Below are 56,299 nucleotides of genomic sequence, written 5' to 3' on the forward strand. Positions count from 1 at the left end.
TCGAAAAGGTCGTTCTGGATGCGGGCAAGCATGGCGTCGATCGCCTGATAATTCTGTGCGGTGTGCACGCGAGCCATGCCGATGCAGGCATTGGCTTCGTCGACCGTGCCATAGGCATCCACCCTGAGATCGGATTTCAGCCGCCGCTCACCAGTGCCGAGGCCGGTTGTGCCGTCGTCTCCGGTACGGGTGTAGATCTTGTTGAGCTTGACCACATCGCCTCCCGAAAGGCCTCACTTGCGGGTGAAATACACGGCCAGCAGGATCAGCGCCAGCGCCACCGCCTGCAGCAGAACACGGGTCTGCATCAACTTGTTGGAGGTCATACCGGAGCCGCCGCGCATCATGTTGATGAGGCCCCTGATCAGCACGACCACCACGGCGGCCATGACCAATATGGCAAGGATCTTGAAGACGGTGGTCATTTTTTGCGTTTCCAGTTCTTTTCTTGTTCAGGCGCGCTTGGCGAGCAGGCGGTGGAGCATCGTTGCCGGCAGGATGCGTTTGAGCATGGTACCGATCTTGGCCGACATTGTTACCACATAGTGCGGGCGTGGGCGCCGCGACAGAAGTGCGTGGCAAAGCACCTTGTGGACCACTTCCGGCCCGGGCTTCAGGGCCGATTGACTGCCGCCGGCGCGCATGCGCTCCAGCTGCGCGACATAGTCGGCGCGATGCACGGAATTCTCGTGGTCGATATTCCCGAGGAACCAGGGCAGGCCGTTGCTGGCGATCTTCGATTTCACCGGCCCCGGCTCGATCAGCGAGACATGGATGCCGCTGCCGGCCAGTTCCTGGCGCTGGCAGAGCATCAAGGCCTCCAAGGCATGCTTGGACGCCGAATAGGCGCCGCGGAAGCGCACCGGCACGAGACCCAGGATCGATGAGCAATGGACGAGGCGGCCGTGGCCCTGGCGGCGCATCACCGGGACCAGACGGCGGGTCAGGTCGTGCCAGCCGAAGAAATTGGCCTCGAACTGCTCCTTGAGCGCCGCAACGGGCAGATCCTCGACGGCGCCTGCCTGCGCGTAGGCGCCATTGTTGAACAGCGCGTCGAGCTTGCCGCCGGTGCGGTCGAGCACTGCCGTCACCAGGGCGGCGATCGATGCCGGTTCAGTGTAATCGAGATAGAATGCCTCGATTCCGTCCGCTTCGAGTGCGGCGATGTCTTGCGGCTTGCGCGCCGTCGCGAACACCCGCCAGCCCTCGGCCTTCAATGCACGGGCGCAATAGGCGCCTATGCCGGAAGACGCACCGGTGACGATGATGGTGCGCAACTCTGCCGCTGGAGAATTCGAGGTCTGACGAAGGGTTGCCATTTGCCGCATTCCCTTCCCATATTCGCGGCGTCGAGACAATCGAAGGGAGCGCGCGTTCTTGCTGCGGAATATTGTCGCCCTGCGCCGCGTGCTCTACGACGCGCTCGGCCATTTCAACACCGATGACGGCTGGGCGATGGCCAGCCATCTGGCGATCACCTCGCTGATGGCGCTGTTTCCGTTCCTGATCTTCGCCACGACGCTGGCCAGCTTCCTCGGCGCCCAGGCCTTTGCCGACACAGCCGTGCATCTGGTCTTCGACACATGGCCCGAGCAGATCGCCAAGCCTATCGCGCGCGAAGTGCTGAACGTGCTGACCGTCAGGCGCACCGACCTGTTGACCTACGGCGTGCTGCTTGCCGCCTACTTTGCCTCCAACGGCATCGAGGCGCTGCGCACGTCGCTCAACCGCGCCTATCGGGTCACGGAGACGCGCGGCATCATTTATCGCCGGGTGCAGAGCATCTTCTTCGTGCTGATCGCGACCGCCGGGTTCCTGGCTATCAGCGTGCTGCTGGTGTTCGCGCCCCTGCTGGCGCGGCTGGCGGAAGCCCATTTCGTGTGGATCAAACCCTATACGGGTACGATCACGCTGTGGCGCTACGTCATTGCCTCAACTGTCATCATCGGCGGACTTTTCGCCGTCCACTACTGGCTGCCGGCCGGCAAGCGCCGGTTCGTCTCGCTGATACCGGGCATCGTCTTCACGCTGGCCGCATGGCTTATCGGCTCGACGATGTTCGCCACCTATCTCGACCATTTCTCGTCCTATGTGACGACCTATGCCGGTCTCGCCTCGATCATGATCGCGGTGGTTTTCCTCTACATCGTCTCGGCGATCTTCATCCTCGGCGGCGAGCTCAACGCCGCGATCAGCCGTTATTTGGAGGCGCGTGCCCGAGTCGGTTGACCGGCCGAGCTGAAGAATTGAGGAATTGAAGAACTGGAGAATTAATGAGTTGAGAAGAAGTACACAGCGCCAGATAGGCCGATTTTCCTCAATTCCTCAATTCCTCAATTCCTCAATTCCTCAATTCTTCCCTTGGTCTGTCGAGCCGTTGCCAGGCCGACGCCGAACGTGGTGATCGCCATGCCGGCGATCTGAAGTGCGTTGAGCTGTTCGTCGAACAGGGCCCAGGCGATGATGGCCGTCACCGCCGGCACCAGGTAGAACAACGACGCCACTTTCGACATCTCGCCGTCGCGGATCATCACCATCAGAAGCAAGATGGCGCCGAGCGACAGCACCAGCAGCAGCCAGGCCATGGCGAAGATCAATTCGCCATTGATGACGACGGTTTGCGTTTCGAAGGCGAGTGAAGCCAGGATCATCAGCGAAGCGCCGCCGACATATTGCCACATGGTGGCCGATACAAGGTCGCCGCCGGAAGCAAAACGCTTCTGCCAGACGGTTCCGGCACTCATGCCGAGCACCGAGACCAGCGACGCGCTCAGCGTCGCCGCCGTCACGCCGCCGCCGAGCGCTCCGAGTTTTGGCCAGAGCACGATGACGATGCCGATCAGCCCGATAGCAAGGCCAAGCCAGTGGCGCGGCAGGATGGCTTCGCCCAGAAATTTGCCGGCAAGCACCGCGGTGATCAGCGGCTGCAGGCCGACGATCAGCGCCGAAAAACCGGCCGGCATGCCCCTATGAATGGCCCAGAAGACCGCGCCGAGATAGATGCCTTGCATCAGCACGCCGGCGCCGGCGGCGTGCAGCGCCTCGGTGCGGGTAGCTGGTTTCGAGCCTAGCACAAGCGTCAGGACGGCCAGCAAGATGGCGGCCAGCACGAAACGCGCGGCGAGGAAGGTGAACGGCTCCGCCCACGGCATGGCGTAACGCGCGCCGATGAAGCCGGTCGCCCAAAGGACGACGAAGGTGGCGGGGATGAACCGCTTGATGCTGGACATTTTCCGGAAACCGCCACGCTGGTGAGAATTGACCGTGACGATGCTCTAATCCTGTTCAACCCGGCGCGCAAAACGAAACGATTGATCCATGCGTCATGGGAATTGAACGTGTCGCGCGTCCGGGGAGCGTTTCTCCAGACATGGTACTGGTCAAAGCCCGACCATCCTTCTGACGTCGTGAGGCGAAGCGCCCGCGTCGCGCAAGGCGGCGAGGCCGGTATCCTTGAGGCTCTTCGACAGTTTTCGCCCGTCCGGCCCGAGGATAAGCCGGTGATGGAAATAAGCCGGCTGCGGCAACACAAGAATCTCCTGGAGCAGCCGCTGCACCCCGGTCGCGGAAAACAGGTCCTGTCCGCGTACGACATGGCTGACGCCTTGCAGCGCGTCGTCCACGACGACGGCGAGGTGATAGCTGGTCGGGATGTCGCGGCGCGCCACGATCACGTCGCCCCAGTCCTGCGGGCGAGCCTCGACGGAACGCGTCGCGGAGAGCGTCTCACCGCTGAATTCGGCCCATGCGAGGTCCTTGCCGGCACGCGCCATGGCGGCGCCGACGTCCAGACGCCAGGCGAACGGCGCATTTTCGGCGATGCGCCGGTTGCGTTCCCTGATCGGCAGCGCCTTGTCCGCCGGCGGATAGAGCGGCACACCATCGGGATCGCGCGGCCAGTCGCGTCCGCGCTTTTCGGTGTCGGCGATGAATGCCCTGATCTCGCCACGGCTCATGAAGGCGGGATAGACCAGTTCCTCGCGGATCAGCCGCTCCAGCACCGTCCCGTACTCGGCGAAATGCTCCGACTGGCGGCGCACCGGCGCTTCCCAGCCCAGGCCCAGCCATTTCAGGTCGGCAAGCATGCCCGCCTCGAACTCCGGCGTGCAGCGCGCCGTGTCGATATCCTCGATGCGCAGCAGCAGGCGGCCGCCCGCATGCATCGCCAGCTTCTGATTGAGCAGCGCCGAATAGGCGTGGCCGAGATGCAGTTCGCCGTTGGGGCTGGGCGCGAAGCGGAATGTCAGGAGCGTCATGTCTCGGGCGGCAATCGGGTTGTGCTGTGGTTTTGGCGGTTGCTACTTTGCTGCACATTCGCGGACAAGGATACCATGCAGCGCATCGCGACACTGGACGACGTTGAGCGGGGGCTCGATGCGCTCTGCGCGCTCGACCCACGGCTGGAAAAGGTGCGCGGCATGGCCGGCGAGGTGCCGCTCAGGCTTTCGGAGCCCGGTTTCAGGAGCCTGGCCTCGATCATCGTCTCGCAACAGGTGTCGCGGGCCAGCGCCGATGCCATCTTCGGCCGGCTGACAAAGCTAGTCGATCCGCTGACGCCGCAGGCGATCCTGGCCGCCGGCGAGGACATGTTTCGCGAGGCCGGCCTGTCGCGGCCCAAGCAGCGCGGCCTCATCGCGGTCGCGCAGGCCGTAGCCGACGGGCTCGACCTGCATCACCTTTGTTCGCTCGACGCCAGGGAGGCAATCACCAGGATGACCGCCGTGCCCGGCATCGGTCCCTGGACGGCGGAAGTGTATCTGTTGTTTGCCGCCGGGCATCCCGATATTTTCCCGGCGCGCGATGTCGCCCTGCAGAGCGCTGTCGGCCACGCGCTGGGCATCGACCCGCGTCCAGCGGAGAAAACGCTGATCGCGCTGGCCGAATCATGGAGCCCGTGGCGAGGTGTCGCATCGCGGCTTTTCTGGTCCTATTATCGCGAAACCAGGGGCCGGGACGCCGCACCGCCTACCTGAATCCGCAAAAAAGCATAAAAAACATGCTTTTTTGGCACGTCGCGCGAGCGACAATCCGCTTCACATCCCTGTCATGTCAGGCTTACAGTATCCGCGCCGAACGGTCGGGCTTTTGAAGCAGCGCGTGACCCTTTCCGAAAGTCGAATTCGATTTTCGGGGTCATGTGCGAACCAAGGAGGTCAACAAGGTGACGGTTGCCGTATCTCCGGATGGGCTTCCAGCGCTGGTGCTGAATGCGGACTACCGTCCGCTCAGCTATTATCCCTTGTCGCTCTGGTCCTGGCAGGATGCCATCAAGGCGGTGTTCCTCGACCGGGTGAACATCGTCGCCGAATACGAGCACGCGGTATCCTCGCCGACCTTCTCGATGAAGCTGCCGAGCGTGGTCAGCCTGAAGGCCTATGTGAAGCCGTCCAGGCATCCGGCCTTCACCCGCTTCAACGTCTTCCTGCGCGATCGTTTCCAGTGCCAGTATTGCAGCACGCCCGACGACCTGACCTTCGACCATGTCATTCCTCGCCATCGCGGAGGTGCCACGACATGGGAGAACGTCGTCGCCGCCTGTTCGCCCTGCAATTTGAGGAAGGGCGGCATGATGCCGTCGCAAGCCAAGATGTGGCCTCTGCAGAAGCCGTACCAGCCGACGGTGCACGATCTGCATAACAACGGCCGGCTGTTCCCGCCCAACCATCTGCATGAAAGCTGGATGGATTATCTATACTGGGATGTCGAACTGGAGCCATAGAGTTCGTCAGAATCCGCCATGCTGGCCGCCTGACTCAGCTTTCTGCGCTTCCGGTGTTCACGTACTTAAGTACGCTCCGCTCCGGTTCTCGGAAGCCGCGCCATTCGATTCAGCTTGCCGAATTTCTGGACGAACTCTGCTTCGCGCTGGTTTAATCGCGGGCCAGGGCGCCGCGAAAGGCGACGGCGGCGAGGATCAGGCTGGCGATGGCGTTCCAGCCGGCCAGCGACAGGCCGAGGATGCGCAGCGCCGCCTTGTCGCAGGAGGGCGGTACGAATTTGTCGAGCGCGTCGAGCACGCCCTTGCCGCCGGTGTCGACCGGGCCGGCGCCTGCCGTGCAATCGGCAGGACCTTGCCACCATGCCCATTCGACGCCGGAGTGGTAGACGCCGAGATAGAGGCCGTAGAGCATCAAGAGGCCACCGATGGCCAGCAAGCCGCGCGTCACCCATGCCGGTGCTTGCAGCATCGATGCGATCGCCGCCAGCACCATCAAGGGCACGCCGATGTAATACGGCGTGCGCTGTTCCAGGCAGAGATGGCAGGGGATGTAGCCGCCAATGTGCTGGAAGCCGAGCGCCGAACCAACGGTCGCGGCCATCGCGACCGCGAGAAACAAGGCAGCGCGTGTCCGCTGGCGTCCGGTATCGGCATTCATGGTCGCTGTCATCGGTTTCTCGTCCATCGTGTTCGCCGTCCGCCAAATCTGCTTGCCACGCTCTCGAAACCGTTGCGCGGTTTGAGCGACAAGCGTCAGAGAGCGTACTTGATCAGAATATAGAGCAAAATCAGGGCAACCGCGGCGGCGGCGGCGATGAGGCCCAGACGCTTTTCGATGAATTCGCGGATTGGCTCGCCATAGCGGCGCAAAAGCCACGCCAGGAGCAGGAAGCGGCCGCCGCGCGCGATGATGGCCAGCACGATGAACAGCGCCAGGTTGACGCCCAGGGCACCGGACAGGATCGTCACCACCTTGATGGGCGGCAGATGCGCCGCACCCGAGGTGACCAGCATCAGGGCAATGAACTCGATGCTTACGCCCGCGGAGGAGCGCAACTGCTCGAACTCGTCATACTTGCCATAGAATTCCAGGATAGGCCGCGCCACCGCGTCATAGGCGTAGTGGCCGATGAACCAGCCGGCAATGCCGCCCAACACCGAGGCGACGGTGGCGATCAGCGCATAGCGATAGGCGCGATCCGGCCGCGACAACGCCATCGGCAGATAGAGCACGTCGGCCGGCACCAGGAACACCGAGCTTTCGACGAAGGCGATGAAGGCCAGCCACCATTCGGCGGATTTGCGCGCCGCCAGCGACAGGGTCCAGTCGTACAGTCCGCGAAGCATAGGCTCTCCTAGTGCATGTGACCCAAAACCGCGCCGCACCCATGTCTCCAGACACGCCGTGCTTTGATGCGCAGCCTGTCTAGAAAGATTTTCCGCGCTGCACAATGGCAGCAGCGCCACGAAATCAAAAGGCGAAGATTGGTCGAATCCGGTGCGATACCGAGAATTGGCCAGTTGACGAACAGGCCTCCGACCGTATAGTCCGCGCCCATCCAGGCCGCCCGGCCTGAGCCCCTATGGCGGAATTGGTAGACGCGCTCGACTCAAAATACTCTACCGGGCATTTACACCATCGTAGACATTACCCTAGTGGCATGATTTCCTTCGCGATTTCGTGCCGCTTTGGCGTTTCCAGCGATGTCTCCACTCACGTAACTAGATTGTGTGGGAAAGGGCTTTGTGGGAAAATTCTGTGGTAACTGTGGTAATTTGCGTTTTCCGCGTGCCTAGCAGATATCGTGCGTGTTGTTGCGCTTGCGTATCGACCCGGCACTCTCTGGACGCCCCGCAGATGACTGGAACCGCGTTGACCGACAGACCTTCTGAAAACTCGCTAGAGCCGCTCATTCAGGCGCTGAAGCGGTTTAGCCATTTCGACCCCAAAATGCAGGTTTCGACTATTCTGACGCTGCTGGAGGTTGCCGAGGCTGAAAACAGGGGGGAGCCAATCTCGGTCCAAGACATCGAAATTCGGGTTGGACTTAAGTCGGGCACCGCTTCCAGAAATGTCTACTATTGGGAGGAAGGCCATAAGGATATGCGCGGCGGGCACAACATGGTCTCGATCGATTTCGACCCTAAAGACCGCCGCCGCCGTTCTCTGCGTCTGACGGCCAAAGGAAAGGCATTTGTTTCGTCTCTGTTGGATTAGCTTCGCCTGACGGCCTTCGAACCCGTCCGGTGGCTCAGCGCACCACGTGCCCGGTTTCGGCAATGATTTTGGGGTTCGGTCCAATAGCAATCGTGTAGCTGAAGCTGGCCACACCTTTTGCCTGCTTGCTCCTTGGCAGGCTGCGAACAACCCAGTCGTACTTGCCAGACACCATGCATCTCGCATTGCCACATGTGACCATGACACTCTCGTCCCGGACGTGGTATGCCCGTTCAGGCCATCGTTGGAAATAGCTCTTCTTGTCAGCAACAATTGTGCTGAGGTCCGTCGGTTTGCCATAATAGTCCACGATGCCGGCGTAGGACGTGAGAACCTGCGCGATTGCCATTTCTTGGTTGTCGCCGTGGCGCTCAATAAGGCCTTTGACGAAGGCTGCCGCAGCGCCCTCCAATTGTCGTTCTTGTTGTTCGTTTGCGCTAGCTTCAGCCGGTTGCGGAATAGGCGTTGATGGCACCTGCGACATATCTACGGTCGGGGGCGCTGAGGTGAGGTTGGTGACCCGCAGTTCCGTCATCTCACTGGCGGAAAGATATCGCATGTCTGATTTGTCATAGCTCAGCGCCACGGCCATGAGTTTTGGGTCCACGCCCATCTCGGCCATGTAGGACATGATTTCAGCAGTGACGGCTTGAACGTTTGTTACCGCCTCGTCGGAAGACATCCCGCTATCTGGAGCGAAGGACGAGCGATGAACGCCAATAGACCCCGGATCGGCGACGCGACGAACGCCGCCCATGAAAGCCAGCGAACATGCCGAGGCGCACTGCAACTGGCGAACTTGAAGTGTGTCCAATCCCGCTGCTCGGATCATACGTCCGAGATGCATTGCACTTCCAACACTTCCCCCCGGAGAGTCGAAGACGATTACTCTAGCACCGCTGCTAGTGATCGCGCTGCTAAACTCATTCAGCGGTTCATTGATCCCAAATTCGCCAGAAACAATGAGAAACGGCAGTGCTCCTGGGGACGAAATCGGCTTGTATTCCAGCGCATTGGCGAAAATTGTCGAGGCCGCGATTATTGACCAAACAGCCAAAATTTCCAGAACCGAACGCATAGTTGCCCACTCTGACTTACCCTTCACAAGTAAGAGCCGGTTAATCCGCTATTTCAAGGCCCCATTGTTGCGAGATCGATATATTGTCAAAGGACTGGTTCATGCAGTGATAAGGGCGGGGAATTGGAAACCGATGTCCAACCTCTACAACATTACCACCAGCCAAGACGCCATCCGCGAGTGGGACCGCACCACGAGAAGGCGATGCCGGTGATCCTCACAACCCGAGAGGAGACCGAGACGTGGCTTACCGCGCGTTGGTCCGAAGCCAAGCGGCTACAGCGGACGGCGCCGGACGATGTGCTTGCAATCGTCGAGAAGCCCGCCACGCAAATCTAGTTTCCTCAAGGTGCCCCTGACGCCAGTCGGCCATATGTCGTTGTCGTAGGAGCTAGAATGATGACACGCGCCGCGCGAGTGCAAATTCGCAAACCAATCCCAAACTCTGGACGTGGCTCGTCGAACGTGGCAGCCTTTTACTGATAGAAGACTGACGTCTTTAGTGCTTTCCTTGCTCAATCGCCTTCAAGAGTTCGGTAGCCATTTCTGCCTGCGCTGTCTGTTTCAAGTCGTCCAGCCGCTTAAGGGTCGCCTCCCAGTTTAGGAACACAGCTACGGACGATTTCTGAAGCGGGTAGTAAACTTTGTCGCTGACAGCCCAACTGCGTAATTTGTCGAGAAGGAACAGAAAACCTTCATCGGGTTTTGAATATGCAGTTATCCAGGCCTGCACTTGAGGCAAGCCCGACAAGTCTCTCCATCCAAAAAGGTAGCTAGCCACGTCAGGCATGTCAGGGATTTTGTCCTTCTGCGCTCGGGCGGAGGCTCTTTTTCTCAAAACATCCAAAAGCCCACCCAGTTCTTTCTCATTGAAAACCCAGGTCTCAGGGTTTTTCTTTTGATCGCCAACAATGCCATGGTGCCAAATCTCGCCTCGGAAGAAGGTGCCGACCAACCAATTCATAGATGTGCATTCTGAAGCGAGGCGATGGGAAATCGATTGGAAAATATCAGCATCCAGCCTTCTTAGGCGTCTGAGGCAGTCTTCGACAACTCCCTTCGCGAGCGATTCGACCGAGATCGAAAATGGGCGCGGCCTATTATCGGTTCTTAAAACAGTGTCCATACTCTCACATATCGACAGTATCAGCCCAGACAACGTTTTACCATCCAAGCTATTTATCTTGGCAGTGTCTAACCTGTTGAGCACATGCTCGAACCAACTCTTGCCAGAGGTGCGTTTTTCTTCGGATAGCGCCGCGAGGATTTCGGCAAGCGCGTCGGGGTTTGTTCTCGCAAGCTCCAGTAGTTCCTCAAACCGCTTGTCAGGCATGACAGTTTTGGGAGGTGTCAACGCGAAATAGTAGCGGTAATGAATTGGGCTCCCGAGCCGCCGGAAGGCGACTATTTCTTCCATTTCCCGCAAGCTCGTGGTGGAGAAAACACGCTGATCTGGTTGGTCGCTTTTGATGACCCCTGGTACAAATCTTCGAAAACTCCAAATTGACCGCAGGGAATCTGATTCATCGGATGGCAGGAGCGCAGCGAGTTTTTCGCCAAGTCGTTTCCTCTCATCTTTGCCAATAGAAGCGTCACCCGTGGCTAGTACAGAGCGAACCGAGAGATATTCCTCAAGCCAACGGTATAGGGGTGGATTCGTTGTTTTTATCAGATGGAGGCGACACATATCCGGGAAGTAGACGTCTGCGGCTACCGTCGGATACACAAACCGAACACCATTCAGTGCGAGTTTCACTTCGCGGGGAGTGCTTAGGGCTGAGCCCTCGCGATCTATCGCACGTTTGAGGTCGTCAAGCAGTTCCCCGCTTGGAGCAGCCCCCGTGACTTCTTTAAAAATTTCGAGCGCTTTAGTAAGGAAATTCGTCCTCAGATCGAAAGGCTCAGGCAGCGGAATTGAGAACGTCAGCTGAACAATCTTCTGAAGAAAGAGATCGCCATCCTCTATTTTCAAACCAATTTTTATCGCTTGGGATAATACCTCGCGATCGTAGCACATAAGGTATGCAATCTTAGGAAAATCAGCAACCGAGCGAATTAATCTGACAACCTCAAGCGCCTGTGGTGGCTCCAACCTATCAAGGTCATCCAGTATCACCACGAATCCAACATCAAGGCTGGAAAGCTTGGATGAAATTGCCGCTTTCGTTTCTGCTGTCGTCGGATGTCGTTGTGATTGCTCAAGATATTGAGAACCGAGCTCCAGAGCATCTGCGGCCACCTTGGCTCCAGGAGCAAAGTACTCTGCAAAACGAGCCGCTGGAGCAAGCGTCCGCCCAGTTTTTGCGCCATAACCCCTAAGCTGATCGCCTAAACCGGTGCTCTTCTTTCGGATCTTGGCCACCTGACGTTTCCAGCCAACGACTTGTCCCAATTCCGCATTGTCCAAAATGTCAGCCATCGGTTCGATCAGAGAGCCAACTAGGTTCGACATGTCTCCACTGAGCCACGGAGCGATACTTATCACATGAACATTTTCCGGCTTGGTTCGCTTCAACTCAGTGCGCAGAAAGTTTAGAAGAGTGGTCTTTCCAGACCCCCAAGGCCCTTCCAGGCCAATGACCATCCCGTCACCTTCCAAGGCCTTTAGGACGGCTGGCGCCAGTCGCCGAGCTATTCCCACGAACCCGAAGAGATCAGCCTCCTCGGAATCCAATGGGCGGTCAGAATCAGGCTGTGTGGATTGCTTCATTCAAATCACGAGCCATTTTCGAGCCAGACCGGCCTTGGGGCAGGTCTTTATGAGTGAGTGACGCTATTCTGGTCCTACCGAACTAATCACTCGGCGCTCTAGGTTGATCAGGTCGTTTACCTTGCGGATGATCTCATCGTGGTATTCGAGTGTTTCTCGAAGGATTGCGAATTGACTCACACGCACGCCGCCGTCCTCAGCGATAGCTTTGGCCCCGATGGCACTGCCACCTTCGGACTGCTCGCAATAACTCTTGAGGGCCCCAGCCACCAGCTCCTTGGCGTCGGCAAGGGCCCGTCTGGTTTCTGCGCGAAATAGAGACTGAATTTCTCCTATCGCCCTCATGTACTCTCGGACGTGCGGATTGATTGGAATGGTCTCCTCGGTGAGTTCTGCCAACAGGGACTTTTTCACACTGCCGTCCAGCGCCAGTCGCGCGCGTGATATATGAGGCTCCAACCAAAAGTGCATCCGGTGCTTCACTTCCGCACCCTTTGGCGTCCACCTGTGCCCGAAGGACAACCCGTGGACACCGAAACCTCGATGCTGCACGAAGTTCCGAAGACCCTCCATGATCCGGTAGGAAAGCGATTTATCATACCACTGATTCGTCAATGCCTTGATCTTATCAGCAATACTGGCGGGTGAACCCTCAAGCCCACCAGCTATTGTTCTGATTTGATCGAGATAGGCTCTGCATGAACTCAGCAAGTTTGCCAACCGCTGATGTGCTCTGGTTGAGACCGACCAAAAATCGGAGTAGTGATCCTTCTTGTACAACATATCATCTATGGAGCTTTGTAATAAGTTTCTCTCATAGTCTTCATAATTGTATACGCAGACTAGAAAGAGTTCTTCGGCGTCGATTGCTTTTAGGATGATAGTGATGGCACTTGACAGGCTTTCGTAGTATTCCTTCGGAATGTCGATTTCGACCTTTCCTCCAAGGTAGTCGGAGACAATCTTGTATTCCATCTTGCATCTCCTTATTTGCCGGTCGGGTACGGAGTGATTTCTATCCACACCAAGGCCGTGGTGTAGGCGGGCAGCTTGTAGCACCGCAGACAAATGGCACGGCTAGTCCCTCGGAAATCAGCACGTCACCCACGTCTTGACCATTGGCAAACAGCGACCCGCAGCTTCGTCCATAGTTGCAGCGGTATGTACCCTCAGTCCCGGGGGGACAGGAGCAAGGTATCATCGCCAGTTCCAGCTTTGCGGAAGCGACCAACTCGGTAAGTCGCGCCTTCGCTCGACGCCCAAGGTCTGCTTCAACTGCGCACCTTGGCTCGATGCTCTCAGGAGCATTGAAACCGACCAGCCGGGTTCCCTTGGCAGAGCCGTCGAGACGGATGGTGTCGCCGTCCGTTACGCTGAACTGTGAGCTGAGAAGTGGCACCCTCTTCCCTGCGCCTGATGTTGCGAAGGATGGCATGTTTGGCCAAGTGACGTGCCCGCCCTTGACGACGAACGAGTAGATCAAAGACCCGACGACCAACGCCAGAGCGATGGCAAAGGTTCTGGCGAACCTTGCTGCCAAATACCGTCCCTCGCGCGCGGCTCGGCCTCGCCAGCGGCGCGTTCGCGAGTGCGATGGAATTCTATTCGGACGCGATTGCGAAGGTGAATAGACGGTTGGTTGTGCGGGACCTATCATCTCATAGAGTTTTGCCCACTGCTTTGCGCTCAGCCGTGTGCGTGGGCCGTACTTTACCAGACGGTCACGCATGTCGAGGAGGAATTGACGTTGCCATTGGCTGAGGTGGCCGCGAACAAGCGCAGCCTCGACACGGGACTTCAGATCGTCGCCAGGCCCCATCAAGATAACCCCACTCCTCCTCACAGTATCGGGCAGCCGCTTACGTGTGAATAGGTGAGGCGCGGAACCCCTCCACTCCGGCACCTGATAGCCTTCCTCAGGGGCCGCCTTGGAGTTCTCGTCAGGCTGTTACCGAGGGGGGTCAGGAGATCCCCAGAGAGGATGCAGCGTTCAGCAAGGTGGCCAGCGCAGTGATAACTTGGGCCATGACGAACGGCTTGGAGATCATGATGCTGTTCGGCACCCCTTCTGACGGCCAATCGTCTGCACCATGGCCGCTCATGTAGACGACGGGAAGGGTGGGCCTAGTGACCCTTGCATGACGGGCGATATCCCAGCCGGTACCGCCGTCCCCAAGCCTTATGTCCGTCAAAACAGCCGAGATGCGCTCTGGATCAAGATCAAACGTCTCTATCGCCGTGGCAGCGTTAAACGCTGAGGCGACCTCGAACCCCGCCTCGACCAAGGATTGTTCAACGTCCCAGAGTAGAATGCCCTCATCCTCAACCAATAGGATGACACCTGATGACATGCGAGCGCCGTTTTCGTTGGAGTTCCCCGACGGCTAAACGGGCGGAACGGGGATTTGTTCCCCCGCGTCAATTACATATGTTACTCGGGTAGCAGCGCCCCCTCCTCCTTGGCAGCCAGCCGGAAGCACCTTCGGGCTTCTTGAGGTGTCGCCAAGTCGGTCAGAGCGGCCATGCAAACGCTCAACGCACGGTCCCAATAAGGGCCACGCTTGGTGAACTTTAGGAGTTCCTCGGAGGCGCTCTCGACGTTGCTTACGTGGAGCCTGACACCGGCTTCGGTGGTCCTGATGGGGACCGGGGGTGAGAACCAATGGAGCGACATGCAGTCAATACATTAGCTGTAATGCACATAGTCAAGAGTGTACATTCATCGAGGGAAATCTTTAAACGGCTCTTGTCGTACGCTAGTCTCGGGCCATGTCACCCTAGGGTTGGGAGCAAGCAAAATGCCGGACAATACTGGGAATGGTGGGAGCCCATTTGAGCTAGCCCTGATTGCGGTGTTTGTACTGGTCGGCATCACCGTAATCATTGGCGTCGGATTGTATTGACTGCGGAGGGGTTACTCCCGTCGGACGTCGAAGGTGACGAACAGGCCACGCCTTGGGGCCGCCGCAACGATCATCTGGACCAAAGCGCAGTCAGTCTCGATAAGGTGAGGACCCAAGCTACGAACGGCTCCAATAGTCGCCCTAAGGGAGATGGAACTTCCCTCGCTGGCGTCTTGCAGCACTGCCCCAACAAGCTCTGCAGCCGTGCGTGACGTTCTTGCAGACGGATGAGCGTCCATGGCTCTCCCCCAAGCTGTGATGACTGAACACCGTGAGGCCACTCTCTGGGAGAATCAACAGCTTTGTGAGGGGCCGGAATATTTGGTCGAAATTTCTGAGCGGGTGATCGGATAATAGGCACGCGCGAAGTCTCCCCCGTGGCCCCTCCGGTTCCGCACATTGAGGACCGCGCGCGGTTACCTGAGGCAGGTGTACACAAACCTATACCTTTTTAGCACGGGTGGGTTGACTGTACCCTTAGCGTCTATTATCTATGTGTCCGCGTTTCTCAAAGAGGAAAGGGTACAGCATGGGCGAGATCATTGGCTATGCTCGCGTCTCAAGCGCGGGACAAGCTTACGATTTGCAGGCGGCTAGGCTCGAAGGGGCGGGCGCGTCGAAGGTCTTCGCAGAAAAGAAGTCCGGGCTGGATAACGACCGGCCCGTGCTGGACAGCTGCCTCCAGTACCTTCGGGAGGGCGACACGTTGATCATCACGAAGCTCGACCGATTGGCGCGCTCGACAAGCCATCTGCACGGCATCGTTGAAGGGCTCATTAAAAAGGGCGTCGGGTTCAAGGTATTGGATGATCCCACGCTCGACACCACCACGCGCACCGGCAAGCTGGTCTTTGGTATCCTTGCGTCCATCGCAGAGTTTGAGACGGCGCTTCGCAAGGAGCGGCAGATGGAAGGCATCGCGAAGGCTAAGGCCGAAGGGCGAGTTGGTGGGAGACCAAAGCTTGTCACCGATGAAACTGTGGCCGAGATTGCACGCTTGCGGCATGAGGGGCTTTCAATCAGGCAGGTGGCTGCGCAGATCGGCTTCTCGAAAGCCACGGTGCAGAAGATATTGACCGCTTGATGCATGTAGCACCGCTCAACGCGGAGACCTCGAATGAACAGACAGATGACAGTCGCTGCCGCCATCGGTCTCATCCTTGGGTTTGGGATAGGCGGGATGCGCGGCAATCTCCTTAGTGGTGCAGGCATTGGCATCGTATTCGCAATCGCCTTTGCGCTGGCAGTGCAGCCCCGGGAGCCGGGTGGGCGCGAATAGCCGGAAGTGATCTGTCGGGCCATGGGTTTGTCCCTGCTTGGCTCTCCGCACGACGACATAAATCGACGCTTTGAAACCGCTCGCGGATTGCTACGAGAGCCATCTAAATCTGACGTGGACGATTTAGGGTGCAGTAGACAGACCCTAGAGCGCTGACGCCGACGAATTAGGTGGCATCAGTTGTTCCCCCAGATGCAAATTGCAGGGCTTCCTGCGACTGGCTTGACGTGGACCTCGATGGGAGAACGGTCCGACATCAAAACCAAATCAACCCATACCGAAAGGAAAATATGAGAATATGCAAAGCTGCTGGCTGCGGTAATTCCGCTGCCGGCTACTCGACCCTCTGTGGCAATCACAGCAAGACCAAGGCCCGTCATGGGCATCCCCTACAGACCGCCATTCGGCGGCACGAACTGAAGCCCTACGAAAAAGCCGTTAGGAAGTGGCTGGAGACCCGTTCCTCGCCAGAGGCCTGGACAATCCTGGAAAGCCATTGGCGGGCGCTGGTGGCCTCCTGTGGCGTCTACAGGGAGCGTGTAGGTCACGGGCGACCTTACCAGCGAAACACCCTTCAAGCCTGTGAGACTATCCTGCGGGTAGACGCTGAGAACCGTGATCGTGAGGCAATCGTTCGGTTGCTCGCGATGGGTTATCTGCTTCATGCCCGTCCGTATCGCTTCCAATCAGAGGACGCCTATCGTTTCCAAGTGGCCCGACAGTTCCGATCGCTCACAGATGCCAGCGTTGGTATCCATTGGGACCACAAGGCCGGAAAGAGCAAACTGGTCTATCGCGACGTGGCTCCCAGGACCCTCAAAGCTCTCTGGGGTAAGCTCTCTGAAACCCACCTGCCACAATACGGTGAGCAGCTTGGCGAGGCCGATATGAAGGAAAAGTCACGGCGCAAGTACAAGCCAGAGGCTGTTAGAAGGGCGCTCCTGGGGGCGTCGGCAGCTAACCTGCTTGATGAACCCAACGACCGACCCGAGGTGCCGTTGTGAGGGGTGGGCTCGAAGAAGGGCGTCGCGTCGTCATCCACACCGACGGCTCTTGCAGCGGCAATCCAGGTCCTGGGGGTTGGGCGGCTGTCCTTTCCTCCTACAACGGTAGACGGGTCTTGAAACGCAAGGAGATCGGCGGAAGCGAACCCAGATCGACAAGCAATCGAATGGAACTTACCGCCGCCGTTAAGGCGCTCGGGCGATTGAACTCGAACGGCAGACCGGTGACCCTGAAGAGCGACAGTCAACTCCTTGTTCGAGGGATGACTGATTGGTTGCCAAAATGGAAGGCGAACGGTTGGCGCAAGGCCAAAGGAAAGCTTGAGAACGTGGACCTCTGGCAAGAACTGGACCGACTGTCTGCTCTGCACTGCGTCGACTGGCAGTGGATCGCTAGGGACAGCGATAGCTTCAACACAAGGGCTGACTACCTGGCACACAAGAATTCAGACACGGCTCGGCTCCGCAAGCTCGCCGCCTGATGCAGAAAACACAAAACGAGCCCGCAATGGCCCGTCCCTTTAACCCATGGCGCGTCCCATTGTCAGCCAAGGCGCGAACACTCGTGAAAGATGCAATCCTTTCTCTGGAGGATCATGAAAGGCGCAAAGGTCTGCGCACTCGCAAGCGCCGGCTGGCCGATCAGCGGAAGTTCGGGCAGATCGTAACAGCGGTTCTATCCGACGTTCTCTATAGCCATTTTAGAGGGCGAGCGGGTGGCCTGCGCATTTCCCGATCCAAGGACCACCATGCTGGCCAAAGCCGATATGGACCTTCGTTCGGCAAGACCTTGCCTGATGTCCTCGACAGGCTGGCCTCTCCGGAGTTGGGATTGATCACCCAACGGATAGGAAGGAAGTCGCTAGGAAATCCCCAGGAGGATCGGCAAACAGTCATCGGCCTTGGTCCGCAGTTGCTTTCGGCAATCGAAGGTCAGGGGATGACGACAGATGACTTTGCCGCCAATCCGACGCGGGAGGTCATCATCCTCAAGCGATCGAAGGGGGACTATTGGGACCAAGGCGAGACAATCGCCTATGCCGATACCGAAGCCACCATGGCCTACCGCAGAGAGGTCCGCGCGATAAACCAGCGGTTGGCTGAAGCCGATATCGAATGCTTCGCGGGTGACGCAAGCGATCGAACGCTACGGCGGATTTTCACAGAAGGGCGCTTCGATTGCGGCGGCCGGCTGTTCGGAGGTTTCTGGCAACCAATGAGCAAGGCCGACAGGCATGAGAACATTTTTATCGACGGTGAGAGCGTGGTTGAATTGGACTACGATCAGATGTCGGCTCGCATCCTCTATGGGCTGGCGGGTGTGTCTGCACCTTCTGGTGACCTCTACTCAGTACCCGGACTTGAGGGCCACCGCGAGGGCGTCAAGAAGGTTCTAAATGCCATGCTTTTTGCGCACCAGCGGCCGACCCGGTTCCCGAGAGGGACGCGCCCGCTGTTCCCGGCACGCTTGACCGTAGCGGAGGTGATGGATGCTATCGCCGACTATCATGGCCCACTGAAGGATGTGTTCTTCTGTGGCATGGGACATCGAGCTCAGTTCGTTGAGAGTGAGATCATGGTCGATGTGCTGTTGTCATTGCAACAGGTTGATGTCACCGCCCTGCCTGTTCATGACGCCATATGGGTACCGACATCAGCTAAGGACATTGCAAGGAAAGCGATGCTCACGGCCTTTATGGATCACACAGGGCAACCGGGGTCGGTCTCCTATGGATCGATCCGGTAATTCATCACCAAAAAGGCCATATAGCACTGGGTCTGTAACACTGGGGCTCTCTATATAGGGGGAACACTGGGGCTCTCTATATAGGGGGCCCGTAAGCGTCCCGAGTGCCTGTCCATGAGCCGCTGACGCAAAAGCAGGACCCAAGCACACCAAATCTTGAAACGTGCAGGCCTTCCAGGCCTCGCTCGGATCATTGCACCTGACCACCATCCAACTGCTTACCGCTTCTGTGAGCCCTGACGTTTCACGGAAGGCGGGAACTTTTTAGAAAGGAAGAACTAATCAACACCACCTATCAAGTCAAAATGGTTGGCAGCGACACTGCCACGTTCCCCGAAGGAAACATTTCCGTCACGACCAGAGAACCCAAGGCCCAGGACCCGATGCCACCCTTGGCCCGCAAGATGATCGTCGCAGGATGTGATCCCGAGGCCTCTGTTGAAATTCGTCGCGGCGCGATGCGGGTTTGGAAAAAGGATCATACTCTGCGCTTCTGGGCTGACCAAGACATCAGAGAACTGCCGAGTGGGAACATCGTCTGGCGGAAATACCAGAAATTTCCAGACCACCTCAGGGAACGAAGAAGCAAGCCCGAGCCCTCGGCTGCTACCGCGATGAGAGTACATCCCCAAAGCCCCCCTTGATTTTTGCCTATGCATAAATTACCTCCGTTATCAGAGTAATTGCACTGAAGGTGGTAATCCCTCCCACCGAGGTGGTGAAAGGAGCGACGTATGGAAAACCAATTGGGTCAGCTTTCGAAGGCAATTGCCTTTCTAGCGGAGTTCCGAAAGCTCGATAGCGAAATGCAAATGCAGACGGCCCTCATTTTCCTGCTGATTGCGAAAGACGAGGGATGCTCGGTTCGCGATCTTGAGCAACTGACTGGGCTAACCTCCGCCTCTTGTTCAAGGAACGTGGCGGCTCTCTCTGATGTCGGCCGGAAAGGAAACCCAGGGCACAACCTCGTCGCGGTCAAAGTCGACGCAGACGACCGCCGTCAGCGCAATCTCTTCCTCACCACAAAAGGCCGAGCCGTTCTCGCTTCGGCCTTGGAGGGCTTCAGAAATGCCGACTAAAAAAAGGGGAAACTCATTCCACACCGAGTTCATGGTGGCGGGTGAGCGCTACCGGGCCACGTTCGACACCTTTGCCGAGGGCGATGGCTGGGAGCAAGATGTTCGACATGCGGTGAAGATGGGGCGTCCTGCCCCTCTTCCAGCCTCGAAGGGCCGCATCTCTGGGGGCACAATCTCCACCTTCCAACAGGTGGCGAAGTACGCCCTTGAGAACCACTGGCAGGACAACCCCACCTACCACCTCAACATCGAGAGGATCGTGCAGGAGGTCTCCACAATCGTGGGTAAGACCAAGCTCATGGTAGAGATTGACCGCAAGGAGATCGACCGGCTGATCCGCATCTTCCGCTCGACGGGAAACCAGAACGGGACCATCAACCGCAAGCTCTCGGCGCTGTCCTCACTGTTCAAGGTGGCGATAGAGCTGGACGTGGTGCACACCCGTCCGCCGTGGCCCAGGAGGCTCAAGGAGAACGCCCATAAGCTTCGGTTCATATATCCACAGGAGGAGAAGCTCCTGCTTTCAACGGCATCCTACTTTGAGGACCCCGACCTAAGGGACCTCATGGTGTTCGCCCTCGACACCGGAGCCCGGTTCTCCGAAATCGCCAATGCCAAGTGGGACTGGTTCAACCCGGCGCTCACAAGCTGGATCATATGGCAGCGCAAGGCCAACAACCCGTTCGCCATGCCGTTGACCCAGAGAGTGCAGGAGGTCCTCAAGCGCCGCCGTAACAGGCCAGGAGGCCCCTTCGTGGCCGAGGTGTACCGCAACGTGCGGACCCGCCTCGACCGGCTCACCGAGAAGCTGGGCTACGATGACGTGACCTTCCACACCTTCCGCCACACCACCGCCAGCCGCCTTGTGCAGCGGGGAGTGGACCTCAGGCGCGTCCAGATATGGATGGGCCACAAGACCATCGCAACCACCATCCGCTACGCCAAGTTGGCTCCCAATGATCTGGCTGACGTGGTGAAGTTCCTGGAGCCGGTGCCTGCCTATCAAACAGAAGCAGTCCCAAAATCTGCATGTTCTATTTCCTAGGCCACCACGCCGTGTGGCCGTTCAATGACATTGGAGAGTCCCAGTTCGAACAAATACGGCAGCTGTCTGCCTAGACCTCTGGGAAAAGCCGTGCTAATCCGGCGGCAATTCCATCAGCGGGTATGGCGGAATTGGCAGACGCACGGGACTCAAAATCCCGCGCCGCAAGGCGTGTCGGTTCGACCCCGACTACCCGCACCAGCCGCTCCCTAGTCGATAAATCTACCGCCTGTGACCAGCGCAAAGACCTGTGGTAAAACCTGTGGTAAAATCGCTGGAAATTCCCTCAGCGAGTGTGGTGGACCTTTGCAGGCGTGATGGCCTCAAAGCCTTTGCCCACAAGGCTGTGCGCACTCGCTTCCCGCTTCACGCACCGCCCTTCCACTAGACTCAAAATCGAGTTCCGCAAGGAGTGCTGGTTCGATCCCGGCTAGGGGCACCATTTGATCGCTTTGAAGTCAACAAATCCAACCCCAATACCGAGGGCGTGAGCCATTTTGGTCAGACCACATTTTAGCTCGCTGACCTCAGGGCTTCGCGCTAGGCTCTATCTTTAACGTTCATCGTTGGGAGGAAACGCGGTGAACATGACGCGGCATCGGATCTTACCTCGCCTGACAAGCGAAGAGCTTGTTTCCATAACGCTATCGGGGCGGGAGGCATTTGCGATAGTCTCCACACGGGAAGTGATCGCGGAGGTTCGACGCCTGGCGCCGGACTGGCCGTGCAGCAATGACGCCCTGGTGGAGGCGGTGGTCAAATTCGCAACTGGTCGGACCATGGCCGTCTGTTTCGACCATCGCGATCAACACACCGTTTGAAATTCAGGAAGCATTTCACCGGAGGTGGCGCGCGGGAAGGCTTTCAAAGCTGATGGCGCCCGTGTGGCCGGAGTTTGCCAGTCGGCCAGTTCTCAGTCTGCCAGTCAAAGCTGAGGACACCGCAGCCGTCTGCCTAGGACGGAAGAGAAGAACGACGCCGGCGCATGCCGGCGCCTTCTCAACAAACGGACGTTTGAAGGAACTACCAGGTTTGGCGGCGATACCAGTCGTCGACCTCCTGGCGAACGCGATCCTTCGCGATGCCGTAGCGTTCCTGAATCTTGCCCTCCAGTTGGTCGCGCCTCCCGGCGATCTGGTCGAGATCGTCGTCGGTGAGATCGCCCCACTGTTCCTTCACCTTGCCCTTGAATTGCTTCCAGTTCCCTTCGATGCGGTTCCAATCCATGGTTCTCTCCTCGATGATCTGTCCAAAGCAGGGCGAGCATGGCCCCGTCATGACATCCAACATCCAGCTCTGCTAAAATGTTCCGGAATAGCTTGCCTTATTCAGCTGCGGGTATCCAGAACCTGTTGGGTCGCGTCGCGCGGGCGCGCGCTGCATTTGTTAACGCCGAGACCGAAGCCAACATCATTGGTGACCTGCTTGCCATTTCGGGCTCGCGCCGTAGTTTTAGGTGGCGGTGAGCGCTCCGGAGCCATTCAGGTGCAACGATTACGAGCAACATGTCGCTTGGGCCGAATATTGCCGCACGATGGCGTCGCTGGCGCTCAAAATCCCGGATCATCAAAGTGAACTCGATTTGCCAAGGGTGGACGACATCCACATTAACGATCCGGCACCAATCATGCGCGCTGCCGGCGACGCGGTAGAACTGGCTTCGATGGCGTTCGGATTTCCACCGGTCGGGCCAAAGGGCGGCCCTGTCTTCAACTTCCGCTCGGAAGGCCGGCAATTCGGGAATAGCAAGCGCTGTCTGGTGCCGGCGTCGGGGTTCTTCGAATTCACGGGCACGAAGTACCCCAAGGCAAAGCATCGGTTCACGCTGAACCGCGCGCCATTCATGGCGATTGCAGGCTTGTGGCGCGAAGGGACCGGCAACAAGCCGCCGACATTTACGATGTTGACGACTGAGCCGGGACCAGACGTCGCGCCGTACCACAATCGCCAGGTCGTGGTGCTCCAGCCAGAGAAGTGGTCCGCCTGGATCAATCTGACGGAGCCCGAGGCCGACCTTTTACAGCCGCTTCCGGCCGGGTCGCTTTCCGTGGAGACAGTTCGATCCGAACGCTCGTGACGAGCGACGGCCGATCACCGGTCAAACCATCTTGAGCATGAGACGGGATGGCTCCTGCGGCTAATTTAGCAAAGTGAACGAAACTGGTACAAAGTGGCAACCCCACCCTTGACGAGAGAGGAATATGTTCCTCTTTCTGCCGTATGCCCGACCAACCCGAACGATGGCACAAAGGCGCGCCATGGACCCTTATGCATGCCCACAATGCGGGGCAGGTCGCGCTCATTCGTTGCCGGAACTGCAACATCAAACGGTTCTTCAAGCCGGCAGAGCTGAGAGAAGTCTACGGGAATGTACCGATCGAGGCGCTGCGCGGCAGGATGACCTGCCAGATATGCCGCACGAGCGAGAGCATAGATGCGGAATTGCTCCACCTTGTCGGTGAGGAGGCGGTTAGAGTTCGATACCGTCGGTTGGTTGGGATCAAATTCGTGCGCCGCGTGATCTGGCGGGATGAATAGCGCTAGAAGGGAATTCACCAATCTATGCCTTGCAAGGGCACCCAAACTTCCTCCCGCGGCCGATCCATGCTCTCGATGGCACTACCGCCTTTTCAGCAAACTCTTCATCCGGTTGCGCAGCAGGCGCGCCATGTTGCGCGTCTCGCGGTAGAGATGCAGTTGCGAGGCGGCCTGGCGGGCGAGACGGTCGGAGTCCCTGGTCAACCCGATCACCAGCGTGCCGACCGGTTTGCGCTCGCTCCATAGCCGGCTCATCACCGGGTGGTCGGGCACGGCGCAGGAATCGGTCATCATGATGTTGGGGTCGTCGAGATGCTGCCTGGTGACCTCGATCATCAGCAGCGTGCCGGGCGAATAGACGGCAAGCGTCTCGTCATAGGCGGTCTTCCAGGTATAGGCGACGCCGGCCTCGACGAAGACGATCAGGCAAGCGATGGTGCGGCCGTCGAGTGTCAGCGAATGGATGCGGCACATGTCCTGTTCGGCCAGCCGGTGCACCGCCTCGCGCGCGAAGGCGGCGCGGAAACGGTCGATCGCCATGGCGGTGCGCTCGCGGCCTTTCCAGCCGGACGCTTCCAGCGTCAGGAAGTGTTCGATGGCGTGGCGGATCTCCTCGGGGCCGCGTGCCACGACATGTTCGAGCTTGCCGAGATCGCCGAGGCGCCGCTTGAGGCGGCGGAACTCGCGGTAATGGTGCGCGCGCAGCGAAGCCTTCAGATAATCGTCGCCCTCGAGCTCGCTCTCCAGCATCGGGCGCGGGGTCTGGCCCGTGGTGACCAGCATCAGGCCGCGCGTCTCGGCCACGGTGCCGATCAGGCTCGCCACAGGACCGTCCAGCCTGATGTCGGGCAGGACCAGGACTTTCGGCAGCTTCAAATGCGGGCGCGACAGCATCGAGAAGAAATCCTCGACCACGCCGACCGGATCGTCGCGGTCGATCAGCGGCGTGCCGAGCGGGCCGAACGGGCTCGACCATGTGCGCATGACCGGAACGCCCAGCGGCACCACCGGCCGTTCCACCGAGATCGGCACCAGCAGGCGCAGCCGGTTGCGGTATTCATCACCGTCGCGGATCACTGCGAGACGCACCTCACGGTCTTCCAGCCGGGGCATGGCCGGCGCCAGGAAGCGTGGGTTGAAGAAGACGTTCGGCTCGATCGTGCGGGCGCAGAGATAGTCCAACTCCTCGACCAGGTCGAAGCCGGCCGATGCCGGGTAGATGGCCAGTTTGCGCTCGGGCCGGTTGTTGGCGAGGATCTCGATATGGGCCGGGTCGGCGTCGCGCGCCAGCCCGGCAAGGCCGGACACCATGGCGCCGGCGGGACCGCCGCTGGTTTCCTCGAGCAAGGGGATGGCGGCCATCAGGCGGCTCCTTTGGCAGGCACGAAGATCGCCATGACGATGCCGAGCTTGCGCCAGACCGTGAAGGACAGCGCGCCGGCCTCGAAGATCATCGCAAAGGCGGTGGCCATGGCCGCGCCCCACAGGCCGAAAAGCGGGATCAGCACCACGTTGAGTCCGATGTTGAAGGCGAGTGTCATGGCATAGACGGCGGCGCAGACATTCTGGTTGCCGCTCATGGTGAGCAGGCTTTCGCAAGGACCGACGGCGGCACGCGCCACGACGCCGAAGACGAGCAGGAACAGAAGCGGATAGCCGGACGTGAATTCCGGGCCGAACAGCACCAGCATCGGTTCGCCCAGCGCCAGCACCAGGAACGCCATCAGCAGCGAGGGCCAGAATGTCCACGACACCGTCTCGCGGGCGAAGACGGCGAGCTTTTCCGGCTCGCCGTGGGTGAACTGCGCGTAGCGCTGGGCGACGCCGGCCTTGACCGCGAAATAGACGAAATGCACCAGCGCCAGTGTCTTGACCGTGGCGAAATAGACGGCGACGTCGTTTGGATCCATATAGGCGCCGACCATCAGCACATCGGCATTGGTCAGCAGGAAGAAGAAGCTCTCGACCAGGAAGATCGGCAGCGAGACGACGAACCATTGCGCGAAATGCACCTTCATCGGGCCGGCCGGAATCTGCCTTTCCATGCGCTGGGTGATGCCGATGAGCTGGCTTAGCGTGGTGACGTAGGTAGCGGCGATCGAGGCGAAGATCGCCGTCCGCGCGTCAGGGGCGTAGCCCGCCCACAGCATCAGCGCCATGAACAGCAGGATCAGCACCGGCCGTATAAGGTAGGTCGGCGACAGCGCGAACAATGCCCATGAATTGGCGCGCGCCAGTCCTTGCAGCAAATCCGACAGCGCGATCATCGGCAGGCAGATGACGCCGAGGATGAACGGGATCACGTAGTAGTTTTCGATCCAGGGTGCGGCCAGCCAGACGCCGAGGGCGCCGAGCCCGGCGATCAGTGTCGAGGCGATCAGCACGAACAGGCGGCTGGCCACGACGATGCCGCGCAATTCATCCATCAGGCCGCGCTCGCGGTATTCGGGAATGAAGCGGATGACCGATGTGTGGAAACCGAGGCAGGCGAGGTTGCCGACGATGACCATCGTCACCCAGACCAGCACGAAGATACCGTATTCGAACGAGCCCATCCAGCGCGCCATCAACACCTGGCTGATGAAGGCGATGACGGCGCTGACGATGCGGATGGAGAAGGCGATGACCGACATGCGGCCGGCCTCGCCGCGTTCATCGGCGGTGAACAACGCGGCATCGATGCGGTCAAGCAGCGGCCCCACGCGCAGCGCCAAACGCTGCGGCAAGAACCGCCCGGCAGTCGTGGCCGCGGAAAAGCGCACCCCGATTTCTCTCCGTCTTCCGCCTCTTTTTTCAGGCTTTGGTGTAGCGAAGACACCTTAAGAAACGGTTGGGTGAGGAGCTTCCTTCTACCCGTCACTATAAGGGGGAGAAGGTGCCGGTCCACCTCCGCAGCTGCTGCGGAGGACGGGCAGGCGGATGAGGGGCGGCGCCGGGTTTCGGAGATTTTGCGCTGAGGCGGGAAGAGGAAGGAAGACCATCTGCGGACGAACCGGCTCGCGGGGGAGCGGGCGAGGCATCGTTTTTGCCACAAACAAACGCTAATTGCCGAACTTGGCGCCGCCCCTCATCCGACCCTTCGGGCCACCTTCTCCCCGTATAGTGACGGGGAGAAGGGATGCAGTGCCGTTACGCGAACGCGCCGTGGCAGTGCTTGTATTTCTTGCCGGAGCCGCAGGGGCAAGCCTCGTTGCGGCCGACCTTGCCCCAGGTGGCGGGGTTGTTCGGGTCGCGATCTTCGGGGGCGACGATGACATTCTGCTCCGGACGGACCAACAGGGCGGTCTCGCCGCCTTCGAAATCATTCTCGCCGGTGGTGCCGTCGATGTGGCTGCCGAACATGTCGGGCGCTTCCGGCGGCGGGGCTTCGGCGGCCTGGCGGACGAGTTCGACGCGCATCAGCTGCGCGGTGACGGCCTGGCGCAGATTGCCGAGCATCGCCTGGAACAGCTCGAACGCCTCGCCCTTGTATTCCTGCAGCGGATCGCGCTGGGCGTAGCCGCGGAAGCCGACCACCGAGCGCAGATGATCGAGATTGACGATGTGCTCGCGCCACAGATGGTCGAGCGTCTGCAACACCACCGAGCGCTCGACATAGGTCATCACCTCGGGGCCGAAACGGTCGGCGCGTTCCTTGGCGGCGTCGGCGGCGGCGGCGGCGATGCGCTCGCGGATGTCGTCCTCGGCGATGCCTTCTTCCTTCGCCCAGTCCTCGACCGGCAGGTCGAGATTGAGGAATTCGGCGACCTCGGCCTTCAGGCCCGCGACGTCCCATTGCTCGGCATAGGCGTTTTCGGGAATGGCCTTGGCGACGATCTCGTCGATGACGCCTTCGCGCATCTCGGCGATGGTTTCCGACAGGCCTTCGCCGTCCATCAGTTCGATGCGCTGCTCGAACACCACCTTGCGCTGGTCGTTGGAAACGTCGTCATATTTCAGCAGGTTCTTGCGGATGTCGAAGTTGCGCGCCTCGACCTTCTTCTGCGCCTTTTCCAGCGCCTTGTTGATCCAGGGATGGATGATGGCCTCGTCTTCCTTGAGGCCGAGCTTCTGCAGCATGCCGTCCATGCGCTCGGAGCCGAAGATGCGCATCAGGTCGTCCTGCAGCGACAGGAAGAATTTCGAGCGGCCGGGGTCGCCCTGGCGGCCGGAACGGCCTCTGAGCTGATTGTCGATGCGGCGCGATTCATGGCGCTCGGTGGCGAGCACGTAAAGGCCGCCGGCGGCCAGCGCCTTTTCCTTCAAGCGCTCGACGTCCGCATTGATTTCCTGTTCGCGCGCCTCGCGCTCGGGACCTTCGGGCATGTCCCCCAGTTCCTCGGCGATGCGCATCTCGGCATTGCCGCCGAGCTTGATGTCGGTGCCGCGGCCGGCCATGTTGGTGGCGATGGTGATGGCGCCAGGCTTGCCGGCCTGGGCGACGATCGCCGCCTCGCGCTCGTGGTGGCGGGCGTTCAGCACCTCGAAATCGCTGAAACCTTCCTTGCGCAGGCGCTCGGCCAGCTGCTCGGACTTTTCGATCGAGGTCGTGCCGACCAATGTCGGCTGGCCCTTGGCGCTGGCTTCGCGGATCTCCCTGACGATGGCCTTGTACTTCTCCTCGACCGTCCGGTAGACCTCGTCGTCCTCGTCCTTGCGGATAACGGGCAGGTTGGTCGGGATCTCGGTGACTTCGAGACCGTAGATGTTGCCGAATTCCTCGGCCTCGGTCAGCGCCGTGCCCGTCATGCCGGAAAGCTTCTTGTAGAGGCGGAAATAGTTCTGGAAGGTGACGGAGGCGAGCGTCTGGTTCTCCGGCTGGATCGCCACGTGCTCCTTGGCTTCGAGCGCCTGGTGCAGGCCTTCCGAATAGCGGCGGCCGGGCATCATGCGGCCGGTGAATTCGTCGATGATGACGATCTCGCCGTTGCGCACGATATAGTCCTTGTCGCGTTGGAACAGCCGATGCGCCTTCAGCGCGTTGTTGACGTGATGGACGATGGCGACGTTCTCGACGTCGTAGAGCGACTCGCCCTTGAGCAGGTCGGCATCTCGCAGCATGTTCTCGAGCTTCTCGGTGCCTTCCTCGGTGAAGATCGAGGTCTTCTGCTTCTCGTCGATCTCATAATCCTGCGGCTGCAGCTGGATGATGAAGGTGTCGATGGTGTTGTACATTTCCGAACGGTCTTCGAGCGGACCGGAAATGATCAGCGGCGTGCGCGCCTCATCGACCAGGATGGAATCGACCTCGTCGACGATCGCGTAATTATGACCGCGCTGCACCATCTGGGCGCGCTCATACTTCATGTTGTCGCGCAGATAGTCGAAGCCGAGCTCGTTGTTGGTGGCATAGGTGACGTCGGAGGCGTAGGCGACGCGGCGCTCCTCGTCCGACAGGCCGTGGACGATGACGCCGACCGAAAGGCCGAGGAACTTGTAGACGCGGCCCATCCATTCGGAGTCGCGAGTGGCGAGGTAGTCGTTGACGGTCACGACATGGACGCCGTTGCCGGCGAGCGCGTTGAGATAGACCGGCAGCGTCGCGACCAGGGTCTTGCCCTCGCCGGTGCGCATCTCGGCGATGCCGCCATTGTGCAGCACCATGCCGCCGATCAACTGGACGTCGAAGGGGCGCATGCCAAGCACGCGGCGCGCCGCTTCGCGGGCGGTTGCGAAGGCCGGGATCAGCAGGTCGTCAAGGCTGGCGCCGTTGGCGATGTCCTGGCGGAATTTTTCCGTGCGGCCGGCAAGCTCGGCGTCGGAGAGCGCCCGCATCTCGTCTTCCATGGCGTTGATCGCCTCGACGCGGGGGCGGGTCGATTTGACCCGACGGTCGTTGGAGGAGCCGAAAACCTTACGGGCGAGACCGCCGAGACTGACCATCCAATGGTCCTTTCGATAGAATTCTCAATCTTGAGACAGGCGCCGGCCGGCCCCATCACATCCACGTGAATGCACCGCCTGAATACGGGCAAACACAAAAAGCGCCCGGAAAACGGTTCTGGACGCCAAGTCGATGGACAGATAAGAGGGGGCTCAACTGATGTCAACGCCGCGCTGGCCCTGCCGGTCGCGCCAAATTCCGCCACAATCTGGCTGATCTGGAAGCCGCCTCCTTACAATCCCTCACCGGAGTCATCCTTATGTCCTTGTTGTTCAGCCGTGCGTCGCTTGCCAGCCTTGGCCTGGTCCTCGGCCTGTCGGCTCTTTGCCTGTCGCCGTCGATGGCGCAGGAGACCGCTCCCGCACCGGCCGCCCCGGCGGATGCGGCGGCACCCGCCGCGGCGCCGGTCGACCCGAATGCCGTGGTCGCCACCGTCAACGGCCAGCCCTTGACCGAAGCCGATCTGGTGCTCGCCGAAGGTGAACTGTCGCAGCAGTTCGCGCAGTTGCCGGCCGAACAGCGCCGCGCGGCGGCCCTTTCGGCGGCAATCGAAATCCGCGTCATGGCCGCCCAGGCGGTCGCCACTGGCCTCGACAAGGATCCCGACTTCCAGCGCCGCATGGCTTTCCTGCAGCAGCGCGCGCTGCATGGCGAAATGGTCGAGAAGGGCGTCGTCGACAAAGTCACCGACGCCGAGGTTCGCGCCCGCTACGACCAGGAAATCGCCAACACGCCGCCGGTAAACGAGGTGCATGCCCGTCACATCCTCGTGAAGACGAAGGAAGAGGCCGAGGCGATCATCAAGCAGCTCGATGGCGGCGCCGACTTCCAGAAGCTTGCCAACGAACACACCTCAGATCCGAGCGGCAAGAGCAATGGCGGCGACCTCGGCTGGTTCGGACCTGGCCAGATGGTGCCGGAATTCGACAAGGCGGCGTTCGCGCTCGATGTCGGCAAGTACACCGAGCAGCCGGTGCAGTCGCAGTTCGGCTGGCATGTCATCAAGCTCGAGGACAAGCGCGCCAAGCAGCCGCCGGCCTTCGACGACGTCAAGGACCAAGCCAAGCAGGCTGTCATCCGCGACAAGTATTTCGCGCTGGTCAAGTCGCTGCGCGCCGGCGCCAAGGTCGAGATCCCCGACGCCAAATTGAAGAAGACCGTCGACGCGCTGGAAAGCGCCAAGTAAGCCCGAACGGCTCGAAAGAAGGGCGCGGCAGCCAAAAGGCGCCGCGCCCTTCTTCGTTGGCACGTGCCAGCGATGCCTACCTGTCGGGTGCCGCTATGCCTTGCAGGAGGTAGCGGACCACCTTGCGGATCGTCGCTTCGGACTCGTCGATCCGGTTGGTCAGGAGATGCCGCCAGGCGTAGGACGCCACGAGGTCGGCGACCACGCCCGGATCGATGTCGCTGGCGATCTCGCCCCTTGCCTTGGCGCGCTCGATGATCTGGCCGGTGTGGGTCCGGCGTCCTCCGGCATAATCGGCAAGGGCTTTGGCCGCGGTTTCATCCGACTGCGCCTCGGCAATCAGCGACCTGAACACGCTGCCCGACGATGTCTCGCGCCAGTGCGTGAAAAGGTTCATCAGGAAGCCGACGAGATCCTCTTCCAGTTTTCCCGTATCGGGCACGTCGACGCGCTTCTGGCGCTGGTAGACCTCAAGCAGCAATGCCGCCTTGCTCGGCCACCAGCGGTATATGGTCGGCTTGCCGGCCCGCGCGCGCCGCGCCACCGCCTCGATCGAAAAACCGGCATAACCGGCTTCGACGAGGACGGCCTCGGCGGCCTCCAGAATGGCGTCCGCGCTGTCGGGATTGCGCCGCGCACCGATCGATTTGCGCGCCGTGTCCGCCTCCTCGGCCATTCCTGTGGTCCTCGTTTCAATTCGCCGGCATGATAAGTGATCCGGCGATGAAACGAAACGACCCGTTTTTGACGTAGCGCGCCGCCGTGATCAGGCGGTGGCCGTTACATGGGAGGATCATAGCGCCACGGACCCCGGCGACGCCAACGGATTTGAAATGCAAGCTTCATCCTGAACGGGTTGGCCCCTGGCGGGAGCGACGAAAACGCGCTTGCACCGGCGCGCCGTATCGGGCAAACCGGCCTTCCCCTTGCGATTTTCCCGCCCGAGGTCCCATGTCCACAACGATTTCGCCGCTCGCGCCGAAGAAATACCCCAAGATGCCTGAAATCGAGGGGGTGCGCATCGCCACCGCCGAGGCGGGAATAAAGTACAAGAACCGCACGGACCTGCTGGCCATGGTGTTCGACGCCGGCACCGCGGTCGCCGGCGTGTTCACCAAGTCGAAATGCCCCTCGGCGCCGGTCGATTTCTGCCGGCAGAACCTTGGCGCCGGCAAGGCGCGGGTGCTGGTCGTCAATTCCGGCAACGCCAACGCCTTCACCGGCAAGAAAGGCCGCGAATCCACCGCGATGACGGGCGAAGCCGCTGCAAAGGCCGTCGGCTGCACGCCAGGCGAGGTTTTCCTGGCCTCGACCGGTGTCATCGGCGAGCCGCTCGACACAACCAAGTTCAGCCATCTGCTCGCAGGGCTGGTCAGTGACGGCAAGCCGGACCTGTGGACCGAGGCGGCAAAGGCCATCATGACCACCGATACCTATCCGAAGGTGGCGACGCAGACGGTCAAGCTCGGCGATGCCGATGTCACCATCAACGGCATTTCCAAGGGCGCGGGCATGATCGCGCCCGACATGGCGACGATGCTCTCCTTCATCGCCACCGACGCGCCGATCGCAGCACCGGTCCTGCAGGACCTGCTGTCGCGGGGCACGGCCAAGACATTCAATGCGGTGACCGTCGACAGCGACACCTCGACCAGCGACACGCTGCTGTTGTTCGCCACCGGCAAGGCGGCAAAGCGCGGCGCGCCTGAAATCACCGATCCCAGAGATGCCCGCCTTGGTCAGTTCCGCCGGGCGCTCGGCAAGGTGCTGAAATCGCTGGCGCTGCAAGTGGTGCGCGACGGTGAGGGTGCCCGCAAGCAGGTCGAGGTCACCGTCACCGGGGCCAAGTCAGCCCGTTCGGCCAAGCGCATCGCGCTGTCGATCGCCAATTCGCCGCTGGTCAAGACGGCGGTCGCCGGCGAGGACGCCAATTGGGGCCGCGTCGTCATGGCCGTCGGCAAGGCCGGCGAGCCCGCCGACCGCGACCTTCTGTCGATCTGGTTCGGCGACAACAGACTGGCGCATGAGGGCGAGCGCGATCCCGCGTATTCTGAGGCCGCGACCTCGGCCTACATGAAGCGCGATGACATCCGCATCCGCGCCGATATCGGCATCGGCCGCGGCAAGGCGACGGTGTGGACCTGCGATCTCACCAAGGAATATGTCGCCATCAATGGCGACTATCGGAGCTGATCGCCTTGGTTTCGCGCCATCCGGCAAGCATGCTCGCGACCGTGCGCCGCTACGAGGCGGCCGGCTTTCGCGCCTGGCCCGCGGCCGCCGTCCACTATGACGGCACCTGGGTGGTGCGCCTGACCGCCGGCCATCCGGCAAAGCGGCTGAATTCGGTCAATCCGCTCGATCCCGGCGACATACAGCACATGGCCGACCGCATCGGTCGCGCGGGCCGCCGTTTCGACGCGTACGGCCGGCCGCTGACGTTCCGCATGTCGCCACTCTCCGGGCCCGACCTTGCCAGCCATCTCGACAAGGAGGGCTGGAGCCGGTTTGACGAATCGCTCGTCATGCGGCTGCAGTTGGCCGACGCGCAGCTCGACGCCGCCATGGACCAGATTCCGCTCAAGGACATCAGCCGCTTCATCGGCGCATCGCTCAAGGTCAGCGGCTCGGATGTATCGCTGCGGCCGGGCCTGTCGGAGATCATCGGCGCTATCCAGCCCGAGGCCGGGCTGTTCGCACTGGAGGATGGAGCGGAGCCGCTGGCGACGCTGATCTGCGTGCATGACGGCGATCTCGCCGGCCTGTTCGAGATCGCCACCGACAAGGCGGCGCGCAACAAGGGCCACGGCCGCAACCTGATCCTGTCGGCGCTGAAATGGGCGAGGCTGCGCGGCGCGCGGGAAGCCTGGCTGCAGGTCGAGGCCGGTAACGCGCCTGCGCTGGCACTCTACCACGCGCTCGGCTTCGAGGAAGTCTATCGCTATCATTACCGCCGGCCGTCCGAACATGAATGATCTGGCATCCGGCGGCAAGCGCCTGCTCCTGGTCGCCGCATGCGCGCTGGTCGATGCCGACGGCCGCGTGCTGCTGGCACAGCGACCGCAAGGCAAACAACTTGCCGGCCTGTGGGAGTTTCCCGGCGGCAAGGTCGAAGCCGGCGAGACGCCGGAACAATGCCTCATCCGTGAACTGCATGAGGAGATCGGCATCGAAACCGAGGTTCCCTGCCTGGCGCCGCTGACCTTCGCAAGCCATTCCTATGACGACTTCCATCTGCTGATGCCGCTATTCGTCTGCCGCCGCTTCCGCGGCATCGCCCAGCCGCGGGAAGGGCAGGCGCTGAAATGGGTGCGGCCCAAACAGATGCGCGACTATCCGATGCCGCCGGCCGATGCGCCATTGATCCCGTTCCTCATCGATCTTCTTTGAGGTCTGACCGGACCACGGTCCATATCGGCCAGCGTTAATGGAAGATTTATCTCATCATGAAAAATTGATGCATGGCCGTTTTCGTGCGGCAGCCGCCATTCGTTGGGGAGCGATAGAATGAGCCTGGACAGGGATTGGGATTCGATCCGGCCCGACCGCGGTTTTCGTGCCGCCGATGCTGGCATGGGGGTCCTGCGCGTCACGCTGCTGTTCGGATCGGCGGCGGTGGCGCTGGCGCTGATCGCGACCCCTTTCCTCGACAGCCAGACGCGTTCGCAAACGGCCCGCGATGATTTCCCCGGCCTCGACATGGCGGCCACCGGTTCGATCAGCCATCGCGGCACCTATACAGTGCGCCGCAGCGTGCTGCAGGCCGCGCCCGATGGGGTCTGTATTATCCGCTCCGATGGCAAACGCAGTGGCGACTGCTGACAAAGGTTAAGACATTTCCGAAAGGCGGCGATTTCATCGCCTGTTAAGCCTTTGCCGTTAACCTTTCTTAACAGATCGGCGGTAAGGTCGCGGCAAGAGGGAATTGAGTGATGAAAACAGTGCTGCTGCGCTTTCTGAAGGACGAAAACGGCGCCACGGCCGTCGAATACGGCCTGATTGTCTGCGTGTTGTCGCTGACGATCATCGGCGGTATCAGCCAGGTCTTCAATTCGATTACCTGGCTGTTCAGCGACGATTCCAGCAGACTTGCCAACGCCTTCGCCCCCTAGAGCTAGTGCCCGCGAACGGGTCAATGTCCTTCAGGATCCTCCAATATAGTCTTTAGCGAAACCTTGGCCGAACCGGGTTTCAGCGGCTTTTGCTGCGACGCGTCGGGCGCCCAGCCTGACATCCAGACAATCGAGAAGCTTGCCCTGATGCGACCATCGGGATCGGAAAAGCGTTCGGCGTAGATTTCCGCGGCGCGGGCAAACAACCTGCGTGAGCCTGGCCGCCGGCTGCGATCGGCAAGCGCGGTGGTTTCGCCCATGGCACGCAAATCGGCCATAAGCCCAAACAGGTTGGCATAGCGCACGGTCACCGTCTCGACGTCGGCGACCGGCAGCGCGAAACCGGCGCGCTGCAGCAGTGCGCCGGCGTCGCGCACATCGGTGAACGGGATGACGCGCGGGCTGGCGCCACCGTAGATATCGGTTTCCGCGGCAAGCAGGCTTTCGCGCAGTTCCGAAAGCGTGCCGGCGCCTGCGAAGGCGCCCAGGAAAAGTCCGTCCGGCCGCAGGGCGCGGCGGATCTGGATCAGCATGCCCGGGATGTCGTTCATCGTCTGCAGCGACAAAAGTGACACCACCAGATCGAGACCCTGCGGCTCGAACGGCACGGTCTCCAGCGGTGCAATCAAACCGGCGGCACCATTCAGGAAAGCCGCGTCCATCTCGACACGGGCGATGTCCGCTACCTTGCCGCTCCGCGCAAGGACGTCGGCCGCGGCCGAGGTTTGGCAAAACAGCACCGCCGCCTTGGCGAACCTGCGCTCGACGGCGCCCAGCCGGTCGGCAAGGTCCTCGGCGGCGCGATGCATGAGGAAGTCGGCACCGTCAACCGGATGGATCAGCGCGCGCCGCTTGTGCGCCAGCCACAGAGAGGTATCCATTATAGGCTGCAAGGGATGGGTCCTTGTATGTCCGCGCCCTGATATGGTTCGTATAGTGGCGACGAGAAACCAACCACGTGGCCGATCCGATGCCCAAGATCAAGTCCGACGAGATCAGGAAGCTGGCTGGATCGGCAGCCCGGTCGGCAGCTCGCTCGGTTTTGGGCTGGCCAGCGAGGATCCTGTTTCCACCGGTCTGCGCCGGTTGCCGCCGGCAGGTCTCGCAGCCCGGCGTGCTGTGCGGCGCCTGCTGGCCGAAGCTGCGGCTGCTGGAGCGGCCCTGGTGCCCGGTAATGGGCACGCCGTTCACCCACCACATGGGCGAGGGTTTTCTGTCGGCGGAGGCGATCGCCGATCCGCCGCCCTTCGAACGGGCGCGGGCAGCGGTCGCCTATTCCGGTGTTGCCCGCCAGATGGTGCAAGGGTTGAAATACCAGGACCGCACGGATCTCGCTCCCTGGATGGCGCGGTGGATGGTCCGCGTGGGCGCCGACCTTATCGCCGACGCGGATGTGGTGGTGCCTGTGCCGCTGCATTGGCGCCGTTTTTTCAGGCGGCGGTTCAACCAATCGGCGGAACTGGCGCGCGCGGTTTGCGAGCTCAGCGGGCTGTCTTTCGCGCCTTCCGCCATGCGTCGTGTCAAACTCACGCGCCAGCAGGTTGGACTGGAGCGGCAGGAGCGCGAGGAGAATGTGCGTGCCGCCTTTCGCGTGCCCGCCGAAGCCGAGATCGAGATTGCCGGCCGCCGGGTGCTTCTGATCGACGATGTCTACACCACCGGCGCCACCGTGCGTGCCGCCACCAAGGCGCTGAAAAGGGGAGGCGCCGCCGCCGTCGACGTGCTGACCTTTGCCCGCGTGTTGCCGGGGGACTTCCGGGCGGACGAGTCCGCGACTATATAAGTCGGCAACGGAAGCGGAATTCGTCATGGTCGATGTAACGATCTATACGCGCATGATGTGCGGCTACTGCACGGCGGCCAAGCGGCTGCTGGAGCGCAAGGGTGTTACCTATACCGAGCACGACGCTTCCTTCTCACCGGAACTGCGCCAGGAGATGATGTCGCGGGCTCACGGGCGCACGACCTTTCCGCAGATTTTCATCGGCGACACGCATGTCGGCGGCTGCGACGACCTCCACGAACTGGAGGCAGAAGGCCGACTGGACAAACTGCTCGCCAACGGTTCGTCGATTTGAGGGTATGACAATGAGTGTTTTCAAGGCGGCGGCAGTGCAGATGCGTTCGGGCGAGAGCCCCGAGCGCAATGCGGCCGACATGGAGCGGCTGGTGCGCGAGGCGGCCGGCCAGGGCGCGACCTATATCCAGACGCCGGAGATGACCGGCGCGCTGATCCGCGACAGGCAAGCGCGCGCCGCGTCCTTCACCTCCGAAGACAAGGACATCGTCGTCGCGACCGCCCGCAAGCTGGCGCGCGAACTCGGCGTGTTCCTGCATATCGGCTCGACCGCGATCCTGCGCGCCGACGGCAAACTCGCCAACCGCGCGCTCCTGTTCGGGCCCGATGGCGCGACGCTCGCGGGCTACGACAAGATCCACATGTTCGACGTCGATCTCGACAATGGCGAGAGCTGGCGTGAATCGGCCGCCTACGAGCCCGGCACGGAGGCCGTCGTCACCGGGATCGGGGGCGCGAAGCTCGGCTTTGCCGTCTGCTACGACCTGCGTTTTCCGCAATTGTTCCGCGCCGAGGCGATGGCCGGCGCCGACCTGCTTTCCGTGCCCGCCGCCTTCACCCGCCAGACCGGCGAGGCGCACTGGCACGTGCTGCTGAGAGCGCGCGCCATCGAGAACGGCGCCTTTGTCGTCGCCGCCGCGCAGGGTGGCCTGCATGAGGACGGCCGCGAGACCTATGGGCATTCGCTGATCGTCGATCCGTGGGGCCGCATCATCGCGGAAGCCGCGCATGACGAGCCTGCCGTGATCGTTGCCGAGATCGACCCGGCGCAGTCGATTGCCGCGCGCAAGAAGATCCCCAATTTGAAAAATGCGCGGGATTTCACCATCAATACCGGCGAGGCGCCGCGTCTCAGGGGTGCCGCCTCTTGATCCGTTTTTCCCTCATCTGCGAAAACGAGCACCAGTTCGAGGGCTGGTTTCGCAGCAATGACGATTTCGATACGCAAAAGAAGCGCGGCTTTGTCGATTGCCCAAGCTGCGGCTCGCACAAGGTTGAGAAGGCCCTGATGGCGCCGGCCGTTTCCACGGCCCGCAAACAGGAAACCATAGCCCTTGCAATGGGCGAGGCGCAGAAGCAGGCCATGGCGCAACTGAAGGCGATGGCCGAGAAGGTGCGCGAGAATGCCGACTATGTCGGCGACAAGTTCGCCGAGGAAGCCCGCAAGATTCATTTCGGCGAAACCGATGCGCGCGGCATCTATGGCGAGGCGACGCTGGAAGAGGCCAAGGGCCTTGCCGAGGACGGCGTCGATTTCATGCCGATTCCGGTGTTTCCGGAGGACCGGCACTGAAATCCAAGGGAGCTTTGCCTCGGATGAAGAAGTCCAAGCCGCAGCAGGGGCGAAGCATAGTCCGACGCTTTGCGAATTGGCTATCGTTCAAGCTGTGCGACAAGCGCTCGATCGATGGATTGCTGGTCGTTTATACCGGTGATGAGGAAAGCAAAAAGATAAACAAAGTTGCTGCTGCGCTCAAGCTCATTAGCGACTTCGACCCTATTCGCTATAAACGGATGCACCACGACCTCAATCGAATCTGGGTGTTGACGATTGCGGGTTGGGTAGGGCGCTACCAACAGGCCACCTCGACTTGCGAACTGGACGAGCGCTTTGTTCTCAACCAGGGGACGACACCGGAACGGATTGCATCAACCATCGTGCATGAGGCGACGCATGCGCGTCTTGGGCGGTGTGGTATCGGCTATCAGGAAGAACTGCGCACCAGAGTGGAACAGGTTTGCATCCGTCGGGAAATGGCATTTGCCAGGAAACTACCGAGCGGGGCGGATATTGATCAACGGGCCGAGATGAAATTGAATAGCCTTTCTGGCTTGTCCGACGCAGCGATGGCGGAACGTTATTTCGAGGGCCAACGGAAGGCTCTCCTTTACCTTGGCGGGCCGGCTTGGCTCAACGATCGGGTAGTTTCGTTTCACCGCTGGCGGCACTTGCGAAGATTGAAACAGCACGAGGCTGCGAGTCCACCTGATCCCCGCAACTGAAACCTACCTTCCGGCTGGGCGTCCGTCCTCGTAGCAGCCGACAAACTAATTGGTTAGCTTACACTGCCTATCAATTTCTTCAGCAGGTTTGCGAGCGTTTCTTGTTCCGCCTGCGTCAAGCCCGCGAGGACTTCGTGCTCGTTCGCCACATGGGCGGTGACAGCCTCGTCGATCAGTGCGAGGCCTTTTTCGGTTAGCCGAACGACGATGCCGCGCCGGTCGTTGGGGTGTGGCGCGCGCTGGATCAATCCGGATGCTTCGAGCCGATCCAGCCTGTTGGTCATGGCGCCGGAGGTGACCATCGTCGCCTCATAAAGCGCTGTCGGGGTCAGCGCGTAAGGCGAGCCAGAGCGGCGCAGCGTCGCCAGCACATCGAACTCTCCGGCCTGCAGTCCGAAACGGGCAAAGAGCGGCGCAAGGCGCTCGCGCGCGATCAGCGAGGAGACCTCGTTCAAGCGCCCGATCACCGCCATCGGCGTGACGTCGAGGTCCGGCCGCTCCTTCCGCCATTGCTCTATCGCTCTCGCCGCACGGTCCATGTGCCTCACCACAAAGTATCTTGACGTTAAGAATCTTTACGCTATCTTACTTCAAGTTAGAGTGATCGCCAAGCGCGACCTCGCAGCGACAGGATCATTCGATGAAACTTCTCTGGGATTCGGCGCTCGGCCTGCTGGTCGTCACCGGCGGCCTGCTTGGCCTGACGCTGCCTTTCGGCAAGCTCGCCACGGCGGCCGGCGTGCCGGCCATGGTCTGGGCCTTCGTCATCTCGCTCGGCGCCGGCGGCGTGCTTCTCGCCGTATTGCTGCTGCGCGGCCAGCGCATCCGGCTCACCGCGCACAAACTGCGCTATTTCTTCGTCACCGCCGCCGTGTCCTATGCCGTCCCCAATCTCCTGATGTTTTCGGCCATTCCACATCTGGGCGCCGGCTATACCGGCATCATGTTCACGCTGTCGCCGGTCGTCACGCTAATGTTTTCGATCCTGTTCGGTGTCCGGCGCCCCAACATGCTGGGCATCATAGGCATCGCCGTCGGCTTCGTCGGCGCGGTCATGGTGGCGGCGACGCGCGGCGAGGCCGGCCAGCCGGCCGAAATCGTCTGGGTCGTCATTGGCCTGCTCATTCCCGTCAGTCTCGCTGCCGGCAACATCTACCGCACCATCGACTGGCCGGAAGGGACCGGTCCTATCGAACTCGCGGTCGGCAGCCATTTGGCGTCGGCGGCGATGCTGCTCGTCGGCATCCTGACCTTGTTGGGAGGCAAGGCCTTCATCGAACTTGGCACCGTGCCACTCACCGCAGTGGCGCAGATGGCCTCGGCATCGGCGATGTTTGCTTTCTTCTTCCGGCTGCAGGCAGTGGGCGGTCCGGTCTATCTCAGCCAGATCGGCTATGTCGCGGCGGCCGTCGGCTTGTTTGCCGGTACGATCTTCCTTGGCGAAAACTATCAGCCGCTGACCTGGATCGGCGCCGTCATCATCACAGCCGGCGTGTTCATCACCACAAAGGCGCAGAGCCAGACCGCTGCGAGGGCGCAGAACCAGGCCGCCTAAGCTTCTTTAGCCTCGCCGCCGGCTCCGGCCGTGGGTATCGGCGGGAGGATTGGCTGTTCAGACCGATCCCTTCTCCGCCAGCACCATGTAGTTGACGTCCATGTCCTTCGACCGCGACCAGCGGTCGGCAAGCGGATTGTAGGAGACGCCGGTGCGGTCGATGATGGTCAGGCCGGCGGAGCCAAGCGCCTTTTCCAGCTCCTCCGGGCGCACCAGCTTGCCGAACTGATGGGTGCCGCGCGGCAACCAGCGCAACACATATTCGGCGCCGATGATGGCCAGGCCGAGCGCCTTCAGCGTGCGGTTGATGGTGGCCACGAACATGATGCCGCCGGGCTTGACCATCTCGCCGCATTTGGCGACGAACAGGTCGATGTCGGCGACATGTTCGACCACTTCCATGTTGAGGACGACATCGAATTTTTCGCCGGCGTCGGCGAGATCTTCTGCCGTCGTAGCGCGATAGTCCACGCTCACATTGCCTTCGGCGGCATGCAGTTTCGCCACTTCTATGTTTATTCCGGAGGCATCCGCTCCGACCACATCGGCGCCGAGCCGCGCCATCGGCTCGCACAAAAGGCCACCGCCGCAGCCGATGTCGAGGATACGTAGGCCCTCGAAAGGCCGCGCAGCCCGCGGGTCGCGACCGAAGCGCGCCGCGATCTGGTCGCGGATATAGGAAAGCCGAACCGGATTGAATTTGTGCAGTGGACGAAACTTGCCGTTCGGGTTCCACCATTCGGCGGCAAGGGCGGAAAAGCGTTCCACTTCTCCGGCATCGATCGTCGATCGTCGGGGCTCAGGCATGGGTTGGTCTCCTCGGACGCTAGGAAGTCGGGCGTGAGGCATCGAATGTCAAGGCAACAATTTTCAATGCTGACAAAGTGACTGGACCGCCCAAAGGCCAGCCTATTTCGTGTCCAGCACCTCGCGCAGCTTCGCCGCCAGTTGCTCGATGGTGAACGGCTTGGCCAGGAAGTGCACGTCATGATCGAGCACGCCGTTGTGGACCACGGCGTTCCTGGTGAAGCCTGTGGTGAAGACCACTTTCAACCCGGGCTGGCGCGCGAGCGCTTCCTCGGCGAGCTTGCGGCCATTCATCACCGGCATGACGATGTCGGTGAAAAGCAGGGCGATGCCGGGTGTCGCGGCGAGCTTCTGAAGGGCCTCTTGTCCGCTCGCCGCATGGATGACGGTGTAGCCGAGTTCGCGCATGATTTCCGTCGTGGAAGCCCGCACGCGGGCGTCGTCCTCGACGACGAGGATCGTCTCGGTGATCTTGACAGCGCTCTTCTCGCGCCCGGCGGGCGCTGCCGGCTCTCCCGGTCCGAAAAATCGGGGCAGATAGATCTTGATCGTCGTGCCTTCGCCGGGCTCGGAGTAGATCTTGACGTGGCCGCCCGACTGTTTGACGAAGCCGAACACCTGGCTCAGCCCAAGTCCCGTGCCCTTGCTGACCGGCTTGGTCGTGAAGAAGGGCTCGAAGGCCCTGGTGATGATCTCAGGCGACATGCCCGCACCGGTGTCGGTAACCGCGATCATCACATATTGGCCAGGCGCGACGTCGGCGTGCGTCGAGGCATAGGCCTCGTCGAGGTGGCTGTTGACGGTCTCGATGGTCAGCTTGCCATCGTTATCCATGGCATCGCGGGCATTGACGGCCAGATTGAGGATCGCGTTCTCGAGCTGGTTGGGATCGGCGTGGATTTTCCACAGGCCGCCCGCCAGCACGGTTTCGATGCTGATGCCTTCACCCAGGGCACGGCGCAGAAGATCGGACATGCCGGTCAACAGCCGGTTGGTGTCGACAACCTGCGGCGCCAGAGGCTGCAGGCGGGAGAAGGCAAGCAAGCGCGAGGTCAGGTTGGCGGCACGGCTGGCCGCGTCCGTCGCGGCCTCGACGAGCTTTTCGATGTCATGTTCGCCTCGCTTCAGCTTGCGCTGGGCAAGGTTCATGGCGCTGAGGATGATCGCCAGCATGTTGTTGAAGTCGTGGGCGATGCCGCCTGTCAGTTGCCCGACAGCCTCCATCTTCTGCATCTGGCGTATCTGGGTTTCGGCCTTTTCTCGTGTCTGGATCTCGTTGCCGAGCTCGATGTTCTTGCGCATCAGCTCTTCCTGGGCGACGACCACCTCGCGGAAGCGGCGGCGGGATTGACGGATGGTGTAGACCCCAAGCAGGAAAATCCCCAGCAACGCAGCCAGCGAGCCGATGCGCAACCAGGCCTCGACCTGGTCGGTATGCTCGTCGCGCGCGGCCACTGCGGCGGCGCCAATACGCCGGATCGTATCCATGCTGGCGCGGATGTCGTCCATGGCTGACTTGCCCTGGCCGCTGCGGACCAATTGCAGGGCCTTTGCCGCATCGCCTCGATCGTAGAGAGCTATGGTCTCGGCCAGCTCAGCCTGCTGTTTTGAAAGCGCGGCCTTGATGTGGCCGATCTGCTGGGCGATCTGATCGTCGGGAGCAGTCGCGCTGTCGATCCGTGCCAGTTGTCCCGGAATTGCCTCGACGGCCCTCCGGTAAGGCTCCAGATAGGATTTTTCACCGGTCAGCAGGTAGCCGCGCTCACCACTCTCGGCGTCTTGCGCCAGTGAAAGCAGCCCGGAAAGCTGCTCTTGGTATTCGATTGTGTCGCGTGCGGCGGCACGATTGGCCCTCTGGCTCTCGACGAGCACGGCACGGGCGCCGACGATCAGCGCCAGCGTGGCGAAGCCGGCAATAATCGGGAGCGGCTGCAATCGAATGGCGCGCCGAAGACGAGCAATCATCTGTTATGCCGAACCAAAAGGAATTACCGCAGGCAGCATTTGGTAAGCGGCGCCGGCCTGGAAGGCAATATGCCGTTTTGTTACGCAATTCGCCGTCAGCCTTGCGAAACCTTCCTCATTTGGTTAAGGAGGCCGCGCATTCAGCGGCCGGCGCCAGCCGGGCGCTTTTCCCCGTTTTCGGCCTCGGGCCGGCTCCAGTCAAAGGCATTTCGCTTCCATGGCGCGTATCGTGATGAAATTCGGCGGAACCTCCGTCGCCGACATCGCCCGCATCCGCAATGTGGCGCGTCATGTCAAACGCGAGGTCGACGCCGGCCACGAGGTGGCGGTGGTGGTTTCGGCGATGGCCGGCAAAACCAATGAACTGGTCGGTTGGACGCGCGAAGCCTCACCGATGCATGACGCACGCGAATATGACGCGGTCGTCGCTTCCGGCGAACAGGTCACGGCCGGCCTGCTTGCCATCACCTTGCAGAACATGGGTGTGCATGCGCGCTCCTGGCAGGGCTGGCAGATCCCGATCAAGACCGACAACGCCCATGGCGCGGCGCGCATTCTCGACATCGACGGCGCCTTCCTGGTCAAGCGCTTCGGCGAAGGGCAGGTGGCGGTCATCGCCGGTTTCCAGGGCATCGGGCCAGACAACCGCATCGCAACGCTTGGCCGCGGCGGCTCCGACACCAGTGCCGTTGCCATAGCCGCGGCGGTCAAGGCTGACCGCTGCGACATCTACACCGACGTCGACGGGGTCTACACCACCGATCCGCGCATCGAGCCCAAGGCGCGCCGGCTGGCCAAGATCTCCTTCGAGGAAATGCTTGAAATGGCATCGCTCGGCGCCAAGGTTCTGCAGGTGCGTTCGGTCGAGCTTGCCATGGTGCACAGGGTGCGCACCTTCGTGCGGTCGTCCTTCGACGATCCCGATGCGCCCGGAATGGGGGATTTGCTCAATCCTCCGGGAACGCTCATTTGCGACGAGGAAGAGATCGTGGAACAGCAGGTCGTCACCGGAATTGCCTACGCCAAGGACGAGGCGCAGATTTCGTTGCGCCGTGTCGGCGACCGGCCAGGCGTCGCCGCCGGCATCTTCGGCCCGCTGGCCGAGGCCAACATCAATGTCGACATGATCGTCCAGAACATCTCCGAGGACGGCAAGCTGACCGACATGACCTTCACCGTGCCGTCGGGCGATGTCGACAAGGCGCTGGCCGTGCTCGACCGGCTGAAAGCCGAGATCGGCTACGATGTCGTGCAGTCGGAGGCCGGCATGTCGAAGGTTTCGGTCATCGGCATCGGCATGAGGAGCCATGCGGGTGTTGCCGCCACCGCCTTCAAGGCACTGGCGGACAAGGCGATCAACATCCGCGCCATCACCACCTCCGAGATCAAGATTTCGATACTGATCGACGGTCCGTATACGGAACTTGCGGTTCGCACTTTGCATTCCGTCTACGGTCTGGATAAGCAGTAGCAAGACTGAATCAGTTGTTGCGTGCATGCCGGGCGCGGCGGAAACTGCGCCGGCAAGTGTTTCATTGGAGAAGAAGCCGCGATGCGTGACCAGGCCAGCGGCCCGCGCGTTTTGCTGAAGCGGCTCCGCGAGCTCATGCAGGAGCCGCTGGAGCCGCAGGAGCGGCTTGACCGTATCGTGCGCGACATCGCCTCCAATATGGTCGCCGAAGTGTGCTCGCTCTACGTGCTGCGCGCCGATTCGGTGCTCGAACTCTACGCCACCGAAGGTCTGAACCCGAACGCCGTCCATCAGGCGCAGCTGCGGCTGGGGCAAGGCCTGGTCGGCACGATCGCGGCAAGTGCCAGGCCGCTCAACCTGTCCAACGCGCAGGAACACCCGGCCTTCGCCTACCTGCCGGAGACCGGGGAGGAGATCTACAATTCCTTCCTCGGCGTCCCGGTGCTGCGGGCAGGGCGCACGCTGGGCGTCCTGGTCGTCCAGAACAAGACCATGCGCCATTACCGCGACGACGAGGTCGAGGCGCTGGAAACCACCGCCATGGTCATCGCCGAGATGATCGCCACCGGCGATCTGGCGCGGCTGACCCGGCCTGGCCTCGAACTCGACCTGCGCCGGCCCGTGAGCTTCACCGGGCTGTCTTTCAACGATGGCGTCGGGCTTGGCCATGTCGTGCTGCACGAGCCGCGCATCGTCGTCACCAATTTGTTCAACGAGGACAGCGAGGAAGAGGTCCGGCGGCTCGAAGCCTCGCTCGGTTCGCTCAGGCTCTCGATCGACGACATGCTGGAGCGCCGCGATGTCGCCTTCGAGGGCGAGCATCGCCAGGTGCTGGAAGCCTACCGGATGTTCGCCAACGACCGCGGCTGGGTACGACGCCTGGAAGAGGCGATCCGCAACGGCCTGACAGCGGAAGCGGCGGTGGAAAAGGTGCAGAGCGACATGCGCGCCCGCATGCTGCACATGACCGATCCCTATCTGCGCGAGCGGATGAGCGATTTCGACGATCTCGCCAACCGGCTGTTGCGCCAGCTGATGGGACGTGGACCCGAGGATGTCGCGGCCTCGCTGCCGAAGGACGCCATCATCGTCGCCCGCTCGATGGGCGCCGCTGAACTGCTCGACTATCCCCGCGACAAGCTGCGCGGCCTGGTGCTCGAGGATGGCGCGGCGACCAGCCATGTCGTCATCGTCGCCCGCGCCATGGGCATTCCCGTCGCCGGCCAGATGAAGGGCGCCGTTTCCATGGCGGAAAACGGCGACCCCATCATCGTCGACGGCGAGGAAGGCGCGATCCATCTGCGGCCGCAATCCGATCTCGAAGCCGCCTATGCCGAAAAAGTGCGGTTCCGGGCGCGTCGCCAGGAGGTCTACCGCGAGCTGCGCAAGAAGCCGTCGACGACCAGGGACGGTGTCCAGGTCGATCTGCTGATGAATGCCGGGCTTGCCGTCGACCTGCCGCAGCTGGTCGAGTCGGGCGCTGCCGGCATTGGCCTGTTCCGCACCGAACTGCAGTTCATGGTCGCCTCGACCTTTCCACGCGCCGAAGCCCAGGAAAAACTCTATCGCGACGTGCTCGAGGCCGCGCGCGGCAAGCCGGTCACCTTCCGCACCATCGACATCGGTGGCGACAAGGTGCTGCCCTACTTCAAGGGCGCGATCCAGGAAGAGAATCCGGCGCTCGGCTGGCGGGCGATCCGCCTGACGCTCGACCGGCCGGGCTTGCTGCGCACACAGATCCGCGCCTTGCTCAAGGCCAGCGGCGGGCGCGAGCTTAAGCTGATGCTGCCGATGGTGACCGAGCTTGGCGAGATCGCCCAGGCGCGCGAAATCATCGACCGTGAGGTGCGGCACCTCTCACGCTTCGCACATCATCTGCCGACCAGTCTCAAGCTGGGCGCCATGCTGGAAGTGCCATCGCTTCTGTTCCAGCTCGACGAACTGATGAAGGCGGTCGACTTCGTCTCGGTCGGGTCGAACGATCTGTTCCAGTTCGTCATGGCGGTCGACCGCGGCAACACGCAACTGGCCAACCGCTTCGATACGTTGTCGACGCCGTTCCTGCGCGTGCTCAAGCAGATCGCCGACGCCGGCGCCCGCAACCATACGCCCGTCACCCTGTGCGGTGAACTCGCCGGCAAGCCGATCTCGGCGATGGCACTGATCGGCCTTGGTTTCCGCTCGATCTCGATGTCGCCGGCCTCGATCGGCCCGGTCAAGGCGATGCTGACGGAGCTGCCGCTGGCGGAACTGGAGGCTTTCTTCGACGACAATCTGATGGCGCCGGCGCAAGGGCTGCCGATGCGGGCGTTGCTGCAGGCCTTCGCCGACGACCGCTCGATCCCGTTGTAGCACGTCATCATGGTCAATTTGCCCCGCGATCGTATGGATCAAGTTGTCAAGCGTTTCGAGATGCTCGAAGCGCAGATGTCGGCCGGACCGGCGCCGGATGCCTATGTGAAGATGGCATCCGAATATGCCGAATTGCAGGACATGGTGGCCAAGGTCAGGGAATTGCGCTCGGCCGAGCATGAGCAGGCCGACCTCGAAGCGATGCTCGCCGACAAGGGCACCGACGCCGAGATGCGGGCGCTCGCCGAAGCCGATCTGTCCGGCGTCGAGGAGCGCATCGAGGCGCTGCAGAAGGACATCCAGATCCTGCTCCTGCCCAGGGATGCCGCCGACGACAAGAACGCCATCCTCGAAATCCGCGCCGGCACCGGTGGCGATGAGGCGGCACTTTTCGCCGGCGACCTGTTTCGTATGTATGAGCGCTACGCCGCCGAACGCGGCTGGCGGTTCGAAACGGTATCGGCGAGCGACGGCGATGCCGGCGGCTTCAAGGAAATCATCGCCACGATCTCAGGCAAGGGTGTGTTCGCCCATCTGAAATTCGAGTCCGGGGTGCATCGGGTCCAGCGTGTGCCGGCAACCGAGGCCAGCGGACGCATCCACACCTCCGCCGCCACAGTCGCCGTGCTGCCGGAAGCGGAAGAGGTCGACATCGACATCAGGGCCGAGGACATCCGCATCGACACGATGCGCGCCTCGGGCTCCGGCGGCCAGCACGTCAACACCACCGATTCCGCGGTCCGCATCACCCATTTACCGACCGGTATCATGGTGGTGCAGGCGGAGAAGTCGCAGCACCAGAACCGGGCCAAGGCCATGCAGATCCTGCGTGCCCGGCTCTATGACATGGAGCGCAGCAAGGCGGACGAGGAGCGTTCCGAATCGCGCAAGTCGCAGGTCGGCTCCGGCGACCGCTCGGAGCGCATCCGCACCTATAATTTTCCGCAAGGCCGCGTCACCGACCATCGCATCAACCTGACGCTCTACAAGCTCGACCGGGTGATGATGGGTGAACTCGATGAAGTCATCGATGCGCTGATTGCCGATCACCAGTCGAAGCTGCTGGCCGATATAGGCCTCGATGGCTGACCATCCGCCCGAGGCGCTGGGGCCGCTGCTGCGGAAGGCGCGGGCCAGGCTTGCCGCGGCCGGTATCGATGATGCCGCGCTCGATGCGCGGCTGATCGTCGAGCATTATTCCGGCACGACGCGCACGCAGGCCACTGCCGACCCCGAGCGCAAGATCGACGGCGGCGCCGTCGCCGCGATCGACGGCGCCCTGAGACGGCGAGCCGGTGGCGAGCCGGTGCATCGCATCCTCGGCTATCGCGAATTCTACGGTTTGCGGCTGTCGCTGTCGCCGGAGACGCTGGAGCCGCGGCCGGACACCGAAACGCTGGTCGAGGCGGTGCTGCCCTTCGTCAAGGCAATGGTCGCGCGGGAGGGTGCATGCCGCATCCTCGATCTCGGCACCGGGACGGGCGCCATCGCCCTGGCGCTGCTGAGCGTCGTGCCGGCCGCGACGGCCACCGGTGTCGACATTTCCGCCGGCGCGCTGGCAATGGCGGCCCGCAATGCCGGGCAGCTCGGGCTCGGCGATCGTTTCACGACGGTCCAATCGGACTGGTTCGAAAAAGTTTCCGGGCGGTACCATGTAATTGCCGCAAACCCTCCCTATATACCAACTCAAGAGATTGGAAATCTGCAGGACGAGGTCCGCGATTTCGACCCGCATGTTGCCCTGGATGGTGGCGTTGATGGGATGAACCCCTATAGGGTCATCGCCGCAGAGGCGGCAAGATTTCTGGAAGCCGAAGGCAGAATTGCGGTCGAGATCGGCCACACACAAAGCAACGACGTCGACGATATATTTCGCGCGGCCGGTTACGCGGGCGGCGAGGTGTTTGGCGATCTCGGCGGAAACGACAGGGTTCTTGTTTTTCAGCGGGCAACGTCTTGACGCAGTGCAAAAAAAGCGCTTGGCAATACCGGGGAATGCGGCTAGGGTCGCCTAACCGGATGAGACGAAGCAGGCAGTGCTCTTAGCGATTCGGTTTCCTTGGATATAGCTGCCTTCTTGCGCAAACGACGCCCAAGCTTCGTGCGGGAATCGTCCGGCAAGTGATGTAACCGGAACAGGATGGCACGTGGCGCCAACGCAATCGATGCGGGCGAACGCCGGTGAAGAAACGAAACGGCTGGCTGCATGAGCGCCTCCGTTCGTGAAGAGTTTTTCGAAAATTTCAAAATGAAGAGAGTCGAATGAGGCCACAACAGCAGAACAGGCGCATGCGCGGTCGCAACAACAATGGCGGCGGCGGTGGGAACAACAATAACAACAACAACAACCGCAAGGGCCCGAATCCGCTAACGCGCAATTACGAGAGCAACGGCCCGGACGTGAAGATCCGGGGATCGGCTCAGCAGATCGCCGAAAAATACGCCACCCTGGCCCGTGACGCGCAAAGCTCCGGCGACCGGGTGATGGCGGAGAACTACCTCCAGCACGCCGAACACTACAACCGCATCATTGCCGCCGCACAGGCGCAGATGCCGATCCAGAACGTCCAGCAGTCGCGCGACGAGTTCGATGAGGACGGCGATGAGGATCGCGACGAGTTCGACAATGCCGGCAACAGCGGGGCCGGCAACAGCGGGGCTGGCAATAGCGGGGCGGGCAATAGCAGCGGCAACGCCGGTTCCGATCCGCAAATTCCGGTGGTCAACCATGGCGCCGGCCCGCAGCCAGTGATCGAGGGCATGCCGGCGGAAGTTGCGCTGAACCGGGAAAGCGGTCGCGACAACCGTGACGGTGGCGGGCGTGACGGTGGCGGGCGCAACAATGGCGGCCGCGATGGCGGGCGTCATCGCGATCGCCGCCCTAACGGCGGCTACGGCCAAAACAGCCAGCGCGACTATGCTTCTTCAGCCGAACAAGGCGGCCAGCAGCAGCGCAACGAGGCCTCGGGGCAGACAGAAGTCCAGGCAGTGCCCGCTTCACCGTCCGAGACTGTCGCGGCAGCAGAGCCGGCTCCACGGTTCGAGAATTTCTCGCCAGCCGGTCTGGCCGCCCAGGCCGAACTCAATGAGGCGGCCGCCGAGAGCGGTGCGGCCCGCCGCCCACGGCGCCCGCGCCGTCCGCGCGCCAATCCCGATCAGGTCGAGGGCGGCAGCGACAATGCGGATGCCGGTGAGACGACCGCGGCTCCGGGCGAAAGCGGTAGCGCTGAACCCGTGATCGCCGACATCGACAACTGATCGAGCGGCACTGCAGGACATCGAACGGCGGGGAGCAATCTCCGCCGTTTTGGTTGGGATGCTCGGGGAATAATATGGATTGACCGACATCAAGGCGTCTTGAGACACCCCGTCCTATGCACCATATCTGGCCTGAACAGGATCCGGCTCGAATGGGCGGATCCGTCACCGCAATCTGATCCGGTGCCGCAAAGCGGGCCGGTGATGGAAGGAGACAAATATGAACCTTGAGAAATACTCCGAGCGCGTGCGCGGCTTTATCCAGTCCGCGCAGACGATGGCGCTCTCCCGGAACCACCAGCAATTCACTCCCGAACACATTCTGAAAGTCCTCGTCGACGATGACGAGGGTCTGGCCGCGTCGCTGATCGAGCGTGCCGGCGGCAATGTCCGTGACGTCAAACTCGGCGTCGAGACGGCGCTCGAGGCGATGCCCAAGGTGGAGGGTGGCAATGGCCAGCTCTATCTGGCGCAGCCGCTGGCCAAGGTGTTCTCGACCGCAGAGGACCTGGCCAAGAAGGCCGGTGACAGTTTTGTCACCGTCGAGCGGCTGCTGCAGGCGCTTGCCATGGAGAAATCGGCAAAGACGGCCGAAATCCTGGCCAAGGCCGGCGTCACCGCACAGGCGCTGAACCAGGTCATCAACGACGTCCGCAAGGGGCGCACCGCCGATTCGGCGAGTGCCGAACAAGGCTATGACGCGCTGAAGAAATATGCGCGCGACCTCACCGCGGACGCACGCGCGGGCAAGCTCGATCCGGTCATCGGCCGCGACGACGAGATCCGCCGCACCATTCAGGTGCTGTCGCGCCGCACCAAGAACAACCCGGTTCTGATCGGCGAGCCGGGCGTCGGCAAGACGGCGATCGCCGAAGGCCTGGCGCTGCGCATCGTCAATGGCGACGTGCCGGAATCGCTGAAGGACAAGCAACTGATGGCGCTCGACATGGGTGCGCTGATCGCCGGTGCCAAATATCGCGGCGAATTCGAGGAGCGGCTGAAGGCCGTGCTCTCCGAAGTCACCTCGGCCAGTGGCAACATCATCCTGTTCATCGACGAGATGCACACACTGGTCGGCGCCGGCAAGGCGGACGGCGCCATGGATGCGTCGAACCTCCTGAAGCCTGCCCTGGCGCGCGGCGAACTGCACTGCGTCGGCGCCACCACGCTCGATGAATACCGCAAGCATGTCGAGAAGGATCCCGCACTTGCCCGCCGTTTCCAGCCCGTCTTCGTCGACGAGCCGACGGTGGAGGACACGGTCTCGATCCTGCGCGGCCTGAAGGAGAAGTACGAGCAGCACCACAAGGTGCGTATCTCCGATTCGGCGCTAGTGGCGGCGGCGACGCTGTCCAACCGCTACATCGCCGACCGCTTCCTTCCGGACAAGGCGATCGACCTGGTCGACGAAGCCGCCTCGCGGCTTCGCATGCAGGTCGATTCCAAGCCTGAGGCGCTGGACGAGATCGACCGCCGCATCATGCAGCTCAAGATCGAGCGCGAGGCGCTGAAGGTCGAGACGGACGAAGCCTCGAAGGACCGGCTCGCCCGCCTGGAAAAGGAACTTGTCGGCCTGGAGGAAGAATCGACCGAGATTACGTCGAAGTGGCAGGCCGAGAAGCAGAAGCTTGGGCTTGCGGCCGATTTGAAGAAGCAGCTCGACGAGGCGCGTAACGACCTTGCCATTGCCCAGCGCAAGGGTGAGTTCCAGCGCGCCGGCGAGCTTGCCTATGGCAAGATTCCGGAACTGGAAAAGAAGCTGAAGGCGGCCGAGGCCCAGGACGGCAAGGCCGGCATGGTCGAGGAAGTGGTCACACCCGACCACGTCGCCCATATCGTGTCGCGCTGGACCGGCATTCCGGTCGACAAGATGCTGCAGGGCGAGCGCGACAAGCTGTTGCGCATGGAAGACGAGATCGGCAAGCGTGTCGTCGGCCAGGGCGAGGCGGTGCAGGCGGTTTCCAAGGCGGTGCGGCGTGCCCGCGCGGGCCTGCAGGATCCGAACCGGCCGATCGGCTCGTTCATGTTCCTCGGGCCCACCGGCGTCGGCAAGACGGAGTTGACCAAGGCTTTGGCCAACTTCCTGTTCGACGATGAGACGGCGCTGGTGCGCCTCGACATGTCCGAGTACATGGAGAAGCACTCCGTCGCCCGGCTGATCGGCGCGCCTCCCGGCTATGTCGGCTATGAGGAAGGCGGTGCGCTGACCGAAGCGGTGCGGCGCCGGCCCTATCAGGTGGTGCTGTTCGACGAGATCGAGAAGGCGCATCCCGATGTGTTCAACGTTCTGTTGCAGGTGCTCGATGACGGCCGGCTCACCGACGGCCAGGGCCGCACGGTCGATTTTCGCAACACGCTGATCATCATGACGTCGAATCTCGGCGCCGAATATCTGGTCAATCTCGGCGAGGACCAGGATGTCGACGCCGTGCGAGACGAAGTGATGGGCGTGGTCAGGGCATCGTTCCGGCCGGAGTTCCTCAATCGCGTCGACGAGGTGATCCTGTTCCACCGGCTGCGCCGCAAGGACATGGACCGTATCGTCGAGATCCAGCTCACGCGATTGGAGAGCCTGCTGACCGATCGCAAGATCACGCTGTCGCTGGATCCCGAGGCGATCGAGTGGCTGGCGGCCAAGGGTTACGACCCCGCCTATGGGGCCCGGCCGTTGAAGCGGGTGATGCAGAAGGAGCTGCAGGATCCGTTGGCGGAAAAGATCCTGCTCGGCGAGATACTGGACGGCTCGACGGTCAAGGTCACGGCCGGTTCCGACCGGCTGAATTTCCGCTCCAAGCCGACGATCGTCGCGGCCGAGGCGGCGGCCTGATCGGTGCATGTTGCCCAAAAGCGACCTCAGTTTTGGGACACGACATGCATAAGACAAAGATCTGAAGCGCGCCGCGCTTTAGAGTGCCGCGTGCCCAGTGTGGGCACGCGGCGTTTTCATGTCACAGGAGCCCGGATGACGCTGGACGATTACAACGGCTTCTGCGCCTCGCTGCCTGCAACGAACCACGTGGTGCAATGGGGCGGCGCCCATGTCTGGAAGCTCGGGACCAAGGTGTTTGCGATCGGTGGCTGGGATCAGGGTCGGCAGCTCTTCGTCACCTTCAAATGTTCCGACATCGCCTATGACGTGCTCAAGGAGCAGCCGGGCCTGCGGCCCGCGCCTTATCTTGCCTCCCGCGGCATGAAGTGGATCCAGCGTCAGATAAGCCAGAGCATGGATGATGGTGCGCTGAAGGACTATTTGCGCGAGAGTCATCGCCTGGTTGCCCTGAAGCTGACGAAGCAGGCGCGCAAGGAATTGGGCTTGGCGGCAGGCTAGCTGATATTCCTCGAGGCGCTGGAAAACCGCCATCTTCATGCCCGGTTCATGTTGGAACCATATGGTGGGCAACTGGTTTGCTGGCGAAGGGGTTCGCCGAACTGCACAATGCCGGGCGGCGGCACATACGGACCGGAGAGTTTCGCCACTATGCTGCGCACTATCTTCACCCTTTCGGCGCTTGTTGCGGGACTGGTATTTTCCAACGCGTTCGCGGCGCCGACGCATGACGGCGCTGCCCAGCCTGTCCGCACGGCCGAGGGCGGCGGCATTCTGCTCGCCCAGGACGGCAATCTCGATATTTACTACGACGCCAGGGGCAATCGCGTCATCGTCGATGCGGATACCGGCAAGGTAATCGCCATCCAGCCGCCGCAGACACGGCTTGACCGCCGGGCGCTACGCCGCGAGACAAGGCTGCGTCAACTAGGCCGTGCCCCCGCCGATGACCGCTACTATCTCGACGATCCCCAGGACATGGCCCGCTTCCGCCGCAAGCAACTGGAAGAGGAAGGACGGGTCATCCCGTCGCCAGCCGACGAATATGATCCTGACAGCAACAATTCCGTCGATGCCTATCCGCCGGCGCCGCAGGACGACGGCAACTACGACAACAACTATCCCGATGCGCCGCAGCCGCACACCATCCAGCGCCAGCCGCTGAACGAGGCGTCGATAAACCCTCTCCAGCCGGCAGTTCCGACGAAAGAGGCGGCGCCCTCCGACCAGGCGGCACTACCGCCAAATGTTGGCGGCAAGACGTCGGTCGATCCGTCGCTTTCGCTGGGCGCACGCCAGGATGTCGCGGCACTGCAGGTGCTGCTCGACCGGGGTGGTGCTTCGCCTGGCGTCATCGACGGACGCTTCGGTTCGAATGTCGACAAGGCGCTGGCGGCCTACAACCAGATCAACGGCAGCAGCCTCAAATCGACCGATGCGGTCGGCATCCAGTCGGCACTCTCGCAATCCGGCGGCGACGCGTTCGCCAACTATACCATCACGGCAGAGGATGCAGCCGGTCCATATGTCGCGTCGATACCGGAAGATTACAGCCAGAAGGCGCAGCTCAACTGCATGTGCTACACCTCTGTCACCGAGGCGCTGGCGGAGCGCTTCCACATGGACGAGAACTATCTGAAGTCGATCAACAAGGGCCTCGACTTCAACCGCCCCGGCACGATCATCAAGGTCGCCAATTTCGGCAAGCTGGTGTCGACGCCGGTCGCGCGCATCGTCGCCGACAAGACCAAGAAGGAGGTGTACGCCTACGATGCGGGCGGCAAGCTGGTAGCAGCCTATCCCGCCACCATCGGCTCGGCGGACACGCCGTCGCCCACCGGCATCCACGCCGTGTCGCGCATCGCGCTCGACCCGAACTACACCTACAATCCGAACATCAATTTCAAGCAGGGCGAGAACGACAAGATTCTTACCGTTCCACCAGGCCCCAACGGACCTGTCGGGTCAGTCTGGATCGCCTTGGACAAACCGACCTACGGCATCCACGGAACGCCCGAGCCGTCGAAGATCGGCAAGACTGAAAGCCATGGCTGCGTGCGCCTGACGAACTGGGACGCGCGCGAGCTCGCCAAGCTGGTGTCGCCGGGCGTTACCGTGGAATTCGTTGGCGGACCTTCAGCCGATGACGTTGCGCAGCAATGAGCCGCGTAGCGCCGCGGCATAGATCAACTGCACGACCAGAATGAAGCCGACGCTGAGCAAAGGGTTGATCAGGCAGAGTGCGGTCCCGACCGCCCACAGAACCTGCGCCTTGACGATGCGCAGGTAGACCGTGCGTTTCGTTTCCGCGCCGACATCTTCCGCGACAAAGCCGCACTTCACCGCATAGTGCCAACTGGCGAACAGCGTGATGCCGAGCATCAGCAGGTTCAGCCAGTAAACCAGCACCGCGGTCCGGAATTCGAGGAAATCGGCCAGCAGATCGGTGGAGAACGGCAACAGCGCAATGAAGGCGAGAAAGCACAGGTTCAGCGTGGCCAGCCGTCTGTCGGATTTGGCGATCAAACCATGCTGCGCCTGTTGGCCGAACCAGAAGATGGTCAGGGTCAGGAAGCTCAAGGCATAGGTGAGGAAGCGGGGCGCCAATGCCGCGACGGCGACGAGAAGATCGTGTTCGGAATGGATGGCCTCATGTGCCGGCACCCTGATCTCGAGCACGATCAGTGTGAGTGCGATGGCGAACACGCCATCGGTGATACCGACAATACGGCCGCGCCCTTCAACCGATGCTTCGAGTGGACGCTTCATCGATTTCTCCTGCCCGCGGCTCCTGGGAAACTAGCATGACTGCCGCGGTTTGCATCGGGGCAGATGCGATCCCTGGCAATGTGGCTTGTTTCAAGGACAACAAGCCTCTGGCTGGTTGTTGCCGGTGCGCCGGCAATCTAATTAGGATGGCATGCATTCACCCGATAAAGCCGCCGCCATTCCGCTGACCGCATCGGTCGCGAACGGCACGTTCTGCCCGCAATCGCAGCGGCGTTATGTGTTGATCGCGGCGATCCTGGCCTCGGCGCTCGGCTTCATCGACGGATCGATCCTGGCGATCGCCATGCCGGCGATCCGCGTCGACCTCGGCGCCAGCCTTGTCGAGGCACAGTGGATTTCCAATGCCTACGCGCTGACGCTCTCGGCGCTAATCCTCGCCGGCGGTGCCGCGGGCGACCGGTTCGGGCTGCGCCGAGCCTTCGTTGCCGGCATTGCGCTGTTCGTCGCCACCTCGCTTGCCTGCGCGCTGTCGCCGAACGCTGTCGTGCTGATCGCGTTTCGCGCGCTCCAGGGCATCGGTGCCGCGATCATGGTGCCAGGTAGTCTCGCCATCATTGCCAAGGCCTATCCCAAGAAGGAACGCGGCCGCGCGATCGGCATCTGGGCGGCGGCCTCGGCGCTGACCACCGCTCTCGGCCCCGTGCTCGGCGGCCTGGTGCTGTCGGCTTTCGGCGATGGCATCTGGCGGGCGATCTTTGCCGTCAACCTGCCG

56 protein-coding genes, 1 tRNA gene and 1 pseudogene (2 of these 58 only partly in view) are annotated in these 56,299 nt (G+C 61.5%); 35 read left to right on the forward strand and 23 right to left on the reverse strand.

The genetic code is table 11. The annotated features are described in order from the left end of the window. The 3 genes in view from LB536_RS18000 to LB536_RS18010 are tightly spaced (at most 27 nt apart) and all read right to left on the reverse strand, a layout consistent with a single transcriptional unit that may run on beyond the window. Positions 1-215 carry the 5' end (the start) of a cob(I)yrinic acid a,c-diamide adenosyltransferase gene (locus tag LB536_RS18000; RefSeq protein WP_140754250.1) on the reverse strand. Its footprint begins 367 nt before the window's first position, so 215 of the gene's 582 nt are visible here — the first part of the coding sequence; it begins with the start codon at positions 213-215; the stop codon falls past the left edge of the window. 18 nt (positions 216-233) lie between these two features. Further along, positions 234-425, reverse strand: a complete 192-nt coding sequence (locus tag LB536_RS18005; protein ID WP_140754248.1) for a twin transmembrane helix small protein — start codon at positions 423-425, stop codon at positions 234-236. A 27-nt stretch (positions 426-452) separates the two neighbouring features. After that, positions 453-1,319, reverse strand: a complete 867-nt coding sequence (locus LB536_RS18010; RefSeq protein ID WP_140754246.1) for an SDR family oxidoreductase — start codon at positions 1,317-1,319, stop codon at positions 453-455. 58 nt (positions 1,320-1,377) lie between these two features. Here LB536_RS18010 and LB536_RS18015 point away from each other — a divergent pair, with 58 nt between their 5' ends. Continuing rightward, the gene (locus LB536_RS18015; protein ID WP_140754244.1) at positions 1,378-2,229 is read left to right on the forward strand and encodes a YihY/virulence factor BrkB family protein; all 852 of its coding nucleotides are present in this window, start codon (positions 1,378-1,380) and stop codon (positions 2,227-2,229) included. A gap of 104 nt (positions 2,230-2,333) precedes the next feature. Here LB536_RS18015 and LB536_RS18020 read toward each other — a convergent pair whose 3' ends face one another. Continuing rightward, positions 2,334-3,230, reverse strand: a complete 897-nt coding sequence (locus tag LB536_RS18020; RefSeq protein ID WP_140754242.1) for a DMT family transporter — start codon at positions 3,228-3,230, stop codon at positions 2,334-2,336. A gap of 150 nt (positions 3,231-3,380) precedes the next feature. Next, complete coding sequence (gluQRS, locus tag LB536_RS18025) at positions 3,381-4,256, reverse strand: tRNA glutamyl-Q(34) synthetase GluQRS (RefSeq protein ID WP_224595108.1); 876 nt, start codon at positions 4,254-4,256, stop codon at positions 3,381-3,383. Between the two features lie 75 nt (positions 4,257-4,331). Between gluQRS and LB536_RS18030 the strand changes: the two genes are divergently transcribed. Together LB536_RS18030 and LB536_RS18035 are read left to right on the forward strand one after the other, a co-directional pair. Next, positions 4,332-4,973, forward strand: a complete 642-nt coding sequence (locus LB536_RS18030) for a DNA-3-methyladenine glycosylase family protein (protein ID WP_224595110.1) — start codon at positions 4,332-4,334, stop codon at positions 4,971-4,973. Positions 4,974-5,161: 188 nt separating this feature from the next. After that, a complete protein-coding gene (locus tag LB536_RS18035; RefSeq protein ID WP_027143453.1) occupies positions 5,162-5,719 on the forward strand; it encodes an HNH endonuclease in 558 nt (185 codons plus the stop codon). 151 nt (positions 5,720-5,870) lie between these two features. On the opposite strand, the gene LB536_RS18040 is transcribed toward LB536_RS18035, so the two are convergent. Continuing rightward, positions 5,871-6,389, reverse strand: coding sequence for a disulfide bond formation protein B (locus LB536_RS18040; RefSeq protein WP_224595113.1), 519 nt, complete (start codon positions 6,387-6,389; stop codon positions 5,871-5,873). Positions 6,390-6,472: 83 nt separating this feature from the next. Then, the gene (locus LB536_RS18045) at positions 6,473-7,066 is read right to left on the reverse strand and encodes a YqaA family protein (protein WP_224595116.1); all 594 of its coding nucleotides are present in this window, start codon (positions 7,064-7,066) and stop codon (positions 6,473-6,475) included. A 511-nt stretch (positions 7,067-7,577) separates the two neighbouring features. Between LB536_RS18045 and LB536_RS18050 the strand changes: the two genes are divergently transcribed. Beyond that, positions 7,578-7,937 carry a hypothetical protein gene (locus tag LB536_RS18050; RefSeq protein ID WP_224595120.1) on the forward strand — a complete coding sequence of 120 codons (360 nt, stop codon included), beginning with the start codon at positions 7,578-7,580 and terminating at the stop codon, positions 7,935-7,937. A 34-nt stretch (positions 7,938-7,971) separates the two neighbouring features. Here the strand turns inward: LB536_RS18050 and LB536_RS18055 are convergent, their stop codons facing one another. After that, positions 7,972-9,015 (reverse strand): hypothetical protein, encoded by a 1,044-nt coding sequence (locus LB536_RS18055; protein WP_224595123.1) that lies wholly within the window; start codon positions 9,013-9,015, stop codon positions 7,972-7,974. A gap of 180 nt (positions 9,016-9,195) precedes the next feature. Between LB536_RS18055 and LB536_RS18060 the strand changes: the two are divergent. Next, positions 9,196-9,354 (forward strand): annotated as a pseudogene (locus LB536_RS18060) (SOS response-associated peptidase); the annotation flags it as partial. A gap of 160 nt (positions 9,355-9,514) precedes the next feature. On the opposite strand, the gene LB536_RS18065 reads toward LB536_RS18060, so the two are convergent. The 4 genes from LB536_RS18065 to LB536_RS18080 form a co-directional block, all read right to left on the reverse strand. Beyond that, complete coding sequence (locus tag LB536_RS18065) at positions 9,515-11,725, reverse strand: P-loop NTPase fold protein (RefSeq protein ID WP_224595125.1); 2,211 nt, start codon at positions 11,723-11,725, stop codon at positions 9,515-9,517. Between the two features lie 63 nt (positions 11,726-11,788). After that, complete coding sequence (locus tag LB536_RS18070; RefSeq protein ID WP_224595127.1) at positions 11,789-12,700, reverse strand: hypothetical protein; 912 nt, start codon at positions 12,698-12,700, stop codon at positions 11,789-11,791. Between the two features lie 986 nt (positions 12,701-13,686). Then, a complete protein-coding gene (locus LB536_RS18075; RefSeq protein WP_224595130.1) occupies positions 13,687-14,076 on the reverse strand; it encodes a response regulator in 390 nt (129 codons plus the stop codon). 80 nt (positions 14,077-14,156) lie between these two features. Beyond that, positions 14,157-14,399 carry a DUF982 domain-containing protein gene (locus LB536_RS18080; protein WP_224595132.1) on the reverse strand — a complete coding sequence of 81 codons (243 nt, stop codon included), beginning with the start codon at positions 14,397-14,399 and terminating at the stop codon, positions 14,157-14,159. 758 nt (positions 14,400-15,157) lie between these two features. On the opposite strand from LB536_RS18080, the gene LB536_RS18085 reads away from it, so the two are divergent. From LB536_RS18085 to LB536_RS18120, 8 genes are all read left to right on the forward strand, one after another. Next, the gene (locus LB536_RS18085) at positions 15,158-15,712 is read left to right on the forward strand and encodes a recombinase family protein (RefSeq protein WP_224595133.1); all 555 of its coding nucleotides are present in this window, start codon (positions 15,158-15,160) and stop codon (positions 15,710-15,712) included. 33 nt (positions 15,713-15,745) lie between these two features. After that, positions 15,746-15,907: a hypothetical protein gene (locus LB536_RS18090; RefSeq protein WP_224595134.1), complete on the forward strand. Its 162-nt coding sequence runs from the start codon at positions 15,746-15,748 to the stop codon at positions 15,905-15,907. A 647-nt stretch (positions 15,908-16,554) separates the two neighbouring features. Beyond that, on the forward strand, positions 16,555-16,911 hold the full coding sequence (locus LB536_RS18095; protein ID WP_224595135.1) for a hypothetical protein: 357 nt from the start codon (positions 16,555-16,557) through the stop codon (positions 16,909-16,911). Next, on the forward strand, positions 16,908-17,393 hold the full coding sequence (locus LB536_RS18100) for a ribonuclease H (RefSeq protein WP_224595136.1): 486 nt from the start codon (positions 16,908-16,910) through the stop codon (positions 17,391-17,393). Before LB536_RS18095 ends, LB536_RS18100 begins: the two co-directional genes overlap by 4 nt. Before the next feature lie 83 nt (positions 17,394-17,476). Then, complete coding sequence (locus LB536_RS18105) at positions 17,477-18,658, forward strand: hypothetical protein (protein WP_224595137.1); 1,182 nt, start codon at positions 17,477-17,479, stop codon at positions 18,656-18,658. A 734-nt stretch (positions 18,659-19,392) separates the two neighbouring features. Further along, positions 19,393-19,737 carry a MarR family winged helix-turn-helix transcriptional regulator gene (locus LB536_RS18110; protein ID WP_224595138.1) on the forward strand — a complete coding sequence of 115 codons (345 nt, stop codon included), beginning with the start codon at positions 19,393-19,395 and terminating at the stop codon, positions 19,735-19,737. Beyond that, positions 19,727-20,782 carry a tyrosine-type recombinase/integrase gene (locus LB536_RS18115; RefSeq protein ID WP_224595139.1) on the forward strand — a complete coding sequence of 352 codons (1,056 nt, stop codon included), beginning with the start codon at positions 19,727-19,729 and terminating at the stop codon, positions 20,780-20,782. The genes LB536_RS18110 and LB536_RS18115 overlap by 11 nt, the downstream gene beginning before the upstream one ends. Positions 20,783-20,898: 116 nt before the next feature. Further along, positions 20,899-20,983, forward strand: a tRNA-Leu gene (locus tag LB536_RS18120). Between the two features lie 822 nt (positions 20,984-21,805). On the opposite strand, the gene LB536_RS18125 is transcribed toward LB536_RS18120, so the two are convergent. Next, positions 21,806-22,009: a CsbD family protein gene (locus LB536_RS18125; protein WP_140754230.1), complete on the reverse strand. Its 204-nt coding sequence runs from the start codon at positions 22,007-22,009 to the stop codon at positions 21,806-21,808. A 307-nt stretch (positions 22,010-22,316) separates the two neighbouring features. On the opposite strand from LB536_RS18125, the gene LB536_RS18130 reads away from it, so the two are divergent. Then, positions 22,317-22,859 (forward strand): SOS response-associated peptidase, encoded by a 543-nt coding sequence (locus LB536_RS18130; RefSeq protein WP_224595140.1) that lies wholly within the window; start codon positions 22,317-22,319, stop codon positions 22,857-22,859. A 65-nt stretch (positions 22,860-22,924) separates the two neighbouring features. On the opposite strand, the gene LB536_RS18135 is transcribed toward LB536_RS18130, so the two are convergent. The 4 genes from LB536_RS18135 to secA all read right to left on the reverse strand — a co-directional run bounded on the left by LB536_RS18135 (position 22,925) and on the right by secA (position 29,182). Further along, positions 22,925-23,338, reverse strand: coding sequence for a hypothetical protein (locus LB536_RS18135; protein WP_224595141.1), 414 nt, complete (start codon positions 23,336-23,338; stop codon positions 22,925-22,927). Between the two features lie 63 nt (positions 23,339-23,401). Then, positions 23,402-24,682, reverse strand: coding sequence for a GNAT family N-acetyltransferase (locus LB536_RS18140; RefSeq protein WP_224595143.1), 1,281 nt, complete (start codon positions 24,680-24,682; stop codon positions 23,402-23,404). Then, positions 24,682-26,082: an oligosaccharide flippase family protein gene (locus tag LB536_RS18145; protein WP_140809406.1), complete on the reverse strand. Its 1,401-nt coding sequence runs from the start codon at positions 26,080-26,082 to the stop codon at positions 24,682-24,684. The genes LB536_RS18140 and LB536_RS18145 overlap by 1 nt, the downstream gene beginning before the upstream one ends. Positions 26,083-26,449: 367 nt before the next feature. Continuing rightward, positions 26,450-29,182, reverse strand: a complete 2,733-nt coding sequence (gene secA, locus LB536_RS18150; RefSeq protein WP_224595146.1) for a preprotein translocase subunit SecA — start codon at positions 29,180-29,182, stop codon at positions 26,450-26,452. Positions 29,183-29,442: 260 nt separating this feature from the next. On the opposite strand from secA, the gene LB536_RS18155 reads away from it, so the two are divergent. Continuing rightward, on the forward strand, positions 29,443-30,369 hold the full coding sequence (locus LB536_RS18155; RefSeq protein ID WP_140809403.1) for a peptidylprolyl isomerase: 927 nt from the start codon (positions 29,443-29,445) through the stop codon (positions 30,367-30,369). A 76-nt stretch (positions 30,370-30,445) separates the two neighbouring features. Here LB536_RS18155 and LB536_RS18160 read toward each other — a convergent pair whose 3' ends face one another. Next, complete coding sequence (locus tag LB536_RS18160) at positions 30,446-31,045, reverse strand: TetR/AcrR family transcriptional regulator (RefSeq protein WP_140754220.1); 600 nt, start codon at positions 31,043-31,045, stop codon at positions 30,446-30,448. Between the two features lie 275 nt (positions 31,046-31,320). On the opposite strand from LB536_RS18160, the gene argJ reads away from it, so the two are divergent. The 5 genes from argJ (at position 31,321) to LB536_RS18185 (ending at position 34,481) form a co-directional block, all read left to right on the forward strand. Continuing rightward, positions 31,321-32,562 (forward strand): bifunctional glutamate N-acetyltransferase/amino-acid acetyltransferase ArgJ, encoded by a 1,242-nt coding sequence (gene argJ / locus LB536_RS18165; protein ID WP_224595149.1) that lies wholly within the window; start codon positions 31,321-31,323, stop codon positions 32,560-32,562. A gap of 29 nt (positions 32,563-32,591) precedes the next feature. Next, positions 32,592-33,344: a GNAT family N-acetyltransferase gene (locus LB536_RS18170; protein WP_224595202.1), complete on the forward strand. Its 753-nt coding sequence runs from the start codon at positions 32,592-32,594 to the stop codon at positions 33,342-33,344. Next, positions 33,337-33,759: a (deoxy)nucleoside triphosphate pyrophosphohydrolase gene (locus tag LB536_RS18175; RefSeq protein ID WP_224595151.1), complete on the forward strand. Its 423-nt coding sequence runs from the start codon at positions 33,337-33,339 to the stop codon at positions 33,757-33,759. The genes LB536_RS18170 and LB536_RS18175 overlap by 8 nt, the downstream gene beginning before the upstream one ends. Positions 33,760-33,876: 117 nt before the next feature. Beyond that, positions 33,877-34,191 carry a hypothetical protein gene (locus tag LB536_RS18180; RefSeq protein WP_224595153.1) on the forward strand — a complete coding sequence of 105 codons (315 nt, stop codon included), beginning with the start codon at positions 33,877-33,879 and terminating at the stop codon, positions 34,189-34,191. A gap of 110 nt (positions 34,192-34,301) precedes the next feature. Then, positions 34,302-34,481, forward strand: coding sequence for a Flp family type IVb pilin (locus LB536_RS18185; protein WP_140754212.1), 180 nt, complete (start codon positions 34,302-34,304; stop codon positions 34,479-34,481). A 20-nt stretch (positions 34,482-34,501) separates the two neighbouring features. On the opposite strand, the gene LB536_RS18190 is transcribed toward LB536_RS18185, so the two are convergent. Then, positions 34,502-35,374 (reverse strand): methyltransferase domain-containing protein, encoded by an 873-nt coding sequence (locus LB536_RS18190; protein WP_224595155.1) that lies wholly within the window; start codon positions 35,372-35,374, stop codon positions 34,502-34,504. A gap of 65 nt (positions 35,375-35,439) precedes the next feature. Between LB536_RS18190 and LB536_RS18195 the strand changes: the two genes are divergently transcribed. The 5 genes from LB536_RS18195 to LB536_RS18215 are packed head-to-tail and all read left to right on the forward strand — an operon-like array spanning position 35,440 to position 38,562. After that, on the forward strand, positions 35,440-36,264 hold the full coding sequence (locus LB536_RS18195) for a ComF family protein (protein ID WP_140754208.1): 825 nt from the start codon (positions 35,440-35,442) through the stop codon (positions 36,262-36,264). A gap of 25 nt (positions 36,265-36,289) precedes the next feature. Then, complete coding sequence (gene grxC, locus LB536_RS18200) at positions 36,290-36,559, forward strand: glutaredoxin 3 (RefSeq protein ID WP_224595156.1); 270 nt, start codon at positions 36,290-36,292, stop codon at positions 36,557-36,559. A 10-nt stretch (positions 36,560-36,569) separates the two neighbouring features. Further along, on the forward strand, positions 36,570-37,430 hold the full coding sequence (locus LB536_RS18205; RefSeq protein ID WP_224595159.1) for a carbon-nitrogen hydrolase family protein: 861 nt from the start codon (positions 36,570-36,572) through the stop codon (positions 37,428-37,430). Then, on the forward strand, positions 37,427-37,852 hold the full coding sequence (locus LB536_RS18210) for a DUF1178 family protein (RefSeq protein ID WP_140809385.1): 426 nt from the start codon (positions 37,427-37,429) through the stop codon (positions 37,850-37,852). Before LB536_RS18205 ends, LB536_RS18210 begins: the two co-directional genes overlap by 4 nt. Positions 37,853-37,875: 23 nt before the next feature. Further along, positions 37,876-38,562, forward strand: a complete 687-nt coding sequence (locus LB536_RS18215; protein ID WP_224595164.1) for a hypothetical protein — start codon at positions 37,876-37,878, stop codon at positions 38,560-38,562. A 53-nt stretch (positions 38,563-38,615) separates the two neighbouring features. Here LB536_RS18215 and LB536_RS18220 read toward each other — a convergent pair whose 3' ends face one another. Continuing rightward, positions 38,616-39,101 (reverse strand): MarR family winged helix-turn-helix transcriptional regulator, encoded by a 486-nt coding sequence (locus LB536_RS18220; protein WP_224595166.1) that lies wholly within the window; start codon positions 39,099-39,101, stop codon positions 38,616-38,618. Positions 39,102-39,202: 101 nt separating this feature from the next. Here LB536_RS18220 and LB536_RS18225 point away from each other — a divergent pair, with 101 nt between their 5' ends. Beyond that, positions 39,203-40,117 carry a DMT family transporter gene (locus LB536_RS18225; RefSeq protein WP_224595169.1) on the forward strand — a complete coding sequence of 305 codons (915 nt, stop codon included), beginning with the start codon at positions 39,203-39,205 and terminating at the stop codon, positions 40,115-40,117. Positions 40,118-40,174: 57 nt separating this feature from the next. Here LB536_RS18225 and ubiG read toward each other — a convergent pair whose 3' ends face one another. Both ubiG and LB536_RS18235 read right to left on the reverse strand, forming a co-directional pair. Then, positions 40,175-40,924 (reverse strand): bifunctional 2-polyprenyl-6-hydroxyphenol methylase/3-demethylubiquinol 3-O-methyltransferase UbiG, encoded by a 750-nt coding sequence (gene ubiG, locus LB536_RS18230; protein ID WP_224595171.1) that lies wholly within the window; start codon positions 40,922-40,924, stop codon positions 40,175-40,177. 102 nt (positions 40,925-41,026) lie between these two features. Next, on the reverse strand, positions 41,027-42,889 hold the full coding sequence (locus LB536_RS18235) for a CHASE3 domain-containing protein (RefSeq protein WP_224595174.1): 1,863 nt from the start codon (positions 42,887-42,889) through the stop codon (positions 41,027-41,029). A 217-nt stretch (positions 42,890-43,106) separates the two neighbouring features. On the opposite strand from LB536_RS18235, the gene LB536_RS18240 reads away from it, so the two are divergent. The 8 genes from LB536_RS18240 (at position 43,107) to LB536_RS18275 (ending at position 54,960) form a co-directional block, all read left to right on the forward strand. Further along, positions 43,107-44,360: an aspartate kinase gene (locus tag LB536_RS18240; RefSeq protein WP_015315600.1), complete on the forward strand. Its 1,254-nt coding sequence runs from the start codon at positions 43,107-43,109 to the stop codon at positions 44,358-44,360. A gap of 81 nt (positions 44,361-44,441) precedes the next feature. After that, positions 44,442-46,712 (forward strand): phosphoenolpyruvate--protein phosphotransferase, encoded by a 2,271-nt coding sequence (gene ptsP, locus LB536_RS18245; protein WP_224595176.1) that lies wholly within the window; start codon positions 44,442-44,444, stop codon positions 46,710-46,712. 9 nt (positions 46,713-46,721) lie between these two features. Further along, on the forward strand, positions 46,722-47,801 hold the full coding sequence (prfA, locus tag LB536_RS18250) for a peptide chain release factor 1 (protein WP_140809375.1): 1,080 nt from the start codon (positions 46,722-46,724) through the stop codon (positions 47,799-47,801). Further along, positions 47,794-48,672: a peptide chain release factor N(5)-glutamine methyltransferase gene (gene prmC, locus LB536_RS18255; protein WP_140809373.1), complete on the forward strand. Its 879-nt coding sequence runs from the start codon at positions 47,794-47,796 to the stop codon at positions 48,670-48,672. The genes prfA and prmC overlap by 8 nt, the downstream gene beginning before the upstream one ends. 302 nt (positions 48,673-48,974) lie before the next feature. Further along, a complete protein-coding gene (locus LB536_RS18260) occupies positions 48,975-49,970 on the forward strand; it encodes a DUF4167 domain-containing protein (RefSeq protein ID WP_140754186.1) in 996 nt (331 codons plus the stop codon). 220 nt (positions 49,971-50,190) lie between these two features. Next, on the forward strand, positions 50,191-52,797 hold the full coding sequence (gene clpB / locus LB536_RS18265; RefSeq protein ID WP_224595178.1) for an ATP-dependent chaperone ClpB: 2,607 nt from the start codon (positions 50,191-50,193) through the stop codon (positions 52,795-52,797). Positions 52,798-52,932: 135 nt separating this feature from the next. Beyond that, a complete protein-coding gene (locus LB536_RS18270) occupies positions 52,933-53,298 on the forward strand; it encodes an MmcQ/YjbR family DNA-binding protein (RefSeq protein WP_224595180.1) in 366 nt (121 codons plus the stop codon). A gap of 150 nt (positions 53,299-53,448) precedes the next feature. Continuing rightward, positions 53,449-54,960 (forward strand): L,D-transpeptidase family protein, encoded by a 1,512-nt coding sequence (locus tag LB536_RS18275; RefSeq protein WP_224595182.1) that lies wholly within the window; start codon positions 53,449-53,451, stop codon positions 54,958-54,960. On the opposite strand, the gene LB536_RS18280 is transcribed toward LB536_RS18275, so the two are convergent. After that, a complete protein-coding gene (locus tag LB536_RS18280; protein ID WP_224595183.1) occupies positions 54,934-55,566 on the reverse strand; it encodes a TMEM175 family protein in 633 nt (210 codons plus the stop codon). The two genes, LB536_RS18275 and LB536_RS18280, sit on opposite strands and share 27 nt — an antisense overlap. Positions 55,567-55,717: 151 nt before the next feature. Between LB536_RS18280 and LB536_RS18285 the strand changes: the two genes are divergently transcribed. After that, on the forward strand, positions 55,718-56,299 hold the 5' portion of the coding sequence (locus tag LB536_RS18285; RefSeq protein ID WP_224595184.1) for an MFS transporter. Its footprint extends 984 nt past the window's final position; 582 of the gene's 1,566 nt are visible here — the first part of the coding sequence; it begins with the start codon at positions 55,718-55,720; its stop codon lies beyond the right edge, outside the window.

This window comes from Mesorhizobium sp. ES1-3 (assembly GCF_020164795.1).
In the GTDB taxonomy this organism is placed as follows: Bacteria; Pseudomonadota; Alphaproteobacteria; order Rhizobiales; family Rhizobiaceae; genus Mesorhizobium.

Bases quoted from the DNA above. Each gene is read 5' to 3' on its own strand.
- LB536_RS18005 (WP_140754248.1), bottom strand. From the start codon at position 425: ATGACCACCGTCTTCAAGATCCTTGCCATATTGGTCATGGCCGCCGTG.
- LB536_RS18010 (WP_140754246.1), bottom strand. From the start codon at position 1,319: ATGGCAACCCTTCGTCAGACCTCGAATTCTCCAGCGGCAGAGTTGCGC.
- LB536_RS18020 (WP_140754242.1), bottom strand. From the start codon at position 3,230: ATGTCCAGCATCAAGCGGTTCATCCCCGCCACCTTCGTCGTCCTTTGG.
- gluQRS (WP_224595108.1), bottom strand. From the start codon at position 4,256: ATGACGCTCCTGACATTCCGCTTCGCGCCCAGCCCCAACGGCGAACTG.
- LB536_RS18030 (WP_224595110.1), top strand. From the start codon at position 4,332: ATGCAGCGCATCGCGACACTGGACGACGTTGAGCGGGGGCTCGATGCG.
- LB536_RS18040 (WP_224595113.1), bottom strand. From the start codon at position 6,389: ATGACAGCGACCATGAATGCCGATACCGGACGCCAGCGGACACGCGCT.
- LB536_RS18045 (WP_224595116.1), bottom strand. From the start codon at position 7,066: ATGCTTCGCGGACTGTACGACTGGACCCTGTCGCTGGCGGCGCGCAAA.
- LB536_RS18050 (WP_224595120.1), top strand. From the start codon at position 7,578: ATGACTGGAACCGCGTTGACCGACAGACCTTCTGAAAACTCGCTAGAG.
- LB536_RS18055 (WP_224595123.1), bottom strand. From the start codon at position 9,015: ATGCGTTCGGTTCTGGAAATTTTGGCTGTTTGGTCAATAATCGCGGCC.
- LB536_RS18065 (WP_224595125.1), bottom strand. From the start codon at position 11,725: ATGAAGCAATCCACACAGCCTGATTCTGACCGCCCATTGGATTCCGAG.
- LB536_RS18070 (WP_224595127.1), bottom strand. From the start codon at position 12,700: ATGGAATACAAGATTGTCTCCGACTACCTTGGAGGAAAGGTCGAAATC.
- LB536_RS18075 (WP_224595130.1), bottom strand. From the start codon at position 14,076: ATGTCATCAGGTGTCATCCTATTGGTTGAGGATGAGGGCATTCTACTC.
- LB536_RS18080 (WP_224595132.1), bottom strand. From the start codon at position 14,399: ATGTCGCTCCATTGGTTCTCACCCCCGGTCCCCATCAGGACCACCGAA.
- LB536_RS18085 (WP_224595133.1), top strand. From the start codon at position 15,158: ATGGGCGAGATCATTGGCTATGCTCGCGTCTCAAGCGCGGGACAAGCT.
- LB536_RS18090 (WP_224595134.1), top strand. From the start codon at position 15,746: ATGAACAGACAGATGACAGTCGCTGCCGCCATCGGTCTCATCCTTGGG.
- LB536_RS18095 (WP_224595135.1), top strand. From the start codon at position 16,555: ATGGGTTATCTGCTTCATGCCCGTCCGTATCGCTTCCAATCAGAGGAC.
- LB536_RS18110 (WP_224595138.1), top strand. From the start codon at position 19,393: ATGGAAAACCAATTGGGTCAGCTTTCGAAGGCAATTGCCTTTCTAGCG.
- LB536_RS18115 (WP_224595139.1), top strand. From the start codon at position 19,727: ATGCCGACTAAAAAAAGGGGAAACTCATTCCACACCGAGTTCATGGTG.
- LB536_RS18125 (WP_140754230.1), bottom strand. From the start codon at position 22,009: ATGGATTGGAACCGCATCGAAGGGAACTGGAAGCAATTCAAGGGCAAG.
- LB536_RS18130 (WP_224595140.1), top strand. From the start codon at position 22,317: ATGGCGTCGCTGGCGCTCAAAATCCCGGATCATCAAAGTGAACTCGAT.
- LB536_RS18140 (WP_224595143.1), bottom strand. From the start codon at position 24,682: ATGGCCGCCATCCCCTTGCTCGAGGAAACCAGCGGCGGTCCCGCCGGC.
- secA (WP_224595146.1), bottom strand. From the start codon at position 29,182: ATGGTCAGTCTCGGCGGTCTCGCCCGTAAGGTTTTCGGCTCCTCCAAC.
- LB536_RS18155 (WP_140809403.1), top strand. From the start codon at position 29,443: ATGTCCTTGTTGTTCAGCCGTGCGTCGCTTGCCAGCCTTGGCCTGGTC.
- LB536_RS18160 (WP_140754220.1), bottom strand. From the start codon at position 31,045: ATGGCCGAGGAGGCGGACACGGCGCGCAAATCGATCGGTGCGCGGCGC.
- argJ (WP_224595149.1), top strand. From the start codon at position 31,321: ATGTCCACAACGATTTCGCCGCTCGCGCCGAAGAAATACCCCAAGATG.
- LB536_RS18170 (WP_224595202.1), top strand. From the start codon at position 32,592: ATGCTCGCGACCGTGCGCCGCTACGAGGCGGCCGGCTTTCGCGCCTGG.
- LB536_RS18175 (WP_224595151.1), top strand. From the start codon at position 33,337: ATGAATGATCTGGCATCCGGCGGCAAGCGCCTGCTCCTGGTCGCCGCA.
- LB536_RS18180 (WP_224595153.1), top strand. From the start codon at position 33,877: ATGAGCCTGGACAGGGATTGGGATTCGATCCGGCCCGACCGCGGTTTT.
- LB536_RS18185 (WP_140754212.1), top strand. From the start codon at position 34,302: ATGAAAACAGTGCTGCTGCGCTTTCTGAAGGACGAAAACGGCGCCACG.
- grxC (WP_224595156.1), top strand. From the start codon at position 36,290: ATGGTCGATGTAACGATCTATACGCGCATGATGTGCGGCTACTGCACG.
- LB536_RS18205 (WP_224595159.1), top strand. From the start codon at position 36,570: ATGAGTGTTTTCAAGGCGGCGGCAGTGCAGATGCGTTCGGGCGAGAGC.
- LB536_RS18215 (WP_224595164.1), top strand. From the start codon at position 37,876: ATGAAGAAGTCCAAGCCGCAGCAGGGGCGAAGCATAGTCCGACGCTTT.
- LB536_RS18220 (WP_224595166.1), bottom strand. From the start codon at position 39,101: ATGGACCGTGCGGCGAGAGCGATAGAGCAATGGCGGAAGGAGCGGCCG.
- LB536_RS18225 (WP_224595169.1), top strand. From the start codon at position 39,203: ATGAAACTTCTCTGGGATTCGGCGCTCGGCCTGCTGGTCGTCACCGGC.
- ubiG (WP_224595171.1), bottom strand. From the start codon at position 40,924: ATGCCTGAGCCCCGACGATCGACGATCGATGCCGGAGAAGTGGAACGC.
- LB536_RS18235 (WP_224595174.1), bottom strand. From the start codon at position 42,889: ATGATTGCTCGTCTTCGGCGCGCCATTCGATTGCAGCCGCTCCCGATT.
- LB536_RS18240 (WP_015315600.1), top strand. From the start codon at position 43,107: ATGGCGCGTATCGTGATGAAATTCGGCGGAACCTCCGTCGCCGACATC.
- ptsP (WP_224595176.1), top strand. From the start codon at position 44,442: ATGCGTGACCAGGCCAGCGGCCCGCGCGTTTTGCTGAAGCGGCTCCGC.
- prfA (WP_140809375.1), top strand. From the start codon at position 46,722: ATGGTCAATTTGCCCCGCGATCGTATGGATCAAGTTGTCAAGCGTTTC.
- prmC (WP_140809373.1), top strand. From the start codon at position 47,794: ATGGCTGACCATCCGCCCGAGGCGCTGGGGCCGCTGCTGCGGAAGGCG.
- LB536_RS18260 (WP_140754186.1), top strand. From the start codon at position 48,975: ATGAGGCCACAACAGCAGAACAGGCGCATGCGCGGTCGCAACAACAAT.
- clpB (WP_224595178.1), top strand. From the start codon at position 50,191: ATGAACCTTGAGAAATACTCCGAGCGCGTGCGCGGCTTTATCCAGTCC.
- LB536_RS18270 (WP_224595180.1), top strand. From the start codon at position 52,933: ATGACGCTGGACGATTACAACGGCTTCTGCGCCTCGCTGCCTGCAACG.
- LB536_RS18275 (WP_224595182.1), top strand. From the start codon at position 53,449: ATGCTGCGCACTATCTTCACCCTTTCGGCGCTTGTTGCGGGACTGGTA.
- LB536_RS18280 (WP_224595183.1), bottom strand. From the start codon at position 55,566: ATGAAGCGTCCACTCGAAGCATCGGTTGAAGGGCGCGGCCGTATTGTC.